Below are 55,877 nucleotides of genomic sequence, written 5' to 3'. Positions count from 1 at the left end.
CCGTCATTTCGGCGACATGCTTCTAGAGCGCCGTCGTCAGATGGGCGCCTCAATCCAGCAGGTCTCCAATATCGTAAAAATTCGTCCGCAGATCATAGAGTACTTCGAAACGGAGAATTTCGCCGCCATGCCCCCGCGCGGGTATGCCCAGGGGATGATCTCGAGCTATGCCCGTTATCTCGGTCTCAACCCGCGTGACGTCATCGAGGCGTATTTCGATGCGCTTCATGAGTATGAGCACGGTGGTGGGAGCGTGGGACGTTTCCAGGATGCCGCCGCAGATGCCAGCCCGCGTAGCTCGAACGCATCGGGCAGGTATATGATGGTCAACTCGACGACGACATCGCGTTTTGCACAGCGACCGCCGCAAGCGGGGTATGTGTCCGAGGCCAATTCATCGCATGAACCCCTGTCCTCTTCACGGTTGCGACCGGCCACCAGCCGCCGTCCCTCACCGGATAGGGGATATGACCCCTCGCTTCGTTCTCGCACGAATGGAAGGGAGGGTGCCTACGGGCCCGGTGGCCGTTCGTCCGACGGGATGGCGCCGTGTGGCGGTCGCCGCCCGCGATATGCCGGCGACCCGCGCGATCCGCGCAGGGCGGCATATGGTCAGCAACGCAATCGTTCCGATTCGTATGGCGATCCCCGTCGAGGGAATGGGGCGCGTGGGGGCGGAAGGCCTCCGCGTTCCGGTGGCGCTCCGCACCGCGCCCCCCAGCCTTCATTCGATCCACGCATCCTCTTGGCTGCTGGTGCCATCCTGCTGGTCTTGATCGTTCTTTGCGTGACTCTTCTCCTACGTGGGTGCACGCCCAAGGAAGATGCGAAGGCGGGTTCGAGTGCGCCGAGCACCTCCCAGGTCGATACGGGTCAAGACGACGGCACTGAGGACACGTCCTCTTCTGATTCCAAGGCGGGCGCCTCTCAGGACTCAGAAGGCGGCGACATGACAGATGGCAAAGATTCCGCGAGTAGCGAGCCCACGGAGACGGTCGTGAAGGTCGCGCTCAAGGAAAAGGGCACGGTTGCCTGGGTCGAAGTCAAGCTCGATGGCAAGATCGTCCTCGGCAAGCAGGTCGTTGGCCCCTTTGAGCAGGAGTTCACCGTATCCAGCCAGATCGACATCACCACGGATTCCCCGAGTGACGTTGCCGTTTACAAGAACGGGGAGAAAGTCCGCTACGATACCAAGGTGTCCGGTGTCGGGAAGGTGTCCATCACCGCTCCCCAAACGGATGAATCCGACGAGAAGGTCATCGACAGCGATGGAGACGGCACGCCAGACATGACCGCAGCGGAGGCTAAAGAGGCGGGCATCACCGTTTCCGATGGCAGTTCTTCCAGCGAGTCGCAGTAACCCCGCCCGAACGGGCGCATGAGATAAGGAGCCGCACCATGGCAAAAGATTCCAGCTTCGACGTCGTTTCCGAAGTCAATATGCAGGAGGTCGACAACGCCTTCCAGCAAACCTCACGCGAACTTGCACAACGCTACGATCTGAAGGATTCGGGTGCCACAATCGAGCTTTCCAAGGCCGACAAGCTCTTTACGCTCAACGCACCCGCGGATTTCGTCGCTCGACAGATCATCGATGTGCTTTCGGGCAAGCTCATTAAGCGCGGCGTCGACGTCAAGGCGGTCAAGTGGGATGATCCCCAGGCGGCTTCCGGTGGCTCCGTCCGTCTCCTCGGCCATATCGTCGAGGGAATCGACCAGACGACTGCCAAGAAGATCAACAAAGACATCAAGGACCAGAAGCTCAAGGTCAAGGTCACCATTGAGGCCGATAAACTTCGCGTCTCGAGCGCCTCGAAGGATGCCCTCCAGCAGGTCATCGGCTTTTTGCGCAATCAGGACTATGGCCAGCCGCTTCAGTTCACCAACTATCGTTAGGACCATGTGATGGCTCACGCCTCTATTCTTTACATCACGCTCGGCTGCGCCAAGAACGAAGTCGACACCGACCGTATGCGCTCGCTTTTAAACGGTGCGGGCTACGAGGAGGTGTTCGAGGCCGCAGACGCCGATGCGGTCATCATCAACACGTGCTCGTTCCTCGCCTCGGCCACGTCTGAGAGCATTGAGACCACGTTGGCGCTCGCCGAGGATGTCGCCGATGGCGTCCGCGACACAAGGATCGTCATGTGCGGCTGCGTTCCCTCTCGATACGGCGACGAGCTTCCCGAAGAGCTGCCGGAGGTTGCCGCGTTCGTCCGCACCGATGAGGAGGACGGAATCGTCGCTGTCATGGACGAAGTCCTTGGCATCGAGCGCGATTCGCTTCCGTTCATTCCTACGGTCAAGCGCACGGTGGAGAGCGCCGTCGCCTACGTCAAGATCTCCGATGGCTGCGATCGCTTCTGCAGCTTCTGCGCGATTCCCTATATCCGCGGTCGGTACAACTCTCGTACGGCTGAGAGCATTCTCGCCGAAGTTCGCGACCTCGTTGCGGGCGGTGTGCGCGAGATCGTACTGATTGGCCAGGATACGGGCATCTGGGGGAGCGATTTTACGGGAGAGGTCGAAGGGCCTGCCAACTTGGCCCAGCTCATGGTCGCCGTCGCAGAGGCTGTTCGTCCCCATCATGTTTGGGTGCGCGTGCTCTATCTGCAGCCCGAGGGGATGACGGATGAGCTCGTTGCTGCCATTCGCGATACGCCCGAGATCTTGCCGTACATCGATATTCCCGTGCAGCACTGCAATGCGCGCATTCTGAAGGCGATGCACCGGAGCGGCTCGACGGAAGAGCTTTCCAAGTTGTTCGCAACGCTGCGCTCCCAGATTCCCGGCATGGTCATCCGCACCACAAGCTTGGTCGGCTTCCCTGGTGAGACCGACGAGGAGGCTGAGGAGATGCTCGCCTTCATGGACCGAGAGGGCTTTGATTACACGAGCGTTTTTCCGTATTCGCCCGAGGAAGGTACGCGCGCTGCGAAGATGGAAGGCCAGGTTCCCGAAGACATTAAGCTCGAGCGCACGCAGGCTGCCATGGACCTTGCCGAGTCTCTCGGCTTTGCCGCGACCGCTGCGCGTGTGGGCGAGGTCGCCGAGGTCATCGTCGATGGTATCGAGGAGACCGATGAAGGCCCCGAGCTCATCGGCCACGCGTGGTTCCAGGCCCCCGACTCCGATGGCGCGGTCCATCTCGAGGTGTCCGAGGCTGCCGTGGGCGATATTCTAAAGGTAAGGTTTACCGACAGTTTCTGCTATGAGCTCGTCGGAGAGGTCGTTGAGGAGTAGCGCATGGCCGTAAACGCCAAGGGCAAGGAGATCACGAGCATCTGGACGCCCGCCAATGTCATCACCTGCGTGCGCATCGTGTTCATACCGCTGTTCATGATCGCGAGCGAGGCTTCGTTCAGCGCCATGCAGGGGTCTAACGGTTCCGCCTCGACCGCTGCTGCCACCTGGGCATTTTTCGCGTTCGCTCTATACTTGATTTTGAGTGCCACCGACAAGGTCGACGGCGATTTGGCTCGCAAGCGCGGCGAGGTTACCGATTTCGGTAAGTTCCTCGATCCCATCGCGGACAAGCTCCTCGTGTTCTCCGCGCTTCTTATCTTGCTGGAGCACGGCTTCGTGAATGTGTGGTTCGTCTTCATCATCTTGCTGCGTGAATTCTTGGTCAGCGCCCTTCGTATGGTGGCGAGCGCCAACGGCGAGGTCATCGCAGCGGATAAGCTCGGTAAATGTAAGACCGCCGTTACCATGGTGTCACTGTGCGCCTTCCTGCTTGCCATCGCTCTGACGTTCTGGACCTCTCCGGCTGGTGTTTCGCAGGTCGCCCTCATAGTCCAGATTGTTGCCAGGGCTACAATGGTAGCTGCCGTGGTACTCACCGTCGTTTCGGGTGCCCAGTACTTCTGGAACGCCCGCCACGTGATTTTCCGCGTGTAGGACTGCTGTCTAAGATTTGATGTGATTCGCCCTGTGCCCTCTTGTGGGCGCGGGGCGAATCACATGAGCGGTCCTTTGTCATCGAAAGGAAGGGTCATGGATAGACTCACGCTGGATCGAGAAATCGTCGACCGTGCTCAAGAATTGGTTGAGAAGGCGACCGCGCGGGGTGTGACGGTCGCGACGGCCGAGTCGTGCACGGCGGGCATGGTCGCCTCGAGCATCGCGGGGATACCCGGTGCCAGCACCGTGCTTCGCGGTGGCGCGGTCACGTATTGCGATGAGGTCAAGCATCGCGTGTTGGGCGTTCCCTGCGAGGTGCTCAAGGAGTTCACGGCCGTGAGCGAACCGTGCGCCCGCGCGATGGCGGAAGGTGCCCGGTCCCTTTTCGATGCGGATATTGCTGTCAGCCTTACGGGGTATGCCGGCCCCGGTGGGGGAACCGAGGACGACCCCGCCGGTACCGTATATATCGGAGTATGCGATCGCGGGGCGACACGCTGTGTGCGCTGTTCGTTCGAGGGCGACCGCAATGAGGTACGCGCACGTGCCGCGCTGTTTGCGCTGGATGAGTTGATCAACTGCTGCTCGTATATGTGAATTACGAGGTCTTTTGACTGCCCATAGCCTCGAGTTGACGTCTGGTCGCGCTGCCCTACCTGCCGTTGTGAGAAGTCACGCCATTTCGTGTCAGGCCGCAGTCGGAACATGCCCTGCGATCTGTCGGATGCACCGCATATGATTTCCTCAGATGGTATTGACCACGAACATCCGTTCGCGTACTATCAAACCATACAACATCAAGGAGGATCAATGGCCAAGAACTCAGGGCCGGCGCGCGTGATCCACGAGCGCACCACGGGCAAAGAGCGTGAGAAGATGATCGAGGTCACCAAGGCTGAGATCGTGAAAAAATTTGGAGATGGCTCCATTATGCGGTATGGGGACGGGGGTCCCGAACTCGAGGTGGAGGCGATCCCGACGGGTGCCCTCGCGCTCGATGCCGCTTTGGGCATCGGAGGCGTTCCGCGCGGACGCATCGTGGAGATATACGGTCCCGAATCTTCCGGTAAGACCACGCTATCCCTTGAGATTCTCGCCGAAGCGCAGGCGATGGGCGGCGTTGCCGCGTTCATCGACGCCGAGCACGCTCTCGATCCCACGTACGCCGCGCGCATCGGCGTCGATATCGACGAGGTTCTGATATCTCAGCCCGATACGGGCGAGCAGGCACTTGAAATCTGCGACATGCTCGTTCGCTCGGGTGCGATCGACGTCGTGGTTATCGACTCCGTCGCCGCGCTCGTGCCGCGTGCCGAGATCGAGGGCGAGATCGGTGAGACCACGGTTGGCTTGCAAGCGCGTCTGATGAGCCAGGCTCTGCGTAAGCTCGCAGGCTCCCTTGCGAAGTCGAACACGACGTGCATCTTCATCAATCAGTTGCGCGAGAAAATCGGCGTCATGTTTGGTAATCCTGAGACGACGACGGGTGGTCGCGCGCTCAAGTTCTTCTCGAGTGTTCGCATCGATATCCGTCGTATCGAGAGTATCAAGGTCAAAGATGAGATCGTGGGCAACCGTGTGCGTGCCAAGGTCGTGAAGAACAAGGTCGCCGCGCCGTTCCGCACCGCCGAGTTCGACATCATGTATGGAACCGGCATCTCCAAAGAGGGCTCCGTTTTGGATATGGCGGTCCAATATGAGATCGTCAGCAAGTCAGGTGCCTGGTATACCTATGATGGCGATCGTCTGGGTCAAGGCCGCGAAGCCGCAAAAGATAAGCTCCGCAAGAACCCTGAGCTCATGAATGAGCTCGATCATAAGGTTCGCGTTATGTGCGGTCTCGAGTTTGAGGATGAGCCCGTGGGTACGATTGTCGAGCAGGACGGGGATGTCCAAGTCGCCCCTGAGACTTTGTAGCGCCCCCATATGTCATTGCTCATGTCCGAAATCGAGGTGCGCCTTCCCGATCGAAAGCGCGCCTCGAGTTCGTTTTCACCAAGAAAGCCCATGGCGGAAGTGCATTGCCATATGGAGAATGGGAGCACGCGTGAGATTGTCGTCCCCGTTCGCGTGGGTCGGATTCTCATGGGTGATCCCATTGCGCTTCCCCTTGAGGAAGACCAAGCCTTCGATGCCATCCACGATCTTGAGCGGCGCGTCTGCTTTACGCTCATGACCGAAATGCTCTCGCGTCGTGATTACGCCTCGGGCGAGCTGCACGACAAGCTGAAACTCTACGGGTATCGGGATGAGGAGATCAACGCATGCATCGAGCGGGCCTCTCGGCTCAGGTTCATCAATGACGCCCGCTTCGCTACTTATTTCATTGAGGAGCGAAAGCGGCGCGGGTGGGGGAGGTCCAAGATAGAACGAGAGCTTTCGCTCCGTGGTGTTTCGCGCGATGATATCCCTGGCTACCCCGACGAGTTCTTTTCCGAAGAGGACGATGTCGAGCGCGCCCTCGGGCTTTTGGAACGCAAAACCATACCCGAAGCGCGTGCCTTCGAAAAGCTCGTTCGGCACCTCATGGGTAAGGGCTTCTCCTACTCCGTCGCCGCCTGCGCCGCTCGTCTGCGAATGGATGCCGAAGACTGAGCACGCTTTTGACAATTCCCCTGCTTCAACGTAGGATAGATACGTCATTTGTTTGCTATGCGCTCATCCTCGGTGATGAGATTGACGATATCTTCTATCGGAACGATTTCATATCCCCTTTGGTGGACCATATCCTGCAAATGTCCCGCGTCGTGCTTTTGCCGGCGTTGGTTTTCGCACTTGAATCACTTTAAGGAGTCGTCATGCCCGTTGAGTCCATACTCGTCGGCGCCGTCTGCCTTATTCTTGGTGTCGTTGTGGCCGTCATGGTCATGCGCAACTCCAAGAACGGCAGCGTTCGCGAGGCAGAGTCAAAGATCCAGAGCGCGCACAGCGAGGCCGAGCAGGTCGTCGCCGATGCCAAGCGCACCGCCGAGACCCTCAAGAAAGAGGCCCTGCTCGAAGCCAAGGAGGAGATCCTCCAGAGCAAGCAGGCCGCCGAGGCAGAGGACGCCCAGCGCAAAAAGGAGATTCGCGTTCTGGAAAACCGCGTAATGCAGCGTGAGGAGTCCCTTGATCGGCGCAACGACGCCCTCGACAAGCGCGAGCATCAGCTTTCCAGCCAGCAGGGCCAAATCGACAAGCGCTCCCGTGAGCTTGAGGAACTCTTCGCTCGCCAGACAAGTGAGCTTGAGCGTATCTCGGAGCTCACGCGCGATGACGCGCATGCCGAGCTGCTCGACAAGGTCCGCGGCGAGGTCACGCATGAGGCCGCTACGATCATTCGCGAGTCCGAGCAGAAGGTCAAGGCCGAGTGCCATAAGACCGCTCAGGAAATCATTTCTCTCGCCATCCAGCGTTGCGCTTCCGACCACACCGCAGAGGTGACGGTCACGTCTGTGCACATTCCCTCTGATGACCTCAAGGGCCGCATCATTGGCCGCGAGGGCCGCAATATCCGTACGTTCGAGCAGGTGTCCGGCGTCAATCTCGTCATTGACGATACGCCTGAAACCGTCGTACTCTCCAGCTTCGATCCCGTTCGTCGTGAGACGGCACGCGTGGCACTGGAGAATCTCATCGCCGATGGCCGCATTCATCCGGCCCGTATCGAGGAGATGTACCAGAAAGCCGCAGACCTCGTTCAGCAGCGTGTGCGCGAGGCAGGCGAGCAGGCTGCCTTCGACATGGGCATTCACGACCTGCATCCCGAGATCGTCAAGACGCTCGGTGCCCTTCGCTACCGCACGTCCTTTGGACAAAACGTGCTGCGCCATTCGCTCGAGGTCGCCGATCTGTGCGCCATCATGGCCGCAGAACTCGGCGTCGATGTCCTGACCGCTAAGCGTGCCGGCCTGTTGCACGACCTGGGCAAAGCCATCGACCACGAGGTTGAGGGCCCGCACGCGGTTATCGGCGCCGAGCTCGCGCGCCGTTACGGCGAGAAGCCCGCGATCGTCCACGCCATCGAGGCACATCATGGCGATACCGATCCCAATACGGTCCTCGACGTCCTCGTTCAGGCAGGTGACGCCATTTCGGCGTCTCGCCCTGGGGCACGCCGTGAATCCGCTGAGAACTACATCAAGCGTCTTGAGAAGCTGGAGGAGATCGCCAACTCTCATGACGGCGTCGAGCGCACTTACGCCATGCAGGCGGGCCGCGAGGTCCACGTCATGGTCCAGCCCGACAAGGTCTCCGACGCCGAATCGACTGTCTTGGCTCACGACATCGCCCAGCAGATCGAAGAGGAGATGGAGTATCCCGGCCAGGTTCGCGTTGTCGTGATCCGCGAGAGCCGCGCCATCGATATCGCCAAGTAGGCTGAACCTTATGGCAGACGGTAACGACCTCATCTCATTTATCGCCTCCATGTCGGGAGAGGGCAATCTTCGTGTTGAGGAGAATCTCGGTGATGGCTTCGTGCGCCTGCGGGTTTCCGAAGCGGAGCGTCGCCAGGCGAAGCACGATATCCAGCATGTTGAGGACATCGTCGTCGAGATGCTTCGCAATGCCCGTGATGCAGGTGCCAAGTCGATTTACGTCGCTACTATGAAGGAGGAGGGTGCTCGCACCCTCCTTTTCCTCGACGATGGTTCCGGTGTCCCCACTGAGATGCGGGAACGAATCTTCGACGCTCGCGTCACGTCAAAGCTCGAGTCCATGAAAATGGACCGATGGGGCGTTCATGGTCGCGGTATGGCCCTCTTCTCCATTCGCCAGAACACCCGGTCTTCCCGCGTGGTTGCTTCCGGAGTGAACCTCGGATCCTCCTTCTGCATTGTCGCCGATACCAACACGCTTCCCGAGCGCGCCGATCAGTCGACATGGCCCCAGACCGCAAAAGACGAGCAAGGTGTCCTTGCATGTGTGCGTGGCCCCCACAACATCGCCCGCGCGGTTTGCGAGTTCGCCTGTGAAGAGTTACACGACTGCGATGTCTATCTTGGCTCTCCGACTGAGATCGCCGCGACGCTGTACGCCCACGCACTTTCGCGCGTGGATACTACGCGACTTCTCTTCATCGATTCCGAGGATCGTCTCCCGGTCGTTGACCGGTTGGCCTGTGCCGCCGACGCGTCAGATTTCATACGTATCGCAGCATCTGTTGGCATCGAGATCTCCGAGCGAACTGCTCATCGCATTCTCGGCGGCTCGATCCCCTCTCTTCGTAGCGTCGCTTCGCGCCTATTACGTGAGAAGACGGACTCCGCTCACACTCCGGCACCGGTCGATCTTGCTCGCGACAGGCGAGGCCTTAAAATCGCCCAGGATGACCTTGCCTCATTCTCGCGCAGCATGGAGAGGGAGTTCTCGGAACTCGCGTCTCGCTATTACCTCACGCTCGTACACGATCCCAAGATCCGGGTTACGCGCGATCGCATTACCGTCACCTTCGATATCGGCAAGGATGAGACCTGACGGTCCACCTGCTTGCCCTTCGTCCTGCCCTGCGGTATCTTTGCAATCAATCTGACTAAATGCACTTTATACGCTGGAGAAACGCACATGGAATTCCTCAAGGTCTCGAGTAAGTCGTCACCCGCCTCGGTTGCGGGTGCCATTGCGGGCATGGTTAAAGATGGCGTTCCCGTCAATATGCAATGCGTCGGAGCGGGCGCCGTCAACCAGGCTATCAAGGCCATGGCAATCGCGCGGGGCTTTTTGATACCTACGGGTTTTGACATCTCCTGTGCCCCCGTTTTCTCCGACATCCTCATCAACGGTGAATCCCGCACGGCCATCAGGCTCTCCGTGTATGTGCATCACATCTCGATCTCCAACGCCGACGCGTTCGATTTCTCCGACGATTGTAAGCAGGTTTGCTCATGACTGACCTCTCCATCCTCTCCGGTAAGACGTATTTCATCCGCACCTTCGGCTGTCAGATGAACCTCCATGACTCCGAGCGCGTGGGCGGGCTGCTCGACTCGCTCGGCTGCCTTCAGGCGAGCGGACCCGAGGATGCCGATATCGTCATTTTCATGACGTGTTGCGTGCGCGAGGCGGCGGATACGCGTCTGTACGGCCAGTGCTCCTCTTGCAAGAGCCTTCCTAAGTCGCCGAGCGGGCATCGTGTGGTCGCGGTGGGCGGCTGCATCGCCCAGCGTGATGGCGAGGGTCTTCTCACCAATCTCGATAACGTCGACGTCATCTTCGGAACCCATTCAATCGCTCATGTGGGCGAACTTCTCGCTGACGCTTTTATTGACGGTTCCCGCCATGTCCGCGTTGAGGAAATCGACACGGGCTCTGCCACCGATATGCCCTGGCATCGCGAGACTGCCTATCATGCGTGGGTTCCCATCATGACAGGCTGTAACAATTTCTGCAGTTATTGCATCGTTCCTTATGTGCGCGGGCGCGAGAAGAGCCGTCCGATGGACGAAGTCGTCGATGAAGTCACCGGTCTGGTGCGTCAAGGGGTGCGTTCGGTGACCCTGCTGGGGCAAAACGTTAACTCCTATGGACGCGACCAAGGTTCCGCGCCGCGCTTTGCCGAACTTCTCCGTCGTGTGGGTGACACGGGCATTGAGCGTATCTATTTCACCTCATCGCATCCCAAGGATTTGCTGCCCGAGACCATCGATGCGATGGCGGAGGTTCCCGCCGTCATGCCGCAGCTGCACCTTGCCGTGCAGTCCGGTTCCTCGCGCATACTCAAGCTCATGAATAGGAAGTACACGCGTGAGCAATATCTCGACCTCGTGCATCGCGTGCGCGATCGTATTCCCCATATCGCGCTTACAACCGATATCATCGTCGGATTCCCCGGTGAGACTGATGAAGATTTCGAGCAAACGGTAACGCTCGTGGATGAGGCCCGGTTTGCGCAAGCCTTCACCTTCATCTACTCCAAACGCGATGGCACGCCCGCCGCCAAGATCGTTGACCCCACGCCGAGGTCCGTTATCCAGAAGCGTTTCGATCGTCTGGTCAAGCATGTCGAGCGTACCGCGTTCGAGTATAACCAGCATGCACTCGACACCACGGTTCCCATGTTGATAGAGGGAACTTCGAAGAAGAACGATCGCGTTTTGCAGGGCAAGAGTCCCTGGAACCAAACGGTTCACTGCCCCGTTCCAGATGGCGTCGATCCGCGTGAACTCGTCGGTAAAGTGCTCGACGTTCACATCGATGTGGCACGCACCTGGTATCTTTCCGGGTTGTCCACGAGCGAGCCACGATGAGCCCCATCATTGCCATCACCGGGCCCACGGCGGTGGGGAAGAGCGCCGTTGCCGACCGCGTTGCTCGTGCCCTGCACACCGAGGTCCTTTCTGCCGATGCCATGCAGGTGTATCGCAACATGGATATCGGTACGGCCAAGACGCCCGTATCGGAGCGATTGGTTCCCCTCCGCCTCATCGACCTCGTTGGCGCGAGTGAATCATATTCCGCTGCGCTGTATCAACGCGACGCTCGCGCAGAGATAGCACGGCTTCAGGAGGACGGACGCACTCCGGTTTTTTGCGGAGGCACCGGGCTGTATTTGAGGGCGGCTCTCGACGTCATGGAGTTTCCCAAAGGAAAGATCGACGATGACCGCCGCGCCTCCTACCTTGCCCTTCATGAGGAGCTGGGAGACGAGGGCCTCCACGCTCTTTTGTTTCGCCGTGACCCAAAGAGCGCCGCGGTGATTCATCCGCACAACGTCAAGCGCGTGATTCGCGCACTTGAAATGGCGGACGAGGGAGTTTCCTATGCTGAGAAGGCATCTGGCTTTTCGCACCCCCGTGAAGCATTTCCCCACGTCACATATGCACTCTCCATGGATCGCGAGCGCTTATACGAACGCATCGATCGCCGCGTCGATCTTATGATGGAACAAGGCCTTCTTGCTGAGGTTGAGCGGCTTTTGGAGGAGGGGGCGCGCGAATCCCTTACGTCGCGTCAAGCGATCGGTTATAAGGAAATCATCGATTACATCGATGGCGCGTGCACTCTGGATGAGGCAATTGATCTTATCAAACGTCGTTCACGCAGGTACGCCAAGCGTCAACTCGCTTGGTGTCGCCGTGATGTGCGCATGCGTTGGATCGACATGGACGAGCGGGGACTTGCGGGTGCCGTTGAATTCATTCTCTCGGAGGCAATGCACGGATGAGCCGTTTTGATCCTGTCTCCACGGCTCCTGTTCCTGAGCGTGCGATCCTCATGGGAGTCGATTGGCGTGATAACGCCTGGCCCATCGATAGGTCGCTCGACGAACTGGAGCGTCTTGCGGATACCGCGGGCGCCACGGTCGTCGCGCGCTTGACCCAAAAGCTCGATCGGCCGATTCCCAAATCGTATATCGGATCTGGGAAAGTGGAGGAGCTTCGCGGATTCGTCAACCGCCTCGATGCCGATGTCGTCATCTTCGACGATGACTTGAGTCCATCTCAGCAATCATATCTGGAACGTGCCCTTGGTGAACCCGTCAAGATCATCGACCGCACGGCCTTGATCCTCGACATCTTCGGCCTCCATGCCAGAACGCGTGAGGGACGCTTGCAAGTGCAACTTGCCCAGCTCCAGTATCTGCTCCCACGTCTTCGCGGCATGTGGAGCCATCTTGCCAAGGAGCAGACCCGTGGCGGCATCGGTAGCCGCTTTGGTCAGGGCGAGACCCAGCTCGAGGTCGATCGTCGCATGATTCGCAATCGCATCTCCGCGCTTCGCCATGAGCTCAAGGAGCTTGAAAAACGCCGAGCGGTTCAATCAAAGTGGCGAGCGAACTCTCCTGCTTTCCGGGTGGCTCTTGCCGGATACACGAATGCCGGAAAGTCGACCGTGCTGAATCGTCTGACGGGCTCTGATGTGCTTGCCCAGGATAAGCTGTTCGCGACGCTCGATCCAACGACGCGTTCATATGAACTTCCCGGTGGGCGCGCCATTACGATCACCGACACCGTGGGATTTATCCAAAAACTCCCACATGGACTCGTTGAGGCTTTCAAATCGACTTTATCGGAGGTTCGCGACTCCGATCTCATCCTTAAAGTCGTTGACATCTCAGATGATGACCGCCACCGGCAAATCGATGCGGTCGAGCATGTTCTTAGAGAGGTTGGAGCGGGAGCATGTTCCGCGGTAACGGTGTTCAACAAGATCGATCTGCTCGATTCCGATCATATCGAAGCGTTGAAGAGGCGTTTCCCCGATGCGGTGTTCTTCTCCGCGCTCACGGGCGAAGGTTTGCAGGACCTGCAAACGAGAATCGCACGTGAGGCCGCTGCATCTGATGCTCTCGTCTCATGTGAGATTCCATATCGCGAGGGCGCCTTAATTGCCGCGATCCGCAAGCAGGGGCAGGTGCTTTCGGAGGCTTTTTTCGATGATCATGTCAGCATGGTCTGCCGTGTTCCCGCACGTATCGCGGCGCGTCTACAGCCATTTCGAACGGAATAGCATCGTGCTATCGTTTGACGGTCGATCTCACTGAAACACAGTCTCCAACACCATCAGCAGCAGCACTTGGTGCGTTGCATAGATGATCAACGAATGCCTTCCCATCCATGCCAATATCGGGATATGTTCACGGTGTATCCAATTTGGGTACGTACGGCCTTTTTGTTGCCAAGACCATGCCAACGTCGCACTCGCCGTGTAGAGCAGGCTAAACGGTATGAGGGGATAAATATGATGACGGCACCGCGAAGCTCGTCGAAGCACGCGTTCACCAACGCTTGCACTACGATTATTCTCATGATGCGACGGCTCGTTCTGCATCATGGCGCATGCGATGTCTAGAATCGACGCATGAGCGCGACGACTTTACCCAAGATGGTGGGGTTGTCGGCGTAGATGGGTTCCATGGAATCGTTTTCCGGCTGTAGACGCACGCGCCCACGTTCCTTGTAGAACGTCTTGACGGTCGCTTCCCCGTCGATCATGGCGACGACTATTTCCCCGTTCATGGCGCTTTTTTGCTCACGCACCACGATGTAGTCCCCGTTGTAGATGCCAACGTTGATCATAGAATCACCGTGGACCTCAAGGATGAAGGAGCACGAATCGGTCGCGATCTCCGTGGGAAGGGTGAAGGTGTCCTCGACGTTTTGCTCGGCCAGAATGGGCAGCCCAGCGGCGACGCGACCCACGAGCGGCAGTGAAACCGTACCGCGCGTGGTGACTTCCTTGACCTCATCGAGCTTGACCGACGACCCGTCCGAGTTGAACACCTCGAGGGCGCGCGGCTTTGTCGCGTCGCGCTTGATGAGCCCGAGATCTTCAAGCGCGCTCAAATGGGCATGAACGGTGGAAGGGGAGGAGAGGCCGACGGCGGCGGCCATCTCTCGAACGCTCGGGGGATAGCCCTTCTCCTTTTGATATGAACGGATGAAGTCGTAGATCTGCTGCTGACGCTTCGTGATCTTGCGGGCCATAACCGCTCCTCTCAATACAAACATCTGTTCGCATTTCTCTTGACAAGAACAACTGTTCGAAGATAATAATACACGAACACTCGTTCTTGTGCCAGAAGTTTTGTCCGCACGGCTCGATATAACCAAAGGCGACAAGATGCAGAGCGGGAGGAGCGAATATGACTTCCACATCGTTTACCTACGGATCCCTGGCCCTCACGTTGGACCGACCCTCCACACCAGCCTTAAGCGTCGTCTCTGGCGGCGTGTCGACTGTTTCACACATCCAGCCCGGTCACTTCCAAGTTGCCGCACCCGATGTCTATGCGCGGGATCGTCCGGCACCTTCATCGCGGTCTCGCTTTATCCTCTTCGGCGTCGCGTCATTGGTCTTGATCGTAGCGTGTGCTTCCATCCTGTCCACAGTTTTCCAGGCTCGGAATGCGAGTCATGCGGCCTTCGTCGACACGCTGACGTCTAAAAATGTAACGGTCTCTGCCGGAGAGTCATTGTGGAGCATCGCGGAGGACAACCCCGTGGATGGGCTCGCAATCGAAGAAGCCGTTGAGGTCATGAGGGACTGGAACGGACTTACCAGCGCTTCGCTTCACCCTGGCATGGAGTTGGTCGTTCCCTCTGCAGGCTAGAACTATTACAACTCACCATATCTTGTGTTTCTAGCATTACTGCCCTCAACGCGTGGTATCCTAGCGAAGTTGTCGGATGTGAGGGGAGACGATGCCATGCGGTGTCCGAAGTGCGGCCATGATGACACGCGTGTGATAGATTCGCGTATGCAGGATTCCTCGAACGCCATCAAACGTCGTCGTGAATGCCGATCGTGCGGATACCGGTTCACCACATTCGAACGATGCGAGGACCCCATCGAGGTGCTGAAGAGCGATGGAACCACGCAGCCTTTCGACCGCAATAAGCTGCTCGTGGGACTTATGCGCGCAACTTCCAAACGCGACATCGATCTCACGCAGCTCAACGCGCTCATTGATGACATCGAACTGGAACTGAGGGGCGGGGCGCGTTCGGCTGTCAGCTCCCATGATATTGGCGATATGGTCCTCAAGCGCCTCGAGAAGATCGATAAGGTCGCCTACATCCGATTCGCGTCCGTGTATCGTGACTTCCAAGACATCGATGAGTTCCTATCCGAACTCGATAAGCTGAGGTGATTACATGTCCATGTTGAACGTGAACGTCAAGCGCCTGGATCCAACCGTCGAGTTACCCGCTTATGCATATGAGGGTGATGCGGGCTTGGACCTGCGTGCCAATGAGAGCGTCGACATCGCGCCCTTCGAGCGCGTCCTCATCCCCACTGGCCTTGCCATCTCAATTCCGGATGGGTACGCCGGGTTTGTTCAGCCCAGGAGCGGTATGGCTCTCAAGCGCGGTCTCACTATCGCCAACACCCCGGGGCTCATTGATGCCCACTATCGCGGTGAACTTAAGGTCATCGCCGTGAACCTTGATTCCCAGCAGACCATTCACATCGAGCGGGGAGAGCGTATCGCCCAGCTCGTCATCCAGCAGGTGCCCGTCGTGCACCTTACAGAGGTCGACGAACTCGACGAGACCGATCGCGGTAGCGGCGGTTTCGGGTCGAGCGGTTCGAAATAGTCGGTCCAGTCGTATAGGGGGAATTATCTATGGACCAGTTTTTCAAGTTGGGGGAGCGCAAGTCCGACGTGGCCACTGAGCTGCGTGCGGGACTGACCACGTTCCTGGCGATGTCTTACATCATCGTCGTGAACCCGCTCATCCTCTCCGCCGGTGGCGTTCCCGTCGCCGCCGCGGTGACCGCCACGTGCATCGGTGCCGCGGTCATGACGATCGCGATGGGCCTCATCGCGAACCGTCCGCTCGCCTGCGCCTCGGGCATGGGCATCAACTCCATCGTCGCGTACACGCTCTGCGGAGCCATGGGACTCGGTTGGCAGACTGCCATGGCTATCATCTTCATCGAGGGTATCGCCATCTTGCTGCTCGTGCTGTGCGGTCTCCGCGAGGCCATCATGGATGCCATTCCCGTGTCCCTGCGTCACGGCATCTCTATCGGCCTCGGCCTCTTCATCGCGATGATCGGCCTTAAGGATGGCGGCATCATCGTCGCCAACGAGGCCACCATGGTCGCCCTCGGCAAGGTGACCGACCCGGTCTTCCTCGTCGGCCTCATCTCCATCGTCGCCACCGTCGTCCTCTCTTCCATGAACGTGAAGGGCGCCTTGCTGTGGGGCATCGTCATCGCTTCCGTCCTCGGCATTCCGCTCGGCGTGACCGCTGCTCCCTCGAGCATCGTCGCTCCGCTCGATTTCTCCACCTTCGGCGCCCCGTTCATGGCGGACGCCGATGGCGTCATGGGCGTCGTCAAGGCCCTCACCACTCCCGCCTTGCTCCTCTTTGCCTTCTCGCTCATGATGAGCGACTTCTTCGACACCATGGGCACCGCCATGGCCGTTGCCAAGCAGGGCGAGTTCCTCACCGAGGATGGCAAGGTTGAGGACATCAAGCCCATCCTCATCGTCGACTCCGTGGCTGCAGCTGCGGGTGGCGTGTTCGGCGCATCTTCCATCACCACGTTCGTTGAGTCTGCCTCCGGCGCTGCCGACGGCGGTCGCTCCGGACTTACTTCCGTGACGGCAGGCGTTCTCTTCCTGCTCGCCGCATTCTTCTCCCCGGTTATCAGCTGCATCAGCTCCGCCGCCACCTGTGGCGCCCTCGTGTACGTCGGCTTTTTGATGATGAGCGAGGTCACCGAGGTCGACTGGTCGGACATCCTCGAGGGCTTCCCGACCTTCATGATCATCGTCGGTATCCCGTTCACCTATTCGATTTCCAACGGCATCGGTCTTGGCTTCATCGCCTACGTGGTCGTTGCTGCCGTGACGGGCAACCTCAAGAAGATTCGTCCGCTCATGTGGGTCGCCGCCGCCGCGTTCCTTGCGTACTTCCTGCTCGTGTAGAAATGCGGTAAGCACGTAGAAGGCTTTATGCGTCAATACAAGATGCCCTCGCGGTCATTTGTCCGCGAGGGCATCTTTCTACCGTATATGCGCGGGTTTTCCACCCCAGTAGAATTCAGCGAAATGTTGCTCGCGATCACACGGCACGCCGACCAGCCGCATCGTGCTGCAAACGATGTCCTGTGCGGCATTGGGACGGCGGAGTGCGCCAGCGTTGACGAGGAGACCGTGGAGCGCCTCTGAATTATCATGGAGATGCCTCAACTGCATGATGAGCTCGCGTGAGGTGGTAGCATGCATGCTCGCGCCGAAAGACGTGAGCATCGTCGTGTTCGCCTTCTCCTGCCCATACGATTTTCCAAGCAAGATCATCGGCAGCTCGGCGCACAGACACTCCGTCACGGTAAGTCCGCCGGACTTGAGAATCGCCAGATCGCAGGTCCGCATGAGGGCCGCCATGTCGTCCACGTAATCGAGTACGGTGACGTTGGGAAGCTTCATGCCCTCGAACACAGAGCGCAGGTGCTTCGCGTATGCAATGTCCTTACCCGGCAGGAACACGAAGTGCATACTCTCGAAGCTGCGCAGGTAGGGAAGCGTCTCCTCCATGGCCGCCCGGAATCGCACATACGGCTGGGGTAGGGCGGCACCTGCCATGACCAGCACCAAGGTCTTGTCGCTTGGCACCCCGAACGTCTCGCAATCGTGCTCACGATCGCGTGGATCGCTGAATCCCGGTCTGATGGGTATACCCGTGACCTCAATGCAGCGCTCGGGCACCTTTCGTGGGCGGAGCGTCTCCGCCATGAACTCGGTCGCGACGCAAAAGAGGTCGGTTTCCTTGTGTGGCCACCAACCCTCTATCTCGTAATCGGTGGGGACGCAGACGACGGGAAACTCCACACCTGTCATCATGCGGGCTCCAACGGCGGTATTTGCGGCGGTGATGTGTGTGCAAATGACGGCAAGGGGTCGCTTCTCAGTCACATAGTCGTTAAATGAGTGGAACATGATTCTGGACCACGCCGATCCACCGCCCCAGAGCAATCTGCCCGTGAGCGTATAGCGCCACGTAACATCGTAGATGGGCCTCGTGGCGCCCGTGAACGCCGCCGCAGTTTTGTTACCGTCGAATTTGATGCGCCCAAAATCGAGTACGTCGAGGACATCAACTTCAACATCATCGGGTACGCCATGTGCACCCCGCATGTTTTCCACCGCCTGTGCGATTGCCATGGCTGCCGCGCGATGTCCGGAACCTACCGAGGCATGCATAATGGTAATAACGGGCCGTGGGGCTTCGCTTGCCGGTGATACCGTCCCCCGGGAATTGAGCGGCACGTTATCGCCAAGATTGTCGAGGCGTTCAGTTGTCATGTGGGCGTCTCCCTGGTTGCTTGCTAACAGCATTGTACGTCCCGCCCTGCAAGAGCTCGGCGCAATCGGGTAAGAGCAAAGAAACGACGTACCGAAAGGATGTACCGGCTATGGATTCCACGAAAGACCTCATCATCGTCGGTGGAGGTCCCGCAGGCTATTCCGCTGCCCTCTACGCCGCACGAGCCAGCCTAGACGTTCTGGTTGTCGAGCATGGGATGGCTGGCGGACAGATTGCCACCTCAGATATCATTGACAACTACCCCGGATTAGGCAGTTGCTCGGGGGCCGAACTTGGCCAGAAGATGCAGGAACACGCCGAGCATGCAGGCGCTCAGTCCACGTACGGATCGGTCTCGTCGATCGACCGCGAAGATGACATGTTCATCGTCAACACCGATATGGAGCAGCTCGAAGCCCCTGCGCTTATCGTGGCGACCGGAGCTACGCCCCGACTTGGAGGCTTCGTAGGTGAGGATGAGTTCCGCGGAAGGGGAGTATCGTATTGCGCCACCTGTGATGGAATGTTCTATCGCGGAAAGCACGTCTTTATCATCGGTGGCGGCAATTCCGCTGTTGAGGAGGCAATGTATCTCTCCAATATCGCCGAGCACGTTGAACTTGTCGTGAGACGCGATGTGTTCCGGGCTCCACGGGGCATGGTAGAGCGACTTCTCACGCGTGACAACATTACCATTAGGTACCAAACTAGTATTATCGAAGTGAGCGGTTCGACGTTTATCAACCGCATCGTATTGAGAGACAATGCCACGGGAGAGACGCACGCCGAGATGTTCGACGAAGGCTCGGTTGGCATATTTGTCGCCGTCGGCCATGATCCGGCTACCCAAATCGTAGCTCCCTATGTTGACCTTGGTTCAGACGGTGGCGTCGTTACCGATGAATCAATGGCAACGAAGACTCCCGGATTATTCTGCGCTGGCGATATGCGTTCCAAGTCCTTGCGACAGGTCATCACCGCGGCGGCTGACGGTGCCATTGCGGCCATGTCCGCCTATGCTTACCTCGAGGAGTCTGGCAGGATCTAATCGGGTTTGGTCGTAATGGTGTGTCTCTCGGTCTGAGTATGTGATACATTATTCAGAATTACGATAATATATATTATGTAAAGTAGATGACGATCTAAATATAGAACCCCCGCGCGTTGCGGGGGTTCTCGCTTTCGTCTGTTGATGATGTCAAAGACGGTGCGCCCATTCGTACCCAATGATTAGGCCGGTCTTTTCGGCGTAGTACGAACATAGGCCGCCACAGGGTAAGACGAACACCTCGGCATGAGGCCACTCGGTAACAATCGCATCCTTGAGTGCCGAGGCACCGTCCTCATTGAAAACATGGTCGATATAGACCATGCCGCCACGATACCCATCAGCACGCATGGTTTCGATGATCTTGCGGTACGTTTTCTTGTCACCACGCGTTGGTGCTACGACCTTGATCGTCCCCTGAGCACTCGCAGTACCGAGCATGCGGATGGAAAGACCGCTGGCGAGGGCTCCGACGACTTTGGGCATGCGTCCATTTTTCGTGAGATTCTCGTAACTGCTCAGCGAAAAGAGCACCTGAGAGCTTGCCTGTAGCTGTTCAGCATACGATACTGCCTGGTCAAATGTAGCATCAGGATTATTCGTTAGGTACCTATCTAGAAGTTGAACGATAAGCTCGAGCTTTCCTCCGGCAGCCTTTGAGTCGAGAACGAAGATGTTCTTCCCAGCGATTTGACCATCATGGTCGCGGGCATATTCATCCATCACGAGATTGCGACCCATTTGAGCGGCCTCGAAACTGCCGGAAAGGTTCGCCGAGATGGTGATGGCAATAACATTGTCCGCCAAGCGGAACAATTCCGCCCACTCCCCTGCACTCGGACATGAACTACCCGATGCGGAGGGCTCGGCGGCCACCCGATGGTTGAGCGTGGCAACATCGAGGAAGGCATCGTCAGCGTATTCCTCGCCTGCAACTACGATTTTGAGCGGAGCCAACGCAAAGGCGCAATCCGCCGTTGCGGGTTGGTATGCGCGTAGATTACAGCTGGAGTCCGCTATGAGAGCCCATGACATGTATGAATCCTTTCGCGTTGTATGACGAATGTCCGGTATAGAGAGACGGCGGAAGGAGCACTCCCCCTCCGCCGTCCACGTGCATTGTTCGAGATGTTAGTAGCGAACGTAGATCATACCAGCCTGGACAGGGCCGACGACGACGCCGACGCCATAGGTGGCCGCGTGGATCATCTGTCCGTTACCGATATAAATGCCGGTGTGACCCCAATTGACGCACACATCTCCCGGCTGGGGATTGCTCACCTGCGGCCAGCCCATGAACGTATTGGTGGTACCAAGACGACGGTATTGACCAGTGAGGCAGTAGCTCACAAAGCCGGAGCAGTCGAACTGGCCGGGAGCGCACCCTCCCCATACATATTCAGCCTTGCCAACCCAACTCCATGCACGATCGACGATGGCGTTACCGGTGCTCGGAACATAGTTGGGCTCGGGATCGGGCTCCGGTGTCGGCGCAGGCGAAGGTGTGGGAGCGGGCGTATTGTTGGAGTTGTTGGTGTTGGTTCCGCCACCCTGGTCCGTATTGTTGTTGGAGGGCGTATCGACGTTCTGGACGTCATCGATCTGGTCGCCCTGGCTCGCGTTAAGCCCCTGTTGGAGGGCAGCGTTTGCGGCCGCCTCGGCGGCAAGCTCTTCCTGGAGTTTTGCGTCGAGCGAGCTCACGACCGACGCGGCCTCAGCGCGCTGCGCGTTGAGCTCATCGACCTTCGCCTGAGTTTCCTTGACGTTCTCCTCTTGCTCGGCTTGCTTGGTATCAAGCTCCTCCTTGAGGGTCTTAACCTCTGCTATGGTCTCGGCCTGCGTGTTCGCCACCTTGTTCATGTACGTCACACTCGAGACGAACTGATCAAAGGACGTCGAGGAAAGCACAATCTCGATCAGTCCGGCAAGACCGCCTTTGTATTCAGAGGAGACGAACGTGGAAAGCAGCTGCTGGCGCTCCGCAATCTCATTGTTCGTCTCATCGATCTGACCGCGAGTCTCCTCAAGGGAGTACGTGAGCTCAGAAAGACGATTGGTGATCTCTTCTGTCTGACGTCCAATCTCCTCGAGCTGTTCGCGGGCCGCTGCAAGATCAGACTCAGTGTCGGCGAAGGCGAACGTGGGAACGCCGGACATAAGAACGATGCCGGAAAGACCGGCGACGATGGCACGACGTGCGGTAAGGCTGCGTTTAGAGTGCGTCATATGAAAACTCCTCGATACGAGCGGCAAGGCGCGCGTTCGTTACGATACCTGAATGAGGCTGTACAGCTCTTGATCTCCCGCAGTCGCAAGCGTCTTGCGAGGATCGAGGAACGATAGCTCCAAGATACAAGCATACCCTATTAGCTCGGCCGCCACATCTTGCACAAGTTTTCCGGCCGCCGCCGCGGTACCGCCGGTCGCAATCAAATCGTCTACGATAAGCACGCGGTCACCGGGCTGAATGGCGTCTTTATGAATCTCAAGGGTATCGGTTCCGTACTCGAGCTCATAGCTCACCGAGTAGGTCTCGCGGGGCAGCTTGCCCGGTTTGCGTGCGGGAATGAACCCGGCTCCAAGCTCGAGAGCAACGGGTACGCCAATCATGAAGCCACGCGCCTCGGGTCCGACCACTTTAGTGACGCCCGCGTCTTTGAAATGATCGGCAATGTCCTCGACGGTATGGCGCATGGCCACAGGGTCGGCAAAGAGCGGCGTGATGTCTTTGAATACGACGCCGGGCTCAGGGTAATCCGGGATATCGGCGATGTAAGCGGCGTAATCGAACGGTTCCATAATCCTGTGCTTTCTACTCGGCTGTAATGGGCGTCACGCGAATGGGCTGGGCGGCAAGTTCGGTTGCATCGAGTGGAGCCACGCCCGTGGTCGACTCGGGGGTGGCATATGGAAGGACGGCGGAGTTGCTTTGGGCTGCCATCTCCGCGCGCGTGATCTCATCGTCGATGGCATCGACATCGGCATCCTCGACCACGGCGTTAAGCGACTCGAAGACGCGGTTACGCAACAGCGCGGTACGAACTCCGTCCGTGAGGTCATGAAGCGTTTTGAACGCGCGATCGAGCTTCGCCTCTCGATTGTCATCAGAATCGTCGGTACCGAGCATACCGATGAGAACCTGTTCGAATAGGGCGGATTCACGGTTGGCTGCATTGACGTACTGCCGCAGATTGCGAGGCTCGATGTGAAAGCGCGACAGCTCTGCACAATGACGGATGATTTCGAAGTCCCGACCGTCGATGAGTTCCCGGTTTTGGGGGCTGCGAACAATCCGGATAAGATCGTTATCGGAAAGCTGCCGCAAGAACGCAATGTCGACGCCGAGGATATCTGGGACGTCCTCGATGGGATGGAGCTTCTGACGAGTCTCCTTTGAGGCAACCTTCATGGGCGCATCCGTAAGCAGGCCGACCTCGAATGCGAGGGTCGAAAGGTCAGATGCACTGTCCAACTTCTGCTTGATGGCGGAAAGTGGCATATACCTGGTTTTCTGCAGATGCAAAATAACCTCGAGACGGTCGACGTCCGCCTTCGAGTACTGACGATAGCCCTTAGGAGTGCGGTGCGGCGTGATGAGCCCCTCGTCTTCCAGGAAGCGAATCTTCGAGTTTGAAAGGTCGGGGTATGTACCGCGGAGCAGGTTCACGACCTGCCCAATGCTGAGGTAGCTGCGCTCAGCCAAGCTACTCACCGGTTTCGATGCGCTCCACGGTGCTCTCGTGGTACATCAGCGTGAAGGTGCCGATCTGCACGGAAGAGCCATCATGCAGAGGGGCGGAATTGACGATCGCGCCATCAACCCAGGTGCCGTTAAGGGAGCCAAGATCCTCAATGAGGACACCCGCCTCGTTGCGCAGGATCTTCGCATGGCTGCGCGACACCGTCATGTCGTTGAGAAAGATTGTGTTCGCGGGATCGCGACCGATGGTGATCTCGGGCGCATCGAGCTCGAAGACGTTGCCGGTCTGGGGCCCCTTGATGATTGAGAGGACCGGAACGACCAGCGAGGCGCTCTTCATGAGGTCGGGCGCCGTGGCATCGCTGCTCGGCATGCGAAAGACGCGCGTGGTCTCGTTCTGCTCGATGTTTGCCATGGGAACCCCCTACTGGAAAATCGGAATACATCCGAAGTATCGTCAACTATCGTTTCATTCTAGCGCAAGCGGCACGCGTTCAGTGGGAATACGCAGACTATTCCTCTGCCGACTCCTCGTCCTCGTCGATCTCGGGGTTGAGGAAATCCTCGTCCTCGTCCTCAGGATGCGCGATGGCCGAGCGAATGGCCGCGATTCCCTTGGTCGTATAGACCACGCCGGTTAGAAGCGAGCAGCATACGCCTGCATATACGAAGTACATGCCAAGGGGCACCGCCTCACCATTGAGGCCGGGCAACCAGGTGATGGAGCTGGAAACGATGCCCATGCCATCGAGGACGGGAAGGCCCAGGAGCATAAGCGTGAAGCCGCTCATGAGCAACGCGGTCGCGAGCTTGCCGATGAAGACGACGTCGATGGGACGACGATGATAGCGCTTGACCACGAAATTGCCGAGGAACAGATAGATGTCGCGCCCAACGATGGCAAGGCAGATCCATAAGGGCAGCTCATGGCGAGCCACGAGGCCAACCACGCCGCAAAACAGCAGGGCACGGTCGACAATGGGATCGAGCATTTTCCCAAGCCAGCTGACCGTCTTGGTCATGCGAGCGATTTGACCGTCGAGCCAGTCGGTCGAGGCGGCGACGGCGTAGATGACGAGTGCGACATAGCGGTTGTAATCGGTAACGAAGAGGAAGAGGAAGACACCGGTGAGGATAAGGCGCGTGAACGTAATGAAGTTGGAGATGGTGAAGATCTTGTTAGAAGGGTAATCGGAGGTGCCGATGAGCTCCTTCTTGATCTTTTTCCGAATCTTGCCAGCAGCCACGCGCGACTCCTTGTAACGATATAGACACTGGGAGGATGATACCCGCTTTACGACCGGATAAGCCTTCCGCAAATGAAAAAGGGCGACCATAAGGCCGCCCTCTCATGCTCCGTGGTCGGGACGACTGGATTTGAACCAGCGACCCCTTGCGCCCCATGCAAGTGCGCTACCAAGCTGCGCTACGTCCCGAAGCAAGGAAGTACTTTACCCAAAGCTCGGCATAGATGCAAGGATAAATTTGCAACTTCCTAAGATTTTAGTGCCTGTGCGCGCTTGAGCAGTTCGAATGCGAGGGCCTGTTTGCCCATGCATGGCAGGGGGTCCGCCATGTCGGGCGTAACCCAGAGCACCTCGTTCGTATCTGAACCGAACGTCGAGTCGGCACGGGAGACGTCGTTGGCGACGATGGCGTCGCAACCTTTGCGAGCGAGCTTGGCGTGCGCACGCTCGGCGAGGTGGTTGGTTTCAGCGGCGAAGCCGACAACGATGCGGTTCCCCTTACGAGCTGACATATCGGCGAGAATGTCCTGGGTCTTGATGAGCTCGATATGCTTGAGCTCGCCATCAGCCTTGCTGAGCTTTTGATCGGCGGGATGCGCCGGGGTGTAATCGGCGACGGCGGCGGCGCAGATGAGCATCGAGCATGCATCAAAGCGCTCGCTCACCGCGGCGTGCATCTGTGCCGCGCTCTCCACATGAACGCCCTCTACGCCGAAGGGAATCGATAGGCCTGCAGCTGCCGTCACCAGGGTCACATGGGCTCCCATTGCATGAGCCGCCCGCGCGAGGGCGTGTCCCATTTTGCCGCTCGAGCGATTCCCGATATATCGCACGGGATCGATGGCCTCGCGGGTCCCTCCGGCGGTGATGAGGACCCGCTCCCCCTCGAGCGCCTCGGATGTTTCAAGGGCGAGCAAGGCTCGAGCGACGATATCCTCGACATCGGCAAGCTTTCCCTCGCCCGAGTCTCCACAGGCGAGGTATCCGGAGATCGGGCGGACGATGTCGTATCCGCGCTCCTCGAGCGCGGCGATATTGCGCTGTGTGACGTCCGCCTGCCACATGCCTACGTTCATGGCAGGCGCCACGACAACCGGCGCGTTGCAGGCCAAGACGGTCGTGGTGAGCAGATCGTCGGCCTCTCCATGCGCGATCTTCGCAATCACGTTCGCCGTGGCCGGAGCGATGAGGACGGCATCGGGCTCTTTGGCGAGCGAGATATGGTGGATGGGGTCGGACGGATTGTCGAACAAATCGACGGCGACCTCTTCATGCGTGAGCGCGCGAAACGTCGTCGGCCCCACAAAAGAGGTCGCATGCTCCGTCATACACACCTTGACGCGAACACCCGCCTTCTGGAGTCCACGCACGATTTCACAGGACTTGTATGCGGCGATGCATCCGGTGACGCAGACCAAGACCGTTTTCGCCATGGGCTACTCCTCGCAATCAAGCACGATGATGCGATGACAGTAGGGGCATTCGGCAATGTCGCGGGCATGGCGCAGGGCATCCATGGACGCGGGCTGAAGCGCGGTGCGGCAGACGGTGGGGACATTGCCCTCGATGCGCTCGACGGCAAGCCCTTTGAACCTGCTGAGCCCGCGCTCGTACAGATCGCGAACGTCCTCGGGCAAGCGACCCAGCAAATGCTCACGCCGGCGTATCAGCTCGTCGATTGAGGATTGCAAATCGGCCGCTTGAGAACGGGCGGCCTTGGTGTCCTCGATGATCGAAGCCTCGAACCGCGCAATGTAATCGGAGAGCTTTTGCTCACGCTCCCGTGCAAGGGCAAGGGCTTGACGTGCAGCAGGTCGATCGAACTCGATCTTATCGAGACGCTTGGCAATAAGCGAGAGCTCCTCCTCAAGATCGAGGAGCGCACGGTGGTCGCTGGCGTCGATGGGACGTGTCCGGGCTGCCTCCACCGCCTCGTGACATGCACGCTCGGCCTCATTAAGATCGTCCAAGGCGATTTGGGCGTCCTTGCGCGCGGCGAGCAGGCGCGTGGCCTCTGCCTTGAGTTTTGCGTGGGCCGAACGCTTCTTCGCGAGCTCCGCGATGAGCGGCAGATTATTGAGCGCGATGCGCTCACGTTCGAGCTCGAGATCGGTCTCCTGAAGTTTGAGAAGGTCGGAACCCATGCTCATGCGCATCCTCCTTGTGTAGGCACCCACCACTGGTGTGGGAGCGGAATGATATCTATACGGTCTTGGGCGACACCTGCGTTCGCGGTCGCATCGGCAAGTATGCGGCAAAACGGTTGCTCGGATCGGTCGTGACCGAGTAGGACAACAGAAAGCCCACGGAGCGCAAGGTCTTGCGCCCGGTGGTAACCGAGTTCACCGGTGACAACGACATCGCAGTTGCACGCGAGTGCCTGCTCACCGAAATCACCAAGCGAACCTCCCATGAAAGCAACGCGACAGACCGAAGAGGCGGCATCGCCCCAAACATGGGCACTCGTATCGAAGACGCTTTGAGCGGTAGACGCGAAATCACCCAAAAAGGTTTGTTCGATTTCGCAAACGGCTCCAAGGCCAGGCACATCGGGTTCGGTGACATGTTCGAGTGAGGAAAAGGCACTCAGGCCCATAAGGGCGGGAAGGGCCTGGCGTGCTTCCTTGGAACGATCGAGATTAGTGTGGAGGGAAATAACGCTCACGCCATGACGCGCCGCCTCGTACACCGCGGCGGACGAGCTTGGGCGCACGGACGAGGCGGGCGCGAAGCAATCGGGAGCGGAAATGTACACAGGGTGATGCGTGAGTAAGACATTAGCTCCCAACTCAGCGGTACGAAAAATCGCGTCGACCGTGGCATCGAGCGCGCAGGCGACCCCCTTGACCTCAGCATCGGGATCTCCGACGGAAAGACCAACGTGATCCCAAGCTTCGGCGTCCTCACGTGGGAACCTATCGAGTAGGTACGAAAGAAGTTCACTGACGAGCATCTATCCCACCACTTCCCACACGGCACGGGCAAAGCGATCGAGATCGCGCTCGTCGACGCGATCGTCAAACGAGATCCTAAGCGAGCCGAGGGCATCTTCGCGGGGAACCCCCATGGCGAGCAGGACGTGACTGGCATCAAGGCTCCCGCTCGAACATGCGCTGCCGGCGGAGACCTCAAAGCCGCGACCATCAAGCTGGAGGATGAGCTCTTCGGAGTCCATGCCCTCAACGTAGATGCTCACGATGCCGGGAAGTCGATCGATGGTGCTCCAATCCCCCATCGTCGCGTGAATACGGGGGTGCTCGCAAAGTGCCGCGTAGAGCTTATTCGCCATCATGCCCACGCGAACGGCATCGGTACGAACATTGGGAAGCAGCGCAGAAGTGGCTGCAGAGAGCGCTATGATGGCGCGCAGATCCTGCGTGCCGGGCCTGAGCCCCACCTCCTGGCCTCCGCCAAAGGAACGGGCCCGAATGGGCGTCCTGGTTTTGAGGTACAACGCACCGATTCCGACGGGTCCGCCGATCTTGTGGCCCGCAAGGGAAAGCGCGTCGACCCCGAGCTCGTTGACATCGAATGGCGTGTGGAGCCAGCCTTGGATTGCGTCGACGTGGATGCGTGCGCCATGTGCGTGTGCAACGCGGGCGAGTTCGCCTATGGGCTGCACGACGCCCGTCTCATTATTGGCCATCATCACTGACACGAGGGCGACATCGTCTCCCATCACCGCCGCAAGTGCATCGGGAAGAATTCGACCGGCTCGATCGGGCTTGACAAGATCGACTTCAAAGCCGGAAGCCCGAAGCGAAGCGATGTTGTCCAGGATGGAATCATGCTCGATTGCCGAGACGATGACACGCGTGCGCGTGCGCCAACGTTGTCGCACGGCATCCGGAATGCCGAGCAGTGCGAGGACGTTTGCCTCCGTTCCTCCCCCGGTGAAGATGATCTCGCTGGATCGCACCCGTGCGCCAAGGCTGTGGGCGATCGTGCGGCGACAGTCCTCGAGCTTAATCGCCGCTTGTCGCCCAAGCGAATGGAGGGAGTTGGGATTGACGCCCGCGAGCGGCGAGGAATCATATGCCTGCTGGGCCTTGATCGCCTCGGGTCGCATGGGAGTCGAGGCGGCGTAATCGAGGTTGACGTACTTCTGAGGCGGCATCTTCTAGGCACCAATCTTCGCGTATCCGAGTTCGCCGGCATGGCGAATGGCCTCGACGGCCGCCGCGGGATCGGAAGCGCCGAATACGGCGGAGCCGGCGACGAGCACGGTTGCGCCTGCGGCGGCGACCTCCTCGGCATTCCCCGACCCGATGCCTCCGTCCACCTCGATGAGGGGATTAACGCCATGCTCGCGGCACATCGCGGACAGGCGGCGGAGCTTGTCGAGCGTGCGGGGGATGAACTTCTGGCCTCCGAACCCGGGGTTCACACTCATGAGGAGCACCATGTCGAGGTCGTCGAGGATGTCTTCAAGAACAGAGACGGGCGTGGCGGGATTGAGCACGACGCCCGCCTTGCAGCCACGATCCTTAATGTGACAGATGGTGCGATGAAGATGGGTTGATGCCTCATAGTGCACGGTGATGAGGTCCGCCCCAGCGTCGATGTACCAGTCGACCGTGTCATCGGGATTCGAGATCATGAGATGGACGTCGAGTGGAATGTCGGTTGTGGACTTGCAGGCCTTGACGATGGCCGTGCCATAGCTGAGGTTGGGGACGAAGTGCCCATCCATAACGTCGACGTGGATATAGTCAGCGCACGAGATGCGGTCCAAGTCGCGCGCGAGGTTGGCCATATCGGCGGAGAGGATTGAGGGCGAGATCTTGATGGCTGACATGGTGATTCCTTTCGAGATCCTGGGGGGGGGTGGTGCAAAAGGGGCCCGTTCCCAACTGCACCACCCAAGAGCCGTCATTTAGTCCTCAAGGCCGTAAAACTCTTCGTTGGGGATGCGACTTACGAGGGCCGCAAGGGCGCTTTCGATCGTTTCTCCCCCATACAGGAGCTTTTCGAGTGCGAAGGTGAGGGGAACATCGACGCCCTTGCTACGGGCGAGCTCGCTGACGCTGCGCGCTGCGGCAGCGCCCTCCACCACCATGCGGCGGCGGTCCTGGTACTCCTTGAGTGTCTCGCCGTGGGCGAACGCTTCACCGAACGTGCGGTTGCGGGAGTGCTGGGACGTGCAGGTCACGATGAGGTCCCCCATACCCGCCAAGCCCATGCAGGTCATCGCCTCACCGCCGCAGGCGTGTACCAAGCGGCTGATCTCGGCCAGCCCGCGCGTCATGATGAGCGCGAGCGCGTTGTCGCCCATGCCGGATCCAGCGGCGATACCGCAGATGATGGCCATGACGTTCTTCATGGCACCGCACAACTCCACGCCCACCATGTCCGAGGAGAGGTACACACGAAAAGACGGGCTTAAAGTGAGTTCCTTGAAGAATTCCCCTATCTCGGTGCTCTCGCAGGCAATCGTCGAGGCGGAAAGGGCACCGCGGCAGATCTCCTCCGCATGGTTAGGGCCGGAAAGGGCCGCGATTCGCTCGGGATGGCCGATCTCACTGGCGATGACGTCGCTCATGAGCAGTCCGCTGCCCAGCTCGATACCCTTAGCGAGACAGAGCACAGGAAGCGCATCGGATATGAAGGGCGCGCAGTCGCGGGCAACGCCGCGCAGGAACGCAGACGGCACGGCGAAGATGGCCGCATCCGCACCTGCAAGTGCCTCATCATGTGAGTTCGTGGCCGTGACCGTCTCGGGCAGCTTGAAGTCCTTGAGGAAGCACTCATTCGTATGGCGCTCGTTGATCTCGGTCACGGGGTCCAGGTCGTAGGACCACATGGTGACGGAGTTGCCATTCGAGGCAACGAGCCCCGCCATGGCAGTGCCCCATGAGCCTGTTCCAATTAGTGCAATGTGCATGTCACTCATCCATCTTGTCGACGCGTTTGCTTAGTGAGAGCTTCGATTCCCTACCACTCATGAGCTTCTTGATATTGCCGCGGTGGGCCCATACGACGAGAAGCCCGAGGAATCCCATAATGAGTTTGAAGGTAAGGGAGGCCTGGGGGAAGAGCATGCACGCCGTGACGCCGACGAGAGCGGCCGTGGCAATCGAGCCGACACTCACGAATTTAGTGATGGCGACGAGGACGATGAAAATGCCTAAGTGAAGCAGCGCCCAAGGCACGTTGATCGCAAACAGCACACCGACCCCCGTGGCGATTGACTTGCCGCCCTTGAAGTGCAAGTAGAAGCTGAACATGTGGCCGATGACGCACGAGAGGGCGAGCACGGCAATAACGTAGTCATGCGAGCCGCCCGGGTAGAACGCCGCGCGCTCGACGCCGAATGGCCCGAGCACTCCCGAAAGCGGGATGAGCGACAGGTTGACACAGATGACGCCCTTCAAGACATCACACAAAAGGGTGAGCACGGCAACCTTGGGACCGCCCGCGCGGAGGGCATTCGTCGTACCGATGTTGCCCGAACCAACCTTCTGCAGGTCAACGTGGGCAAGACTCTTTGCGAAAATCTTACCGAAGGGGATGCCGCAAAGAGCGTAGTTAAGCAGACAGCAGAACCCGAGGAATAGCCACGGGTGAATGGGGACGCCTGCCATCTGCTACTCCTTGTCCTTGTCGCTCTTCTTGGCGCGGAATCGCAGGCGGATCGGCGTGCCCTTGAAATCAAAGGTCGCGCGCATGCGGTTCTCGATGTAGCGCTTGTAGTTGTCGCTCACGAGATCCGTATGGTTGACAAAGAAGGTGAACGCCGGGGGCTTCTCGCCGGTCTGCGTGACGTAATGCATCTTGAGGCGGCGTTTGCCGTCGGAGACGGTGTGGCCAAACTCACGCATATCGGTGAGCAGACGATTGAGTTGCGAGGTGGTGATATGAGAGGCACGGCGCTCGGCGGCGGCGTCGACCATGTCCCAGATCTTGTGGACGGAGCGACCCGTGAGGGCGGAGATGCGCAGGTACTCGGCCCACGGTGCCATGGTGAGACGACGATTGACCGTCTCCATGACGGCCTCGCGCTCATAGTCGTCCTTGAGCAGATCCCACTTGTTCAGAAGCACCACGAGGGCGCACCCGCGTTCGATGGCAAGATTAGCGACCTTCTGGTCCTGCTCGGTGACGCCCGTGGAGGCGTCGACGACGAGCAGCGCGACGTCGGCGCGATCGATGGCACGCAGACCGCGCACCATGGAGTAGTACTCGATGTTCTCGTAAACGGTGCTCTTCTTGCGGATGCCGGCGGTATCGACCATGCGATAGCGCTTGCCATCGCGTTCGACCACCGTGTCGATGGCGTCACGCGTGGTGCCTGCGACGTTGCTCACGATGGAGCGGTCGTTGCCGATCATCTTGTTGAACAGCGAGGACTTGCCGGCGTTCGGGCGGCCTATGATGGCGACGCGCAGGGTGTCGGGCTCCGTGTCCTCATCACCCGTGTCCTCGGGCAGTAGGGCGACGACCTCGTCGAGCAGGTCACCCGTGCCATGGCCATGCAGGGCGGACACGGCGACCGGGTCGCCCACGCCCAAAGAGTAGAACTCCCACAGATTGTCGTTCTCTCGAGCGGGATTGTCGAGTTTGTTTACGAGCAGGAACGTGGGCTTCTTGAGCTTGCGCACCATGCGCGCGACGCTCTCATCCTCTTCAGTGACGCCAATGGAGCCATCAACGACGAACAGGATGACGGCAGCCTCCTCGGCGGCGGCGAGGGCCTGGTCACGGATGGAGGTGGCAAAGACGTCGTCGCTCTTCATGGGCTCAATGCCGCCGGTATCGACGAGCATGAACTCGCGGCCATTCCAATCGGCCACGTGATAGCTGCGGTCGCGCGTCACGCCACGGCTCTGGTGAACAATGGCGTCGGAGGTCTGGGCGATACGGTTGACGAGCGTCGACTTGCCCACGTTCGGGCGGCCGACGATCGCGACGATAGGTCGGGACATACGTACTCCTTGAGTAGTCAGAACTGCAAGAATCTTACCATGCGCTCGGTACGGGCACGCACGCCAGCGGCCTGGACATAATCTCTTCGGGTGTGGCTCCGCTTCGCTCCACAAAACACCCTACGAGAATATGTCCAGGCCTCAGGGCTTTGAGCCCCTACTTTCGCTCGCGTTGAATACAAGTCTTGGTGAACCGTAGACGTATCGAAGCTGACATTCCATCCCACCCCCCGCGCTCGCACCCATATCATCCCGTGCTCAAACAGCGCTTCGCGAACTGCGCGCGGGACGATATGGGTGCTAGCGCGGGCTACGACAAACGATACGCAGTTCCGCACGAGCCGAAGGGTCCTGGGGACCCTTCGTGCGAGCCAGGATTGTCCGAGCACGGGATGATATGCCAGCCGGCAGCGGAACGGTGGGTTAGAGCAGCGTATCGAGCATGAGGTTCGGCGCGGGGGTGGCGTAGCGGACGATGGCTCCGCGGGCGATGAGCTCTTCGGTGACGCTCTCGCGGCTTTGTCCGTCGAGGGTGAGTCCGTCGTAGTTGAACATCACGTTGGGGATGAGGACCTCGATGTTGGAGAGGTCCCTCGGTAGCTGTCCGAGTAGGTCGCACGCACAGATGAGACCCGTCACGTTGACGTTGCCGCCGAAGTATTCGTTCTTGATGGCGTGCGTACTCATCAGGCCGGCGGGAGTAAAGAGTCGGCAGAACTCGTCGAAGGTGCTTTGAGCCGCCTCTCCGCAGGTGATGAGGACGCGTTTGTCCGCTGAAATCAGTCTCTCCCCCGCCCTCGCTATGTCTTCAGGTCGGCTTCTCCTCAGCTCCTCAACCTCATCGAGGAAGCTCCTCAGCATGCCGATGCCATCGTAGAACTGCGGGAACCCGTCGTAGGTCTCTGCGGGCGGCACGGGAAGTTCGGCGTCGATGTAGAACTCATCGGCGAGTTGGAACACCGTGTTGCCGCGCGTAGCGCGGGCGCGCTCCTGAAACGGCTCAAGCATGTGGACCACGGCGCGCGACGCCTCGACGTCATCGGAGTAGGAAGCGGTAAAGCGATGCTGATGTTTGGTAAATCCCAGGGGCACGATTGCCAGACTCGTGATGCCGGGGCGCGCCTCAACATAATCGAGGGTGGCCAAGAGCTCTTCGCCATCGTTGATGCCGGGACACAGGACGATCTGGGCGTGGATCTCTATACCCGCATCGAGAAAACGCTCGAGCACCTCGATGCCGCGCGCGGCGTTGCGACCTATGAGCTTACGGCGGCAATCGGGGTTGATTGCGTGGAGGCTCACGTTCATGGGGGACAGCATCTTGTCGATGGCGTCGTCAACCTCATGGTCGGACATGTTGGTGAGCGTGACGAAGTTGCCTTGTAGAAAACTCAGACGGTAATCGTCGTCGCGTATGGTGAGGGTTGAGCGGCTCTCCTTGGGCAGCATGTTCATAAAACAGAAGATGCATGCGTTCACGCAGGTGCGCATCCCGTCAAAGACCACACCATCGAAATCGGCACCCCACTCCTCTCCGGGGAATCGCTCGATGACGGCAGTGGCCACGGTACCGTCGCGTGGGTCGAAGACCTCGATTTCCGCCTCGACATCTTCGGTCTCCCACAACCAGACAATCATATCGGTCAGTGGCTGGCCATTGACGCTGAGCACGCGCATGCCAGGCTCGAGGCCGATATCGTATGCCGGGGAATCGGAAGCGACGGAAAGCACGAGCGCTCCGTCAGAAGAAGGTTCTCTTGATAGGGCGTACGGAGCGACGGTACCCGCATATGAGGGCACCGTGGGACCCGTGACCATGGGCTTGTCCATTAGGGCTCCAAAAGGCGGTTTATGCAGGCGAGCGCAGCATCGATATGGGCACCGGGAGTCGATGCGCCAGCGGTGATGCCTACAAGCGCGACTCCTTCGAACCATGTGCGCTGAATTTCGGAGGAGTCCTCGATATGGTGCGTGCGAGGGCAGCGATCCATGCAGATCTCGGCGAGCCGGCGCGTGTTCCCCGAGTTCTTCCCGCCGATGATGATCATGACATCGGCGCGGGACGCGAGTTCGGCTGCACTGTCCTGGCGCTCCTGCGTAGCCGAACAGATGGTGTTGACCACGCGCAGGTCCATGGTGCGCAGCGCGAGGGCACTCACGATAGCGGCGAGATTGGCGGGAGTTTGAGTCGTCTGCACGACGACGCCCACCTTGCGCGCCAGGTCGACCCCATCGAGGTCACGGGGCGTCGAGACGACATGTGCGGCATCCCCCGCGTGGCCCAAAATCCCCTCGACCTCGGGATGGCCGCTCTCCCCCACCACGATGAGTTGGTACCCCTCGCGAACGAGTTTCTCGGCAGCCATGTGGACTTTCTTGACATACGGGCAGGTGGCGTCGAGGACCTCGAGCCCTTTGGCTCGAGCTTGGTCGATGACCTGGGGAACCACGCCATGGGCACGGATGATGAGCGTGCCCGACTCCACCTCATCAACCGTCTGAGCGCCTTTCACGCCGGCGGACTCAAGATCGCGCACGACGATGGGATTATGAATGAGGGGGCCGAGCGTCGTGACGGATCCGCGAGCGCTTTCGGCGGCATGTGCGGCAAGCTTGAGGGCCCGCTCGACGCCGTAACAAACGCCGGCGTGGGAAGCGACCTCGATACGAAGATCGGCCATTAGTACCTCCCAGGATGCTCGCGGCGAAGCTCGTCGCGGATGGCGTACATCCTGCGAACAGCTTCGTCCTCGACCCACTGGGTGCGCTCACGGCGCTTAAGACCCTCGGGCGCGTCGGCAAAAGACACCTGGTCGCCTGCACGGAGCCAGCATTTCTTGGGTCGCATGAGTTTCTTGCCCGCAGGGGTGATGTCGCGGAAACCGCAGACGGCCATAGGCGCGACGGGTGCCTTGCCCATCTGGGCGATCAAGGCAAAGCCGCCATGCACCTCGACGGGCTGGTCGTCCGTGCGAATCCTCGTCCCCTCAGGGAAAATCAACACGTCTTCTCCGCGCTGCAAGGCATGTTGCGCGGCGCGAAGGGCACTCATATCGGCTTCCCCGCGGTCGACCGGAATGCCGCCCGCCAGTGCGAACGCCCAGCGGACGATGCCCGCCTTGTTGAATTCCGATTTGAAAATGGGACGGACCCTGCGATGCGCCGCCCATTCATGCGTGATGATGGGCAGCACTTCGGCCATGGAGGTATGGTTGCAAATGATGACGGCGCTCGATCCATCAGATCCGTGGAGCTTCTCGGCATCCTCGACTCGCCAACGCCACATGAGTTTGGAAAAGACCCAGAGGACAGCCATGACGAATGTATAGATCATGCGTTCATGCAGGGGAAACTCAGCCATGGGGGCGTCATAGTGCCAAGCGCCCGAACGCTCTTCCTTCTTAGTCTCGTCTGCCACGCCTATCTCCGTTCCGCAATGAGCTGCTCGATCTTGTCCACGATCTGCTCGATGGTGTAGCTGGTGGAATCGATGCGTACCGCATCGTCGGCGCAGACCAGAGGAGCGGTTTCGCGCTGGGAGTCGAGTGCGTCGCGGCGTTCGATGTCCGCGAGCGTCTGCTCGACTTCCGCCTGGATCTGGGCCTCGTCAACGTGCTCGCCCTCATGACGCTGCAGCACACGGCGACGCGCGCGCTCACGGGGGTCGGCGGTGAGAAACACCTTGAGCTCAGCCGCGGGAAACACGACCGTTCCGATGTCGCGACCTTCCGCCACGACGTCGCGATCGAGGGCGAAGCGGCGCTGGGGATCGAGCATGGCGCTGCGGACGCCGGGGTTCGCAGCGGCAGCGGATACGTTGCGATCGACCTCGGGCGTGCGAATGGCCTCGCTCACGTCCTCGCCATCGACGAAGACCGATACGTTTCCGTGCGACTCGCCACCGAACGTGATGTGTATGTCGCGTGCGAGCTGGGCGACCGCATCGACATCGGCGAGGTCGATGCCGCGACGAAGCGCGGCCAAGGCCACGGAGCGATACATGGCTCCCGTATCGAGCTTGGAGAAGCCGAACCGCGATGCGACCTCTCGGGCAATCGTCGATTTACCAGATCCGGCTGGTCCGTCGATGGCGATGATCATTTGTTCTCCTTCTACTTGAGTCCATTGGTGAGGAGCGAAACTTCGTACTCGGTCAATTCGCGCCAAGACCCCGAGGGCAAATCGCCGAGGTCGAGATCACCAAAACGCGCGCGGTGGAGCCTGAGAACCGGATGTCCGACTTTGGAAAGCATGCGCTTGACTTGGTTCTTACGACCCTCGCGTATGGCGATCTCGACCGCCGAAGTACCGTGCGGTATTCCCCGAGGCGCGACCTCGTGAGCCTCACGCTTGCCTATGAGACGGCAACGGGCGGGTTGACAGGGTCCGTCATCGAGCGTGATGCCGTGCCTCAGCATCTCCAGGTCGCCGTCATCCAGCTCGCCGTCCACCAGGGCCACGTAGGTCTTCCACACGTGATGGGATGGATGCAAAAGCATTTGGCCCAGATCGCCATCAGTGGTGAACAGAAGCAGCCCCGTGGTGTCCATATCGAGTCTCCCAACGGGAAAGAGACCCGGGTATGCGTGGCGCGGAACGAGATTCGCGACGGTGGGGCGACCGTGGGGATCGCTCATGGTGGTCAATACCCCTGCCGGTTTGTTGAGCATGATATATGCCGCGCCGAGACCCAGAACCACGGGGACGTCGTCGACGGTGACGGCGTCACGAGCGGGATCGACTTTGGTGCCGAGCTCGGTCTTGACCTCGCCGTTAACGCGAACACGGCCGGCTGTCATGAGCGCTTCCGATCCTCGCCTACTCGCCACGCCGGCGCGCGCGAGAAAACGCTGCAAGCGCATGGGTACGAGGCGCTCGTCATCGGGGTGGACCTTCGCGGTATTTCGGTTCGGCCCCTGCTCGCTACACATCGAAATCCTCGTCGACGTCCCCATCGATGAGCTCACGCTCCTCCTCGAGGTCCTCATCGACCTCATCGAGCGTCGATTGGATGGAGCGGCCCGAGAGGCGCTCGCGGATAAATTGACGCGCCTGTTCATCGGGGGCGAACTGCTCAAGATCGGGCAGATCGCGCGTGCTGCGCAGGCCGAACTTCTCCAAAAACGCATTGGTCGTTCCATAGATGATGGCCTGGCCCCGCTGGGGGTCGCGTCCCATCTCGCGAATTAGACCCTTGTCGACGAGTGACGAGATGACGCCGTCGGAGTTGACGCCGCGAATGCCCTTGACCATTTCGCGTGTGACGGGTTGGTGGTACGCGATGACCGCGAGCGTTTCCAGCGCGGCCTGAGATAGCTTTTGGGTGTCCCAAGACAACACGAACGCTTCAACCTGCTCATGGAAGGCGGGGTGCGTGAACAAGCGCCATCCGCCGGCGACCTCACGGAGCTGAAAGCCGCGGTTCGCCTCCTCATACTCGACTTTGAGCTCGGCCAGCAGAGAGGCGACCTCGCCGGGCGCAACGTGGAGCACCGCGGAGAGTTGGCTTGCGCTCACCGGGTCGCTCGAGACGAGCAAGAGCGCCTCGAGAGCGCCTTTCAGTGAGTTCTCGGCGAGTGATTCCAAGTTGTCCATTTAGTCCTCCTCGTCAAAGAGGGAGCCGTCATCGGGGTGGTACGCGGGCGCGCCCTCAACACGGTCGATGCGAATGGTGCCGAAGTTCTCATCCTGCTCAAGCAGGAGCGATCCGCGCTTGGCGAGCTCGAGAATGGCGAGAAACGTGGCGACGATCTGCTCGGTGGTGGCATCGCCGTCGAGCAGATCCCTGAACGTCATATGGGGACGCGCCGTGGTAACCCGATCGACCGAGGCGACGGTGAGCTCGATGGGAATGCGGTGCGGAGCGACGTGTTCGGCTTCGAGCAGGAAGGTCTCGCGCTTACCGTCCAAGTCCGCGCAGATGACCGCCAAGCCCCTCAACGTGATGCCGGCGAGGTAGTCGGGCATGAGGTTCAAGAACTCTGGATCGGGACCGGCAACGCGGGGATGCATGCGGTTCTCGGACTCCATACGCGCGCCAAGGGCCGCAGCAGCGCCCTTGAACTGCTTGTAGGCGATGAGACGCTGGATGAGCACTTCGCGTAGCGCGTCGCCGTCGAGCCCCTCGAATTCATCATCGAGATCTGCGTCGTCGCGGGAATTCGGGTGCTCGTCATCGGGAACGAGAGAAGACGCCTTGATATCGAGCAAGGTCGCGGCAACGAGCAGAAAGTCGCTCGCGACATCGAGGTCAAGTGCCTCGATCCGCTCGACCTCGGCCAAGTACTGCTCGGCGACCTCTGCGATGGAAATAGATCCAATATCGACCTTTTGCCTGGTCACCAATTGCAGCAGCAAGTCGAAGGGGCCCGAGTAGCCCTGCGTGGAAACGCGATAGGACACCAAACTCCCCCTTCTCATCGCGCATGCACATACAGAAAATAGTTTAGCGCACTACATCCCGAGCGCGAAGCGGACGAGCAAGAGGTACAGGGGATCGACCGTCAAAGAGAAATACCAATCCAAGATATCGATATGCACAAGGCTGGGAAGGATGTAGAGCACCACGATGAGGATGGGCATCGAGTAGCGCTGGATCTCATAGTACGTCTGCAGCGCGCGTCCTTTGAGAAACGGAACGAGGATCGACGAACCGTCGAGCGGGGGCAGCGGGATGAGGTTGAAAAACGCAAGGGAGAGGTTGACGGAAATGCTCGTAAAGGCAAAGCCAATAACCGCATTGACAACCGCACCGCTGTAGGGATCCATGAGCGTGGCACCGGGGATGCCGCGCAAGATGAGCGCCGCGATTCCGGCAAGCAGGATATTGGACGCTGGGCCAGCAAGCGATATGAGGACCTCATCGCGGCGCGGATGCTTGAGGTTGTTCAGATAGACCGGAACGGGTTTGGCGAACGCGAAGACAGGACCTCCGGCGAGAATCATGATCAATGGAAGTAAGACCGTTCCAAAGGGATCGATATGCTTGAGCGGGTTGAGGGAGAGCCTTCCCTGGGACCGGGCGGTCCTGTCTCCGAGCACATAGGCCGCGAGGGCGTGGGCACTCTCGTGTACGACGATGCCGACGATCAGCGCAAGCGCGCTGGTGAGAAGGCTCAGCAAATACGGGAAATTCATGAGGTCTCCTAGCGCAGCGCCCGAGAGATGCGGACGCAGAGGTAATCGATGACGAAGAACGCGACGGCCATGCAGGCGAAGTCGAAGCGGAACACGCCGCCAAAGGGGGTGGCGATGAGCCCATAGCCCGAAATCATCGCGGGAAGCGCCTGGGTGAGCTCGACCACGAAGGTCACGATGTTGAGTTTTGCGGCAACGCCGTTAAAGCAGAGCGCAACGGTCAGTGCGCACAGGGCGCATGCGATGACGCGACAGGCGAACCCGATGACGGAAAGGGCGATGGCACCAGCCTTACGCGCATCCACGAGCAGTCTCTTCCTCGATGATGGTCGAAAGCTCGAGCCATTCGTCCTCCAAGTCGGGCAATTCCTGCTTGAGGGCGTTGTATTCCCCGAGCGCCGCGCTGAACTTTTCTTGGTCGGCGTACAACTCCTCGCTCGCCATCAGCTCCATGAGCTCATCGTAGCGGGCACGTTTGACCTCGAGCGCAGCCTCGACGTTCTTGAGCTTGTCCTTGGTTCCCTTGAGTCGGCGATTAAGCTCGGCGCGTGCCGCCGCCTCTGCCCGACGCTGTTCCTTGGTCTTTTTGCCCTCGCGTACGGGCTCGGCTGTTGATTCAACATTGGTTAAAGGAGCTTTGCTTGGTAACGGCGTGACGGGCAGGTGACCCTCCGCTGCGCGCTGCGCCAAGTCCTCTCGCTTGTAGAGGTAATACTCGTAATCACCGTCGATGACGGTCATCTTGCCGTTCCTGATATCGACAACACGATTGGCGACCGATCGGACGAGGTGCTCGTCGTGCGAGATGAGCACAATAGTGCCGGGGAAGCTCTTGAGGGCGTTTTCGAGCATGTCGACCGAGTCGATGTCGAGGTGGTTTGTGGGCTCGTCCAGGCACAGGAGTGCCTCGGGAGCGACCAGCATCTTGGCGAGCGCAAGACGCGCGCGCTCGCCGCCGGAGAGGACTCCGACGCGTTTGTCGACATCGTCGCCGGCGAAGAGGAAGGCGCCAAGCAGGCTGCGTTGTTGCGGAACGGTCCAGGTGGGGGCGACCGAGTCGATCTCCTGAAGGACGGTGTTGCCCTCTTTGAGCCCCTCGAGCTGATGCTGGGCGTAATACGCCACGCCCACATGGGTGCCGAGCGTACGCGTGCCAGTGGTTGGGGCCTCCTGCCCTATGAGCATCTTGAGAAGCGTCGACTTGCCCGCTCCGTTTGGGCCCACCAGGGCCACACGGTCACCGCGGTACAGTGTGAGGTTTGCATCCTCATAAAGGACCTTGTCGCCGTAGCGCTTGGAGAAGTCCTCAAGCTTGATAACCATATCGCCGGAGCGAGGAGGATCGGGGAACTTGAAGTTCACGTGCTTGTGGCCCTCGGGAAGGATGACGAGCTCGCTCTTGATCTGCTCGATGCGGCGCATGCGTTCTTGCGCTTGCGCGGCCTTGGTGGGCTTGTAGCGGAACTTATCGACGAACACCTGCATGTGGGCGATCTCGCGCTCCTGCGCGGCGCGCTTGGCGCGCATCTGCTCGAGGTTGTCCTCTCGCTGCTTGAGATAGGAGCTGTAATTGCCGGTGTAGGTGGTGATGCGGCGGTTCTCAAGTGCCGCAACGTGATCCACACAGGCATCCATGAAGGCGCGGTCATGGGAGACGATGAGCACGGCGCCCTCGTAGGCCGATATGAAACCACGCAACCACTGGACGCTTTCGAGGTCCAAGTGGTTGGTGGGCTCGTCGAGCAGCAGGACATCGGGGTGGCGCAAGAACAATTTTGCCAGCGCGATGCGCATCTGCCAGCCGCCGGAGAACTCCGAGCAGGGCTGCTCGAAATCGGTCGGCTTGAAACCCAGTCCAGCGAGAATTTGACGCGCATTGCTCTCGAGCTCGTAGCCACCCAAACGCTCGAAGCGGTCCTGCACATGACCATACTCGTCAAGCATGGCCTGAGGGACCTCGCCAGACTCTCCGGCCTCGGCAATCTTGAGCTGAAGCTCCTCGGCGCGCTCCCCCATCGTCTTGATTTCGATCGCAGCGTCCATAACCTCCCGGATGATGGAGGTGGCACCGGCGAGCTTGGTCTCCTGCTCCAGATAGCCGACATTTGTGTCCTTTGCGAAGGTCACGGATCCGGCATCGGGGTTGTCGAGGCCCATGATGATCTTGAGGAGGGTCGTTTTGCCTGCACCGTTGGGGCCGACCAGCGCGTAGCGCTCACCAGCGTTCACCTGTAGCGTAGCCCCGGTGAAGAGGGTGCGGGAACCGAACGATTTCTCGATCTTGTCGACCAGGAGAATCATGTCAACCTCACTTTGCACATGCGCGTGATAGCAAAAAGGCTCCAGTTCCCTGGAGCCTTAAATGTTTGATGGTGGGCGATACAAGATTCGAACTTGTGACCCCATCCGTGTGAAGGATATGCTCTACCCCTGAGCCAATCGCCCGTGCTTTTCAGCAAGGAGAATACTAGCATGGATGCGAGCCTTAGTGCAAGAGGTAATTTGAAAAGCCCGGAGAGAGTCGCGCTGAAGGCCCCAGCCGTAACCAGACGCCGATCGACACCAGTAGATACGAAGCTGAATTCCACACGTAAACCAAAAAGGCCAGGCACGCGGCCTGACCTTAGGTTTCATGGTGGGCCCTCCGGGATTCGAACCCAGAACCCAGGGATTATGAGTCCCCTGCGCTAACCGTTGCGCCAAGAGCCCGTATGCAGTGCCACGACGGCTTCGATGAGAAAAAGGATCGCTCCCAAATGCCGTGACCCGTCGATAGATACTATCATGCGCCGCCGTCGCATTCAACGCGCGATTATGGCCTCGAGACCCGCACACCCCTCTTCCTGGGGACTATGACGTCAATTGAGTGGCAATGCAGAAGATTGGAAATAGCATGGTTCCGTCAGAACTGGCCCCGTTACCTGGCTTGCTCTTTGCGCTCTTACCCATTGCGATGCTGTTCGCAGTGGGCTATTTCCTCAGTAAGGCCGCAGTAAAGAACGGTATCAAAGAAGCACTTCGCGACATCGGTGGCATCAATAGTCTTACCAATTCCAACTCCAAAGACGCCTAGACCCTGCGACCGCATCCTCAAGCAAAGACAGCGGATCGAAGGTTTACAGCAAATCCCCAAGGGCGTCCGCATCCTTCTGGGGTATCTCGAAATCGAGGGTGAGTTCGAGTGGCTTGCGCAGCTCGTCTGCCGGTGCTCTCACGCCACCTGGTGACGACACCATGCTCGCCACGCAACGGGCACGCCCACCACAACCAGCGCGCAGTACACCAGGGCCGCCGTGCCGATGAGGTCGAGCACGACCGGTCCGAGCGGGTATGAGAACAGCGACGCGAACAGGTCGAACGCGGACTGCAGGCCCATGGGGAACAGCGTGAATACGTGGCGCAGGAGGCCGCTGCCGGCAGAGGGCAGCAGGCCGCTCACGAACAGGACCACCACGTCGGTCACGATGATTGCGAGCGTGGAGGGGGTTAGCGCGGAGAGCGCAAGCGTAAGGGCGAGCATGCCGAGCATGACGAGGTAGAAGACGCCCACATACATCGCCGCCGCCTGCCACATCGTGAGCGCGTACGGCGAGGCGAGGGCGTAATTCTGGATGGGCAGACTCGCGCCCTCGGCACCATAGAACACCAGCGACACGCCGCAGATGATCGCCACGCCCAGCGCGAACAGCACCGTGGCGTACAGGATGGCCGCCAAAAGCTTGGCGCTCACGAGCCTGCCGCGCCCATATCGCGCCGAGAGCAGGACAGCATCGGTTCCGTCGCGGTATTCGGAGGCGAACAGGGGCGTCACCGTCACGCACATCGCGAAGACAATGAACACGAGGAACGCGGCGCAATCGAGGATGTTGTCCCAGCCTCCCGCCCAGCCGTACGTCAGGGGCTCGGGGACGCCGTCTTCCATCTGGGTCCAGTACGCGCGCTCCGCGGGCGAGTACACCCACTCCCCTCCCATGCCCTCGTCGAGCGTGACCTGCAGGCTGTCTGCAAGAGCTCCATAGAAGTCGAGCGCCATCTCGGGCGTCACGCGGGAGGCGTACTGGTACGGCTCCAGCCCTTTGACTGCCCAGGGTTTGAGGATCGTGATGTAATACGGATCGTATAACTCAAGGCGCGTGGCATCGTCGTAGGTCTCGGCCACAACCTCGTATGCCGTGGCGTTGGACATCTCCGCAAGCTCCTCGGGATCGAGTTTCTCATAGGCGATGTCCTGATAATGCGCGATGTCGGCGGCTACGCGTTCAGGCGTAAGCTCGCCTGCGCGCGCCTCGGTGACATCGCGGCGATGCGCGATGGCTGTGGGCCCGGAGAGAATCTCCCCGATGTTGCCCTCGGTCTTGGTCTGGACCACGTTGAGTCCCATGACGACGGTCAGCATGAGCAGCATGCCCACGTTCGCCACAATCGCTACGCGACGGGTGAGCATCTTCTTGAGCTCGAACTTGATAAGGCTACGCATGGCGCCCACCTCCAAAATGAACCCCGCGGCGACGGGAGCAGCGCTGCCCCTCGACCGCTGTCACGGGCACGGCGGCGCCGGTGTGCTCGGCACCGCTCTCGTCGAATACGTGCAGGTACAGGTCCTCGAGCGTCGGCGCGACGGGGACGGCAGAGAGTTCGGCGACGTGTGGTTCTGACGAGAGGAACCGTACCGTTGCCATGCCGTCGCCGTCGTGGTGCACGTTCACCACGGGCACCCGCGAAGCCAACTCATCGGCTTTGCGGACAGGGACACGCGCCTCCCAGACCATGCCCTTCACGCCGCGTACGACCTCCGCAGGGCTCCCCTGCATGATGAACGACCCGGCGCGCATCATGAGGATGCTGTCAGCGATGTATTCCACGTCCGACACGATGTGCGTGGAGAGCAAGACGATCTTATCCGTGGCGAAGCCGGCGATGAGGTTGCGGAAGCGCACGCGCTCCTTGGGGTCAAGCCCGGCCGTGGGCTCGTCGAGGACGAGGACGTCCGGGTCGTTGAGGACCGCCTGCGCGATGCCGAGTCGCTGCTTCATGCCTCCAGAGAACGTGCGGATGCGGCGGTGCTCCTCGCCCGCAAGGCCGACCCGGTCGAGAAGCTCAAGCGACCGGGCGCGAGCGGCGCGGGCGTCGACGCCCTTGAGTGCCGCCATGTACTCCATGAAGTCCAGGGCGGTGAACTCCGGGTAGTAGCCGAAGTCCTGCGGTAGGTACCCCAGCCGCGCGCGGTACTCCCCGCCCAGCTCGGCGATCGAGCGGCCGTCCAGGCTGATCTCACCGGAGGATGGGCGCAAAATCCCGCAGATCATGCGCATGATGGTCGTCTTTCCTGCGCCATTGGCGCCGAGCAGGCCGTAAACCCCGGGGCGCAGGCGCGCGCTCACCCGGTCGACGGCGATCTTGGGACCGTACTGCTTGGTCAGCCGGTCGAGTACGAGCTCCATCGTGGGCTCCTTTCGATTCGTATCGATATACAGCAGGTATTCGTGGGCGGATGCTTGGGCGGCGATTACGCCAGGCGGGCGCCTGTGCAGCGACACCGTAAGGCGAACGGTCGGGCGGCGTTACCGCCAGGCGGGCGTCCGCCGCGTCTCGGGAATGAATCCGGATGCGCCGGCACCGACCCAGGCGCGGACCTCACGGGTGCACCACACGCCCGCGACGGCGCACACAAGGATCCACATCCAGGCGCTCGTCTGAGCATATGCCGAGGGTGCGGCGTAGAAGAGCATCGCGCCGGTCGCCGTGACGGCAGAGGCCCATGCGATGGCCGCGCCGCGCGCATCCGGGCTTGAAACGCGTCGTGCACACATAAGACCGCCCGCGCAGGCGATGAGGTACGGCGCACCCATGAGCAGCAACGCCCGCGCGACACCAACGCCTTCAATCCCCGACGCAACGGCTCCAACCGCGAGGACGAGGGCACTCGCAAGACCCATCAGCAGCAGCCGCGCAACGACCACGGACACCGCGTTGAACGGGCAAGCGGCTTCTAGCTCGCCCATGCCGAAGGGCTTTGAGCGCGTGACGCTCGCAAGGCAGACGAGCGCCGTCAGGCCACCCGCGGCAGAGAGCACCTGGGAGCCCAGCGGCCCCTCCGTCTCGACATGGGGAGCCACGGCCGTCAACAAGGCAACGAACGCAAATGCGGTCCAGACCACGGGGCGCGTGAAGCGCACTTGGGCAAAAAGGAATCCTCCCAACTGCATATGCGGGGACGGCGCGCTCCCCTCTAGTGTCAACTCGCGCTCACAGGCGCTTGCGCACTCCTCGATGAGCTCGGAGCGACCGTTCGACCCCTGTTCACTTAAGAACAGCTCGCGATCCGAGCGATACAGCGCCGAAAGATCCCGCTCGAGCGCATCCTCTCGGTTTCCCTTCATTTCACGTCCTCCTCTCCCGATTTCAACAGTTCTCGCAAGGCAGCGAGCGCGCCCTCGAGTCTGCGCCGAGCAGCGAATCTGCTGATGCCCATCACCCGTCCAATCTCGGCGAAGGTGAGCTCCTGGTCGAACCGCAGCTCGAGGACTTCGCGCTCCTCGGCAGTCAGTAAGGCGATCGCATGGCGCAGGCCATCCATTCCGGCTGGCGAGAAGATCTCGGTGTCCGAGGGCGCCGGATCTGCCAGAACCTCGTCGGTGGGCAGTTCGTCGGTCGCCCGCACACGGGCCCGAGCCGCGTCCACGCAAACGTTTCGGGCAATCGTGAGCAGGTACGCCAGCGGTTTGCCCGCGTCACGATAGCTCTTTGCCGTTCGCACGAACCGTAGGAAGACCTCCTGGGCGGCGTCCTGTGCCTCGTCCGCGCTTTCGGTGTGCCGACGACAGTACGCGAGCACGTCATCGTAGTGGTCCTCTATGAGGGCCCGAACTTCCGCGGCGTTCAATCCGCGCTGCGGATACGCCACGCGCATCACCTCCTCTCACCCTAGATAACGAAGCGGGCGCCCCACATGAGCGCCCGCACACAGGTTCTACATAGAATAGAGCAAGGAAAAGGATCGGATTACACTGGACGGAACGGCTCTTCGAATGCGGGAATCCCACGTGACCGCGCGACCGTTTCAGCCGGTTTGTGCGTCCTACCCGCGGAAGCGCCCGCGAACGAGCGCAATGGCATCGAGACCGTACGTCAGCACAACTAGAACGATCGCACAGAACACGTAGGCGTCGATCGTGTCGTAAAAAGATGATGCCTCGAGGGCGTGCGCGTATGTTTGCAGCCCCACGAGAACCCCAACCAAGGAGAGCGCGGCGCTCAGACCGCTGGCGAACACGAGTGTGGGCATCGCCTTCGTCCGTGCGGCGAGGGCCGCCACCAAGGCAAGGCCAACGGCGATCATACCCGGAACAAGCTGAGTGACGAGGGTGACGATCCCGGACGTCCAATCAATGGCCACCATGGAAACTCCCTTCACAGGCAGTACTGGTAATTCACGTATACCCTTACCCCCCCCTCAATACGCAGCGAGAAGAATGCGCGAGAACCACAGAATCGGCGGCCAATAAGATGGCGTCGTTTGTATACGGGAATAGAGGGCTGCGCAATAGGTATGCGGACTCTTGATGCTTCGCGGCCGCGACCGAGCATGGATGCGGAGCGCACTGCGACGGGAGGCTTAGATTTGATAAGAAGCGGGACCGTTTAGTTTTGGCCCGTTTTCGGTGATTTGGATATCCTAAGTGCAAAGGTTCGCTACGGGCGATAGTTTTGGATGGTTTGGACTCCCCTGCGGCGGCCCCAACATGCGACGGTGAACAAAAACCCAGGAAACGATTGCCAGAGACCCTGGAAAGCGGCTTAATACCTTCAAAACTATCGCCAGAGGCGACCCTTTTGCTTTGAAACGCATTATCAACCCTAGCTATGAAAAAGACCGGAGATGAAAACCCCGGCCTTAAATCTCATGGGTGGAGACGAGGGGGATCGAACCCCTGACCTCTTGACTGCCAGTCAAGCGCTCTCCCAGCTGAGCTACGCCCCCATGAACAGAGAAGAAAGATGCAAGTGGTGGAGACGAGGGGGATCGAACCCCTGACCTCTTGACTGCCAGTCAAGCGCTCTCCCAGCTGAGCTACGCCCCCTTGCAACGAAGAAGTACTATACGGGAACCATCGAGGATGTGCAAGCACAAATCAGAACTTTTTTCTGAGCCTCATATACAGTAGAGGGAACGGCATGCCCTGCTCGTCTACATCCGAGCGGTCGTAGACCTCAAAGCCCATATGTTCGTAGAATCCACGAGCAAGCGGGTTTTGCTCATTGACCGTCAGCTTGCGCACACCCAACCTTTCGATTCCATATTCAAGAAGACGCTTGCCGACTCCCACTCCCCTGGAGGAATCTGAAACGAACAGCATCTCGAGCGTGCAGTCGTTCACCCCCATGAACCCGATCGGCTCACCCAGCGAACCACGGGCGACGACGAGGTCGGGAACACCTTTGAGCGCAGTCGGAACATACCGCTCAATCTGCAATATGTCCTCGCCCGTTAGAAAGTCATGTGTTGCGCGCACGGAGCTGTTCCACACGACGCATAAATCCGAAATCAGCGTTAAGTCGCGACTCTCTACAACCTCGATTTGCACGGCCTCCCCTTACAAGAAAATGGGGCGCGAGGAACTCAGCCTCACACCCCACGCGTGTTTGATACGATCTCGAAGCAGTACTAGCGGCGCTGAGAGATCACGAGTTCAGAAACTTTGCCGGCGACCTCGTCGATGGCGACGTCCTCACGCTCGCCGGTGGCGCGGTCCTTGAGCTCGACCGTCCCGTTCTTGAGGCCGCGCTTGCCCAGGACGATCTGGTACGGGAAGCCCATGAGGTCGTTGTCGGCGAACTTGACGCCCGGACGAATGTCGCGGTCGTCCACAATGACCTCGATGCCAGCAGCACAGAGCTCCGTGGTCAAGCGATCGCAGACCTCGGCGCACTCCGGAATCGTGGGGTCGAGCGGCATGATGGAAACCTCGTACGGGGCAATAGGGACGGGCCAGATGATACCGTGCTCGTCGTGGTGCTGCTCGACGGAGGCGGCAAGGGTGCGGGACACGCCCACGCCGTAGCAACCCATCAGGAATGGCTTCTCAACGCCATCCTCGTCGGCGAACGTCGCTCCCATGGCCTCGGAATACTTGGTGCCGAGCTGGAAGACCTGAGACACCTCGATGCCGCGCGCGCCGGAGAGGGGCGCGCCGCAGTGAGGGCAGGGGTCGCCGGCGACGACCGTGATGAGGTCCTCCCATGCGTCCGCCTCGAAATCGCGACCCGGGCAGGCACCGGTGAAGTGGTAATCGACCTCGTTGGCACCGCAGGCCCACTGCTTGGAATCACGCAGGGTGACATCGCACACGAGGCGGATGCCCTCGGGCAGATTCACCGGCCCGATGAAGCCCTTGTGCAGGCCATAGCCCTCAAGCTCCTCGTCGGTCATCATGCGGTAACCCTCGCCAAAGACATGTTCGGCCTTGCAGTCGTTGAGCTCGTGGTCGCCAGGGACGATGGCCACAACCGGGTGCCCGTCCGCATCGATAAGGGCGAGTGCCTTACGCGTGCCGTTCTCGGGGAAGCCGAAGAACTCGGCCACCGCGGCAATCGTGCCCATGCCGGGCGTGTGGACCTTCTGCAGCGTGCCGTCGCCGGGGCCCTCAGTCACCGCAACCGTGGTGGAAGCGGCCTCATCGTCGGCGGCATAGCCGCAATCATCGCAGTACACGAGCGCAGCCTCGCCCGCGTCGGCGAGTGCCATGAACTCGACGGAGGTATCGCCACCGATCTGACCGGAATCGGCCACCACGGGCAGGGCCTTGAGGCCACAGCGCTCGCAGATGTTCGCGTACGCCTGCTTCATGGCATCGTAGGTCTCCTGCAGGGACTCCTGCGTAGCGTTGAAGGAGTAGCCGTCCTTCATGATGAACTCGCGGCCGCGCATGAGGCCAAAGCGCGGGCGCATCTCGTCGCGGAACTTGTCCTGGATCTGGTACAGGTTCACCGGCAACTGCTTATAGCTCTTGAGCTCGTTCTTGATGAGGTCGGTGACGGTCTCCTCATGCGTGGGACCGAGCACGAACTCGCGGTCATGACGGTCGGAGATGCGCATGAGCTCGGGGCCGTACGCGTTGTAGCGGCCGGACTCGTGCCACACCTGGGCATCGACCATGATGGGCATGAGCAGTTCCTGGGCACCCGCGGCGTCCATCTCGTCGCGGACAATATCCTCGATCTTGCGCAGCGAGCGCCACGCGAGCGGCAGATAGCTGTAGAGGCCCGCGGCCTGCTTGCGGATCATGCCGGCACGCAGCATCAGGCGATGACTGGCGAGTTCAGCCTCTGCCGGGTCCTCCTTGAGCGTGGGGGCATACAGATGAGACATCTTCATGGCGCGAGTCTTAGACACGACGACCTCCTTGAGTAAACAAATGCAACTTGAACATGATAGCAGGTAACGAATCTACACGCCCCTCCGGCGCGGGCCCATCACATCCGGCGCTCGAACAGTCCTGCTCGCACGGAGGGCCCAGTGGGCCCTCCGGCTCGTGCGGAACTCGCGGCGGACGTGAGGGGCCCGCGCCGGAGGGGCGAACGTAAAGATCACGCAATCAACAATACGGTCTGACTCACGGAGCCAAATCTACTACATTGACAAGCTCCGCCCCTTGCGTATATCGTCCCGCGCGCAGTTCGCGCAGCGCTGTTTGAGCACGGGATGATATACGCAAGGGGCGGAGCGGTAGGATACGTTAGAGTTTCTCGATCTCCTCCATGAGGGCGTCGACGATTTGGGCCTCGGGCACCTTGCGGATGATCTCACCGCGGCGGAACACCATGCCCACACCGCGTCCGCAGGCAACACCCACATCGGCATCGCTCGCCTCGCCCGGGCCGTTCACCACACACCCCATGACGGCGACGGAAATGGGCTTCGTGCAGGACTTGAGCCGCTCCCCCACTTCCTCGGCAAGACCGATCAGGTCGACCTGCGTGCGTCCGCACGTCGGGCAGCTCACGAGCTCGGGGCCACGCCGCCGCAGACCGAGGGCCGAAAGGATACCCCAGCATACCGGCGGCTCTTCGACGGGATCGGCGGTCAAAGACACGCGCATGGTGTCGCCAATGCCTTCGGCCAGCAACACGCCGAGGCCGACCGCGCTCTTGATGGTGCCCTGCTGCACCGTGCCCGCCTCCGTGACACCAAGATGCAGCGGCACCTGGGGCAGTTCGCGCGAGAGGGCACGGTACGTCTCAATCGTGGTGGGCACGCTGTGGGCCTTGGCAGATAGGACGATGTTCTCGAACCCACGCTTCTCGAAGTGCTCGACGAACTCAAGCGAAGACGCAACGAGCTTTTCGGGCTGCGTGAGGTCCTCGCGCTCGGCAATGCGACGATCAAGCGATCCGGCGTTGACACCGATGCGGATCGCGGCTCCCGCCTCACCCGCGGCATCGATTACGGCGTCCACGCGGTCCCAATCACCGATGTTTCCGGGGTTGATGCGCAGTTTGGCAGCGCCGGAGCGGACAGCCCCGATAGCGAGTCGATAGTCAAAGTGAATGTCGGCGACGATCGGCACGGGAGACTCGGCGCAGATCCGCCCGAAGGACTCGAGCGCATCGGCAGAAGGGACCGTGACGCGCACAAGGTCGCACCCGGCGTCCACGAGCGCGCGCACCTGAGCCAGGGTCGCATCGGCATCGATGGTGGGCGTGCACGTCATGGACTGCACGACAACGGGGGCGCCACCGCCAATAGGCACGGAACCCACCATCACCTGGCGTGTGCGCTCTCGAGCAAGCCCCTGCATGGCACTCCCCTTTCGTGATGTTCGCTAGAAGAAGCGAACGATGTCGGAACCCAGCATATAGATGAATAACAGCCCGAACAGGCCGATGCCAACCATGGAGATGGCGGTCTGAACCTTGATTGGCACTTTGCGGCGTGTAACTGCTTGGATAGCCTCGATCACGAGCTTGCCGCCGTCGAGCGGCGGGATGGGCAGTAGATTCATGAAGCCTAGCGAGAACGAGATAAGCGCCGCGAGGTTGAGGAACGTTGCGGGGCCCTCAGCAGCCGCCTGAGCCGACATCACGGAAATTCCCACGACGGAGGTTGAGTTGTCGAGCACCTCCATGGTGTGGCGGGGGTTAAGCAGGCTGCCAACGGATTGGGCGGTCGCGACGATGTTATCGATGGCGATCTGGCAGGACTGCAGCGGGTTGAGGCGGACAACCTGGGTGGGGGCGCTGATTCCGAGCAAACCGTCATCGTCGAAGGACACGCCTACCGTGAGGAAGGTCCCGTTCTCGTGTGCCCATGACCCGGAATCGAAGGAGTCGTCGATGGGCAAGTGGTCGAACGCCATGTCAACGTTATTGGGGCGCCACAGATCGAGCTCGACCTCGCCCTCATGGTCAGCCGCGTCAAAGGCATCGAGCAGTTCAAGCCAGGAATCGACGCGCTCACCGTTCACGGCGATGACGCAATCGCCCTGCTTGAGGCCGGCAGCCTCGACAGGCGAATCGGCGACGATCTCGCCAAGTACATTGGCATCGATGGGCATCGAAACCCCCAGCACCGAGTACACGGCGATCACGAGCAGGAAACCCGTGAGGATATTCACTGCAATGCCCGCGACGAGCATGAACGCGCGCTTCCAAAAGCCCTTCCCCACATACGTGTGAGAACGCTCGAGCTCAAAGAAGGCGCGGTCGTCCATAGGGGGATCCCAAGGTTCGCCCACCTTGGTTGCGGAGCTGCGGTCAAACGAACGACCGTCGTAGATCGTATTGCCCTGCGCATCGCGAGCCGCAGCGGCAAAGGCGAGGGGAAAATCGCGAGAGGAGACCTCGTCGTCGGCATCATGATCGGACGCCTCGTCAGACGGGACGATGGAACCCCATCCGTAGAGCAAAGAACACGCCTCTTCGACGTCGCTCACCTTAAGATCGAGCTCTTGAGCGAGCAAGTCAACGCGCACCGTTCCATGGCGGTGAATAGCGGCGAGCACCTGGGGCGCGCAGTCGACCTCGGTGGGATCCATGCCGCAGATCTCGGCATATCCTCCAAGGAGGAGAGGCGTGACGCCGAACTTGGTGCCGATTCGCTTGGAGACATGATGGACATTGAAGCGGCAAGGCATGCCCAAGAAGAACTCAAGGACGCGGACCCCGCAGGCGCGCGCCGCGAGAAAATGACCGCCTTCGTGGACGAACACGAGCGCGGATAAGAGAAGAAGGCCCCAAAAGATGGGGCCGATAATACCAAACAACGTATCCATGGAATCCAAATCTACGTTATGCCATTAAGCAAATCGCACGCTCCGCGCGTTTCCGCGCCCATGCATCGACATCGCGAAGCTGTTCAAGCGAAACCACATCGCAACGATCGTGAGCGTCCATGCACGTTTGGACAACGGCGGCAATGCCGTTGAAACCGAGACGGTCATGGAGGAAGGCGTCGACGGCGACCTCATTGGCGGCGTTCAAGACACAAGGCATCGTACCCCGCAACTCACCGGCGATTTCGGCAAGCTTGAGGCAGCGGAATGCCTCCATATCGGGCGCATCGAACGATAGTTTTCCAAGCTCACGGAAATCAATGCGCGGAGCGGGTGTATCCCAACGCTCGGGATAGGTGAATGCATACTGAATGGGAATACGCATATCGGAGGCGCCCAGGTGAGCGATCACCGAACCATCAACGAACTCCACCATGGAGTGAATCTTTGATTCGCGTTGGATAAGCACGTTGATCCGGTCGAGTCCCATACCAAATAGATGCATGGCCTCGATACGCTCGAGCCCTTTGTTCATAAGCGTTGCGGAATCGATGGTGATCTTGGCACCCATATTCCACGTGGGGTGGGCCAGGGCGTCGTGGCATGTGACGCATTCGAGCTCCTTCGCGGTACGACCAAAGAACGGACCGCCCGAGCACGTAAGCCAGATGCAATGCGCCTCACGAGGGTCCTCCCCCGTCAGACATTGGAAGATCGCGCCGTGCTCGGAATCAACCGGAAGGAGCTGCCCAGGCGCGGCAAGCGGCATGAGCAGGTCTCCACCAACAACCAGGGATTCCTTGTTGGCGAGAGCCAACCGTCTATCGCCCGAAAGGACGGCATGACTCGCCTCGAGACCGGCGGCCCCGACAATCGCGACGAGGACGACATCGCAGGCATCCATACGCGCAAGCTCAACAGCCGCGTGCGGACCGCTCAGCAGCCTGCAACCCTGGGGAAGCTCCTGAAGCACTGGGTCATCGGTATGGGACTCGTCGGTCACGCCGACGTAGGAGACTTTGAACTCACGCGCATACCGAACGAGGTCTGACGTACGGCTATGCGCGGAAAGAGCGACAACCTGGAGCTTGTCGGCGTGCTGACGGCACACATCAAGCGCCTGGGTTCCAATCGACCCAGTGCAACCGAGGATCGCAACACGGGTGCGACGGCCCTCCCCCTGAATTGACGTCATTACAGGACACCTCCCAAATGAAGCATCAGATAGGCGGTAATGACGCCGATGATAAGCGAATCAGAGCGATCGAGCATACCACCATGGCCGGGAATGAGATTGCCGGAATCCTTGACTCCCGCGCCGCGCTTAATGCGGCTTTCGATGAGGTCGCCGAAAACGCCCATGATCGAAACGACGATTCCGCACATGATGGCAAACCAGATATCCAGATCGTACAGATCGGTGGACCACAGGATGAGCCACACGACGATTGAGCCCGCAAGACCGCCGAAAAAGCCTTCCCAACTCTTCTTGGGTGAGATCTTTGGGGCCATCTTATGCTTGCCAAAGCGGCTGCCGACCATATAGGCAAACGAATCGGAGAGCCAGAGCGATGCGCAGACGCCGACCGAGAGCAGCGCGCCCTCCCAGCCGGGAACCGCTTCGCGCAGCAACACGATGGCGGAAAGCATGTATCCGGTATAGATAGGGCCAAAGACCGTAACGGCAACGTCCGCGATGCGGGTGCGCGGGTTCTGGACATACCACAGACCGAGCGAGAGCACGAGTAGGAAGTTGATGACCGTCAGCCAAACAGGGTCGACGAGGGCGGACAAGGGAAACAGAACGGCCGCCGACAGCCCAATGAACTCATTAGGAACCTTACCGTCGATGCGAGCCATGCGATAGAACTCGTAGCAGCAAAGCCATGACATGACCGACGTGAAAACCGCCGTGGGAAGGACGCCCAAGATGAGCGAGCCAATGAAGACGACGGCGTACACGATTCCTGCACCGGCGCGTACGATAAACGAATGCAAACGACCGTCCTTCGATGCGCTCGGCTCTGATGCGGCGCTGTTGGTATTGGAAGCCAATGTAAAAACTCCTTCACGGGACGAGGCGCTAGGCACTCGTCAGACCCCCAAAGCGGCGATCGCGACCTTGGAAGGATGCGATCGCGCGCACGAGCCCCCAACGATCGAAATCGGGCCAATAGGTGTCCGTGATATAGAACTCTGAATATGCGATCTGCCAAAGCAGATAATTGGAGACACGCATCTCGCCGGACGTACGAATGACCAACTCGGGGTCGGGCATGTCGGCCGTGTACAGACGGGAAGCGACGGTCTCCTCGGTGATGTCCGAGGGATCGAGCACGCCGGCGCGGACATCCTCGGCAATGAGGCGCGTGGCACGGGCAAGCTCCGCACGGGCACCGTAGTTGACGGCCAGTGCGAGGGTCATCCCCGTGTGGTTACGAGTCTCCGCAAGCCCATACTCAAAGACATCGCGCGTCTTCTTGGGAAGCGCGGAAATGTCCCCGAGAAACTCAACACGGACGTTTTCGCGCTTGAGGAGCGGAAGCTCATCAACGAAGGTCTTTGCGAACAGGTGCATGAGAAGATTGACCTCGGCCTGAGGGCGATTCCAATTCTCAGTGGAGAACGCATACGCCGAAAGTACGTCGACGCCCATGCGCACACATGCGGTGATAACCTCCTGCAACGCGACGATTCCGGCCTTATGGCCCTCTCCGCGCCCGAGACCTCGACTCGTCGCCCATCTACCGTTGCCATCCATGATGCAAGAGACATGGCGCGGGATGCGCGCCATGTCGATGTCATCAATGGAAATGTCGTCGGGATGGTTCGCGAAGTACTCGTTGAACTTATCGACGTCGTAATGCATCAGCTAGATCTCCATGACCTCTGCTTCTTTGGCCTT

Annotated in this window: 59 protein-coding genes and 5 tRNA genes (2 of these 64 cut by a window edge); 19 read left to right on the top strand and 45 right to left on the bottom strand. The window is 59.9% G+C overall.

The window, feature by feature from the left end; all coding sequences use genetic code 11:
• The 13 genes from Q5Q88_RS03400 to hflX all read left to right on the top strand — a co-directional run.
• On the top strand, nt 1–1,360 hold the 3' portion of the coding sequence (locus tag Q5Q88_RS03400) for a RodZ family helix-turn-helix domain-containing protein (RefSeq protein WP_302741775.1). Its footprint begins 5 nt before the window's first position; 1,360 of the gene's 1,365 nt are visible here — the last part of the coding sequence; its start codon lies beyond the left edge, outside the window; the stop codon is at nt 1,358–1,360.
• Between the two features lie 38 nt (nt 1,361–1,398).
• On the top strand, nt 1,399–1,896 hold the full coding sequence (locus Q5Q88_RS03395; RefSeq protein ID WP_294158604.1) for a YajQ family cyclic di-GMP-binding protein: 498 nt from the start codon (nt 1,399–1,401) through the stop codon (nt 1,894–1,896).
• Nucleotides 1,897–1,905: 9 nt separating this feature from the next.
• Nucleotides 1,906–3,243 carry a 30S ribosomal protein S12 methylthiotransferase RimO gene (gene rimO / locus Q5Q88_RS03390; RefSeq protein ID WP_302741772.1) on the top strand — a complete coding sequence of 446 codons (1,338 nt, stop codon included), beginning with the start codon at nt 1,906–1,908 and terminating at the stop codon, nt 3,241–3,243.
• A gap of 3 nt (nt 3,244–3,246) precedes the next feature.
• Nucleotides 3,247–3,900 carry a CDP-diacylglycerol--glycerol-3-phosphate 3-phosphatidyltransferase gene (gene pgsA / locus Q5Q88_RS03385; RefSeq protein WP_294122108.1) on the top strand — a complete coding sequence of 218 codons (654 nt, stop codon included), beginning with the start codon at nt 3,247–3,249 and terminating at the stop codon, nt 3,898–3,900.
• 96 nt (nt 3,901–3,996) lie between these two features.
• Nucleotides 3,997–4,500 carry a CinA family protein gene (locus Q5Q88_RS03380; protein WP_294122110.1) on the top strand — a complete coding sequence of 168 codons (504 nt, stop codon included), beginning with the start codon at nt 3,997–3,999 and terminating at the stop codon, nt 4,498–4,500.
• Between the two features lie 213 nt (nt 4,501–4,713).
• A complete protein-coding gene (gene recA / locus Q5Q88_RS03375; protein ID WP_302741770.1) occupies nt 4,714–5,820 on the top strand; it encodes a recombinase RecA in 1,107 nt (368 codons plus the stop codon).
• Nucleotides 5,821–5,910: 90 nt separating this feature from the next.
• A complete protein-coding gene (locus tag Q5Q88_RS03370) occupies nt 5,911–6,498 on the top strand; it encodes a regulatory protein RecX (RefSeq protein WP_302741768.1) in 588 nt (195 codons plus the stop codon).
• A 203-nt stretch (nt 6,499–6,701) separates the two neighbouring features.
• A complete protein-coding gene (gene rny / locus Q5Q88_RS03365; protein WP_294122116.1) occupies nt 6,702–8,261 on the top strand; it encodes a ribonuclease Y in 1,560 nt (519 codons plus the stop codon).
• Between the two features lie 10 nt (nt 8,262–8,271).
• Nucleotides 8,272–9,360: an ATP-binding protein gene (locus Q5Q88_RS03360; protein WP_118653879.1), complete on the top strand. Its 1,089-nt coding sequence runs from the start codon at nt 8,272–8,274 to the stop codon at nt 9,358–9,360.
• Nucleotides 9,361–9,447: 87 nt separating this feature from the next.
• Complete coding sequence (locus Q5Q88_RS03355; RefSeq protein ID WP_118653878.1) at nt 9,448–9,771, top strand: stage V sporulation protein S; 324 nt, start codon at nt 9,448–9,450, stop codon at nt 9,769–9,771.
• The gene (gene miaB, locus Q5Q88_RS03350) at nt 9,768–11,129 is read left to right on the top strand and encodes a tRNA (N6-isopentenyl adenosine(37)-C2)-methylthiotransferase MiaB (protein WP_118653877.1); all 1,362 of its coding nucleotides are present in this window, start codon (nt 9,768–9,770) and stop codon (nt 11,127–11,129) included. The genes Q5Q88_RS03355 and miaB overlap by 4 nt, the downstream gene beginning before the upstream one ends.
• Nucleotides 11,126–12,046, top strand: coding sequence for a tRNA (adenosine(37)-N6)-dimethylallyltransferase MiaA (miaA, locus tag Q5Q88_RS03345; RefSeq protein WP_118653876.1), 921 nt, complete (start codon nt 11,126–11,128; stop codon nt 12,044–12,046). The genes miaB and miaA overlap by 4 nt, the downstream gene beginning before the upstream one ends.
• Complete coding sequence (gene hflX / locus Q5Q88_RS03340; RefSeq protein ID WP_118653875.1) at nt 12,043–13,332, top strand: GTPase HflX; 1,290 nt, start codon at nt 12,043–12,045, stop codon at nt 13,330–13,332. Before miaA ends, hflX begins: the two co-directional genes overlap by 4 nt.
• Before the next feature lie 27 nt (nt 13,333–13,359).
• Here the strand turns inward: hflX and Q5Q88_RS09255 are convergent, their stop codons facing one another.
• Both Q5Q88_RS09255 and lexA read right to left on the bottom strand, forming a co-directional pair.
• A complete protein-coding gene (locus tag Q5Q88_RS09255) occupies nt 13,360–13,653 on the bottom strand; it encodes a heparan-alpha-glucosaminide N-acetyltransferase domain-containing protein (protein WP_366465287.1) in 294 nt (97 codons plus the stop codon).
• Between the two features lie 17 nt (nt 13,654–13,670).
• A complete protein-coding gene (gene lexA / locus Q5Q88_RS03335; RefSeq protein WP_118653873.1) occupies nt 13,671–14,309 on the bottom strand; it encodes a transcriptional repressor LexA in 639 nt (212 codons plus the stop codon).
• A 158-nt stretch (nt 14,310–14,467) separates the two neighbouring features.
• Here lexA and Q5Q88_RS03330 point away from each other — a divergent pair, with 158 nt between their 5' ends.
• From Q5Q88_RS03330 to Q5Q88_RS03315, 4 genes are all read left to right on the top strand, one after another.
• Entirely contained in the window at nt 14,468–14,935 is a 468-nt protein-coding gene (locus tag Q5Q88_RS03330) for a LysM peptidoglycan-binding domain-containing protein (RefSeq protein WP_118653872.1), read from the top strand.
• Nucleotides 14,936–15,031: 96 nt separating this feature from the next.
• Complete coding sequence (gene nrdR, locus Q5Q88_RS03325; protein ID WP_118653871.1) at nt 15,032–15,475, top strand: transcriptional regulator NrdR; 444 nt, start codon at nt 15,032–15,034, stop codon at nt 15,473–15,475.
• A gap of 4 nt (nt 15,476–15,479) precedes the next feature.
• Nucleotides 15,480–15,923 (top strand): dUTP diphosphatase, encoded by a 444-nt coding sequence (dut, locus tag Q5Q88_RS03320; protein WP_118653870.1) that lies wholly within the window; start codon nt 15,480–15,482, stop codon nt 15,921–15,923.
• A gap of 29 nt (nt 15,924–15,952) precedes the next feature.
• Nucleotides 15,953–17,266: an NCS2 family permease gene (locus Q5Q88_RS03315; protein ID WP_294122127.1), complete on the top strand. Its 1,314-nt coding sequence runs from the start codon at nt 15,953–15,955 to the stop codon at nt 17,264–17,266.
• A 78-nt stretch (nt 17,267–17,344) separates the two neighbouring features.
• Here Q5Q88_RS03315 and Q5Q88_RS03310 read toward each other — a convergent pair whose 3' ends face one another.
• Entirely contained in the window at nt 17,345–18,643 is a 1,299-nt protein-coding gene (locus Q5Q88_RS03310; protein ID WP_302741759.1) for a glycosyltransferase, read from the bottom strand.
• A gap of 110 nt (nt 18,644–18,753) precedes the next feature.
• On the opposite strand from Q5Q88_RS03310, the gene Q5Q88_RS03305 reads away from it, so the two are divergent.
• A complete protein-coding gene (locus Q5Q88_RS03305; protein WP_302741757.1) occupies nt 18,754–19,692 on the top strand; it encodes an NAD(P)/FAD-dependent oxidoreductase in 939 nt (312 codons plus the stop codon).
• A 150-nt stretch (nt 19,693–19,842) separates the two neighbouring features.
• Here the strand turns inward: Q5Q88_RS03305 and Q5Q88_RS03300 are convergent, their stop codons facing one another.
• The 27 genes from Q5Q88_RS03300 to Q5Q88_RS03170 form a co-directional block, all read right to left on the bottom strand.
• On the bottom strand, nt 19,843–20,727 hold the full coding sequence (locus Q5Q88_RS03300; protein ID WP_118653866.1) for a DegV family protein: 885 nt from the start codon (nt 20,725–20,727) through the stop codon (nt 19,843–19,845).
• Nucleotides 20,728–20,823: 96 nt separating this feature from the next.
• Complete coding sequence (locus Q5Q88_RS03295; RefSeq protein ID WP_118653865.1) at nt 20,824–21,918, bottom strand: NlpC/P60 family protein; 1,095 nt, start codon at nt 21,916–21,918, stop codon at nt 20,824–20,826.
• A 39-nt stretch (nt 21,919–21,957) separates the two neighbouring features.
• Nucleotides 21,958–22,491: an adenine phosphoribosyltransferase gene (locus Q5Q88_RS03290; RefSeq protein WP_294122139.1), complete on the bottom strand. Its 534-nt coding sequence runs from the start codon at nt 22,489–22,491 to the stop codon at nt 21,958–21,960.
• Nucleotides 22,492–22,504: 13 nt separating this feature from the next.
• Nucleotides 22,505–23,404 carry a MerR family transcriptional regulator gene (locus tag Q5Q88_RS03285; RefSeq protein WP_302741753.1) on the bottom strand — a complete coding sequence of 300 codons (900 nt, stop codon included), beginning with the start codon at nt 23,402–23,404 and terminating at the stop codon, nt 22,505–22,507.
• A complete protein-coding gene (locus tag Q5Q88_RS03280) occupies nt 23,397–23,807 on the bottom strand; it encodes an FHA domain-containing protein (protein WP_118653862.1) in 411 nt (136 codons plus the stop codon). The genes Q5Q88_RS03285 and Q5Q88_RS03280 overlap by 8 nt, the downstream gene beginning before the upstream one ends.
• 97 nt (nt 23,808–23,904) lie before the next feature.
• The gene (locus tag Q5Q88_RS03275) at nt 23,905–24,639 is read right to left on the bottom strand and encodes a CDP-alcohol phosphatidyltransferase family protein (protein ID WP_118653861.1); all 735 of its coding nucleotides are present in this window, start codon (nt 24,637–24,639) and stop codon (nt 23,905–23,907) included.
• A 112-nt stretch (nt 24,640–24,751) separates the two neighbouring features.
• A tRNA-Pro gene (locus tag Q5Q88_RS03270) sits at nt 24,752–24,828 on the bottom strand.
• Between the two features lie 59 nt (nt 24,829–24,887).
• The gene (gene coaBC / locus Q5Q88_RS03265; protein WP_294158591.1) at nt 24,888–26,072 is read right to left on the bottom strand and encodes a bifunctional phosphopantothenoylcysteine decarboxylase/phosphopantothenate--cysteine ligase CoaBC; all 1,185 of its coding nucleotides are present in this window, start codon (nt 26,070–26,072) and stop codon (nt 24,888–24,890) included.
• Between the two features lie 3 nt (nt 26,073–26,075).
• Nucleotides 26,076–26,789, bottom strand: coding sequence for a zinc ribbon domain-containing protein (locus tag Q5Q88_RS03260; RefSeq protein ID WP_294158587.1), 714 nt, complete (start codon nt 26,787–26,789; stop codon nt 26,076–26,078).
• Nucleotides 26,786–27,592 carry a Nif3-like dinuclear metal center hexameric protein gene (locus tag Q5Q88_RS03255; RefSeq protein ID WP_118653858.1) on the bottom strand — a complete coding sequence of 269 codons (807 nt, stop codon included), beginning with the start codon at nt 27,590–27,592 and terminating at the stop codon, nt 26,786–26,788. The genes Q5Q88_RS03260 and Q5Q88_RS03255 overlap by 4 nt, the downstream gene beginning before the upstream one ends.
• Nucleotides 27,593–28,756, bottom strand: a complete 1,164-nt coding sequence (locus tag Q5Q88_RS03250) for a cysteine desulfurase family protein (protein WP_118653857.1) — start codon at nt 28,754–28,756, stop codon at nt 27,593–27,595.
• A 3-nt stretch (nt 28,757–28,759) separates the two neighbouring features.
• Nucleotides 28,760–29,437, bottom strand: a complete 678-nt coding sequence (rpe, locus tag Q5Q88_RS03245) for a ribulose-phosphate 3-epimerase (protein WP_118653856.1) — start codon at nt 29,435–29,437, stop codon at nt 28,760–28,762.
• Between the two features lie 78 nt (nt 29,438–29,515).
• Nucleotides 29,516–30,532, bottom strand: coding sequence for an NAD(P)H-dependent glycerol-3-phosphate dehydrogenase (locus tag Q5Q88_RS03240; RefSeq protein WP_199588906.1), 1,017 nt, complete (start codon nt 30,530–30,532; stop codon nt 29,516–29,518).
• Nucleotides 30,525–31,223: a glycerol-3-phosphate 1-O-acyltransferase PlsY gene (gene plsY, locus Q5Q88_RS03235; protein WP_118653854.1), complete on the bottom strand. Its 699-nt coding sequence runs from the start codon at nt 31,221–31,223 to the stop codon at nt 30,525–30,527. The genes Q5Q88_RS03240 and plsY overlap by 8 nt, the downstream gene beginning before the upstream one ends.
• Before the next feature lie 3 nt (nt 31,224–31,226).
• Nucleotides 31,227–32,564 (bottom strand): ribosome biogenesis GTPase Der, encoded by a 1,338-nt coding sequence (gene der / locus Q5Q88_RS03230; protein WP_294158579.1) that lies wholly within the window; start codon nt 32,562–32,564, stop codon nt 31,227–31,229.
• Between the two features lie 423 nt (nt 32,565–32,987).
• Nucleotides 32,988–34,394 (bottom strand): DUF512 domain-containing protein, encoded by a 1,407-nt coding sequence (locus Q5Q88_RS03225; protein ID WP_302741746.1) that lies wholly within the window; start codon nt 34,392–34,394, stop codon nt 32,988–32,990.
• On the bottom strand, nt 34,394–35,245 hold the full coding sequence (locus tag Q5Q88_RS03220; protein WP_294158576.1) for a 4-hydroxy-3-methylbut-2-enyl diphosphate reductase: 852 nt from the start codon (nt 35,243–35,245) through the stop codon (nt 34,394–34,396). The genes Q5Q88_RS03225 and Q5Q88_RS03220 overlap by 1 nt, the downstream gene beginning before the upstream one ends.
• Nucleotides 35,245–35,982, bottom strand: a complete 738-nt coding sequence (locus Q5Q88_RS03215) for a lysophospholipid acyltransferase family protein (protein ID WP_368076128.1) — start codon at nt 35,980–35,982, stop codon at nt 35,245–35,247. The genes Q5Q88_RS03220 and Q5Q88_RS03215 overlap by 1 nt, the downstream gene beginning before the upstream one ends.
• A gap of 2 nt (nt 35,983–35,984) precedes the next feature.
• Nucleotides 35,985–36,665 (bottom strand): (d)CMP kinase, encoded by a 681-nt coding sequence (gene cmk, locus Q5Q88_RS03210; RefSeq protein WP_118653851.1) that lies wholly within the window; start codon nt 36,663–36,665, stop codon nt 35,985–35,987.
• 11 nt (nt 36,666–36,676) lie between these two features.
• Nucleotides 36,677–37,426 carry a pseudouridine synthase gene (locus tag Q5Q88_RS03205; RefSeq protein ID WP_294158728.1) on the bottom strand — a complete coding sequence of 250 codons (750 nt, stop codon included), beginning with the start codon at nt 37,424–37,426 and terminating at the stop codon, nt 36,677–36,679.
• 61 nt (nt 37,427–37,487) lie between these two features.
• Nucleotides 37,488–38,159, bottom strand: coding sequence for an SMC-Scp complex subunit ScpB (gene scpB / locus Q5Q88_RS03200; RefSeq protein WP_294158574.1), 672 nt, complete (start codon nt 38,157–38,159; stop codon nt 37,488–37,490).
• Nucleotides 38,160–38,966, bottom strand: a complete 807-nt coding sequence (locus tag Q5Q88_RS03195; RefSeq protein WP_294122156.1) for a ScpA family protein — start codon at nt 38,964–38,966, stop codon at nt 38,160–38,162. It lies immediately after the preceding gene.
• Between the two features lie 51 nt (nt 38,967–39,017).
• On the bottom strand, nt 39,018–39,701 hold the full coding sequence (locus Q5Q88_RS03190; RefSeq protein WP_294122158.1) for a site-2 protease family protein: 684 nt from the start codon (nt 39,699–39,701) through the stop codon (nt 39,018–39,020).
• An 8-nt stretch (nt 39,702–39,709) separates the two neighbouring features.
• Nucleotides 39,710–40,006: a hypothetical protein gene (locus Q5Q88_RS03185; protein WP_118653847.1), complete on the bottom strand. Its 297-nt coding sequence runs from the start codon at nt 40,004–40,006 to the stop codon at nt 39,710–39,712.
• A complete protein-coding gene (gene abc-f / locus Q5Q88_RS03180) occupies nt 39,993–42,002 on the bottom strand; it encodes a ribosomal protection-like ABC-F family protein (protein WP_294122163.1) in 2,010 nt (669 codons plus the stop codon). Before abc-f ends, Q5Q88_RS03185 begins: the two co-directional genes overlap by 14 nt.
• Nucleotides 42,003–42,071: 69 nt before the next feature.
• Nucleotides 42,072–42,146 (bottom strand) — tRNA-Val (locus tag Q5Q88_RS03175).
• Between the two features lie 188 nt (nt 42,147–42,334).
• Nucleotides 42,335–42,410, bottom strand: a tRNA-Ile gene (locus Q5Q88_RS03170).
• Between the two features lie 163 nt (nt 42,411–42,573).
• Here Q5Q88_RS03170 and Q5Q88_RS03165 point away from each other — a divergent pair.
• A complete protein-coding gene (locus tag Q5Q88_RS03165; RefSeq protein WP_147352846.1) occupies nt 42,574–42,774 on the top strand; it encodes a DUF6019 family protein in 201 nt (66 codons plus the stop codon).
• Nucleotides 42,775–42,912: 138 nt separating this feature from the next.
• On the opposite strand, the gene Q5Q88_RS03160 is transcribed toward Q5Q88_RS03165, so the two are convergent.
• The 15 genes from Q5Q88_RS03160 to frr form a co-directional block, all read right to left on the bottom strand.
• Complete coding sequence (locus Q5Q88_RS03160) at nt 42,913–44,178, bottom strand: ABC transporter permease (RefSeq protein WP_118653935.1); 1,266 nt, start codon at nt 44,176–44,178, stop codon at nt 42,913–42,915.
• Nucleotides 44,171–45,142 carry an ABC transporter ATP-binding protein gene (locus tag Q5Q88_RS03155; protein WP_118653844.1) on the bottom strand — a complete coding sequence of 324 codons (972 nt, stop codon included), beginning with the start codon at nt 45,140–45,142 and terminating at the stop codon, nt 44,171–44,173. The genes Q5Q88_RS03160 and Q5Q88_RS03155 overlap by 8 nt, the downstream gene beginning before the upstream one ends.
• Nucleotides 45,143–45,262: 120 nt before the next feature.
• Nucleotides 45,263–46,081: a hypothetical protein gene (locus tag Q5Q88_RS03150; protein ID WP_302741745.1), complete on the bottom strand. Its 819-nt coding sequence runs from the start codon at nt 46,079–46,081 to the stop codon at nt 45,263–45,265.
• Entirely contained in the window at nt 46,078–46,611 is a 534-nt protein-coding gene (locus Q5Q88_RS03145; RefSeq protein WP_302741830.1) for an RNA polymerase sigma factor, read from the bottom strand. Before Q5Q88_RS03145 ends, Q5Q88_RS03150 begins: the two co-directional genes overlap by 4 nt.
• Before the next feature lie 168 nt (nt 46,612–46,779).
• A complete protein-coding gene (locus Q5Q88_RS03140; RefSeq protein WP_118653841.1) occupies nt 46,780–47,100 on the bottom strand; it encodes a hypothetical protein in 321 nt (106 codons plus the stop codon).
• Nucleotides 47,101–47,609: 509 nt separating this feature from the next.
• A tRNA-Ala gene (locus Q5Q88_RS03135) sits at nt 47,610–47,682 on the bottom strand.
• A 24-nt stretch (nt 47,683–47,706) separates the two neighbouring features.
• Nucleotides 47,707–47,782 (bottom strand) — tRNA-Ala (locus tag Q5Q88_RS03130).
• A gap of 51 nt (nt 47,783–47,833) precedes the next feature.
• On the bottom strand, nt 47,834–48,286 hold the full coding sequence (locus Q5Q88_RS03125) for a GNAT family N-acetyltransferase (RefSeq protein ID WP_118653830.1): 453 nt from the start codon (nt 48,284–48,286) through the stop codon (nt 47,834–47,836).
• Nucleotides 48,287–48,366: 80 nt separating this feature from the next.
• Nucleotides 48,367–50,076 carry a proline--tRNA ligase gene (locus Q5Q88_RS03120; protein ID WP_118653829.1) on the bottom strand — a complete coding sequence of 570 codons (1,710 nt, stop codon included), beginning with the start codon at nt 50,074–50,076 and terminating at the stop codon, nt 48,367–48,369.
• Nucleotides 50,077–50,437: 361 nt separating this feature from the next.
• On the bottom strand, nt 50,438–51,499 hold the full coding sequence (gene ispG, locus Q5Q88_RS03115; RefSeq protein ID WP_118653828.1) for a flavodoxin-dependent (E)-4-hydroxy-3-methylbut-2-enyl-diphosphate synthase: 1,062 nt from the start codon (nt 51,497–51,499) through the stop codon (nt 50,438–50,440).
• A 24-nt stretch (nt 51,500–51,523) separates the two neighbouring features.
• Entirely contained in the window at nt 51,524–52,972 is a 1,449-nt protein-coding gene (locus tag Q5Q88_RS03110; RefSeq protein ID WP_302741744.1) for an RIP metalloprotease, read from the bottom strand.
• Between the two features lie 16 nt (nt 52,973–52,988).
• Nucleotides 52,989–54,167 carry a 1-deoxy-D-xylulose-5-phosphate reductoisomerase gene (gene dxr / locus Q5Q88_RS03105; protein ID WP_302741743.1) on the bottom strand — a complete coding sequence of 393 codons (1,179 nt, stop codon included), beginning with the start codon at nt 54,165–54,167 and terminating at the stop codon, nt 52,989–52,991.
• A complete protein-coding gene (locus Q5Q88_RS03100) occupies nt 54,167–55,027 on the bottom strand; it encodes a phosphatidate cytidylyltransferase (protein WP_317440031.1) in 861 nt (286 codons plus the stop codon). The genes dxr and Q5Q88_RS03100 overlap by 1 nt, the downstream gene beginning before the upstream one ends.
• A gap of 28 nt (nt 55,028–55,055) precedes the next feature.
• Entirely contained in the window at nt 55,056–55,841 is a 786-nt protein-coding gene (locus Q5Q88_RS03095; protein ID WP_118653825.1) for an isoprenyl transferase, read from the bottom strand.
• Nucleotides 55,842–55,844: 3 nt separating this feature from the next.
• Nucleotides 55,845–55,877, bottom strand: the final stretch of a protein-coding gene (gene frr, locus Q5Q88_RS03090; RefSeq protein WP_118653824.1) for a ribosome recycling factor. Its footprint extends 501 nt past the window's final position; 33 of the gene's 534 nt are visible here — the last part of the coding sequence; its start codon lies off the right edge, out of view — the gene reads right to left on this strand; its stop codon occupies nt 55,845–55,847.

Source organism: uncultured Collinsella sp., assembly GCF_959026545.1.
In the GTDB taxonomy this organism is placed as follows: domain Bacteria; phylum Actinomycetota; class Coriobacteriia; order Coriobacteriales; family Coriobacteriaceae; genus Collinsella.
Note: the sequence above shows the minus strand (reverse complement) of the source record. Positions and strands in the feature narration are given on the sequence as shown.

What these genes read in the sequence shown, in the direction of transcription:
- Q5Q88_RS03310 (WP_302741759.1), bottom strand. Translation starts at nt 18,643, where the DNA reads ATGACAACTGAACGCCTCGACAATCTTGGCGATAACGTGCCGCTCAAT.
- coaBC (WP_294158591.1), bottom strand. Translation starts at nt 26,072, where the DNA reads ATGGCGAAAACGGTCTTGGTCTGCGTCACCGGATGCATCGCCGCATAC.
- rimO (WP_302741772.1), top strand. Translation starts at nt 1,906, where the DNA reads ATGGCTCACGCCTCTATTCTTTACATCACGCTCGGCTGCGCCAAGAAC.
- Q5Q88_RS03240 (WP_199588906.1), bottom strand. Translation starts at nt 30,532, where the DNA reads ATGAGTGACATGCACATTGCACTAATTGGAACAGGCTCATGGGGCACT.
- lexA (WP_118653873.1), bottom strand. Translation starts at nt 14,309, where the DNA reads ATGGCCCGCAAGATCACGAAGCGTCAGCAGCAGATCTACGACTTCATC.
- Q5Q88_RS03370 (WP_302741768.1), top strand. Translation starts at nt 5,911, where the DNA reads ATGGCGGAAGTGCATTGCCATATGGAGAATGGGAGCACGCGTGAGATT.
- Q5Q88_RS03120 (WP_118653829.1), bottom strand. Translation starts at nt 50,076, where the DNA reads ATGAAGATGTCTCATCTGTATGCCCCCACGCTCAAGGAGGACCCGGCA.
- Q5Q88_RS03280 (WP_118653862.1), bottom strand. Translation starts at nt 23,807, where the DNA reads ATGGCAAACATCGAGCAGAACGAGACCACGCGCGTCTTTCGCATGCCG.
- Q5Q88_RS03220 (WP_294158576.1), bottom strand. Translation starts at nt 35,245, where the DNA reads ATGGCCGATCTTCGTATCGAGGTCGCTTCCCACGCCGGCGTTTGTTAC.
- dxr (WP_302741743.1), bottom strand. Translation starts at nt 54,167, where the DNA reads ATGACGTCAATTCAGGGGGAGGGCCGTCGCACCCGTGTTGCGATCCTC.
- miaA (WP_118653876.1), top strand. Translation starts at nt 11,126, where the DNA reads ATGAGCCCCATCATTGCCATCACCGGGCCCACGGCGGTGGGGAAGAGC.
- Q5Q88_RS03360 (WP_118653879.1), top strand. Translation starts at nt 8,272, where the DNA reads ATGGCAGACGGTAACGACCTCATCTCATTTATCGCCTCCATGTCGGGA.
- Q5Q88_RS03315 (WP_294122127.1), top strand. Translation starts at nt 15,953, where the DNA reads ATGGACCAGTTTTTCAAGTTGGGGGAGCGCAAGTCCGACGTGGCCACT.
- der (WP_294158579.1), bottom strand. Translation starts at nt 32,564, where the DNA reads ATGTCCCGACCTATCGTCGCGATCGTCGGCCGCCCGAACGTGGGCAAG.
- Q5Q88_RS03300 (WP_118653866.1), bottom strand. Translation starts at nt 20,727, where the DNA reads ATGTCATGGGCTCTCATAGCGGACTCCAGCTGTAATCTACGCGCATAC.
- recA (WP_302741770.1), top strand. Translation starts at nt 4,714, where the DNA reads ATGGCCAAGAACTCAGGGCCGGCGCGCGTGATCCACGAGCGCACCACG.
- Q5Q88_RS03355 (WP_118653878.1), top strand. Translation starts at nt 9,448, where the DNA reads ATGGAATTCCTCAAGGTCTCGAGTAAGTCGTCACCCGCCTCGGTTGCG.
- Q5Q88_RS03380 (WP_294122110.1), top strand. Translation starts at nt 3,997, where the DNA reads ATGGATAGACTCACGCTGGATCGAGAAATCGTCGACCGTGCTCAAGAA.
- Q5Q88_RS03140 (WP_118653841.1), bottom strand. Translation starts at nt 47,100, where the DNA reads ATGGTGGCCATTGATTGGACGTCCGGGATCGTCACCCTCGTCACTCAG.
- Q5Q88_RS03155 (WP_118653844.1), bottom strand. Translation starts at nt 45,142, where the DNA reads ATGGAGCTCGTACTCGACCGGCTGACCAAGCAGTACGGTCCCAAGATC.
- Q5Q88_RS03295 (WP_118653865.1), bottom strand. Translation starts at nt 21,918, where the DNA reads ATGACGCACTCTAAACGCAGCCTTACCGCACGTCGTGCCATCGTCGCC.
- plsY (WP_118653854.1), bottom strand. Translation starts at nt 31,223, where the DNA reads ATGGCAGGCGTCCCCATTCACCCGTGGCTATTCCTCGGGTTCTGCTGT.
- Q5Q88_RS03150 (WP_302741745.1), bottom strand. Translation starts at nt 46,081, where the DNA reads ATGAAGGGAAACCGAGAGGATGCGCTCGAGCGGGATCTTTCGGCGCTG.
- Q5Q88_RS09255 (WP_366465287.1), bottom strand. Translation starts at nt 13,653, where the DNA reads ATGCAGAACGAGCCGTCGCATCATGAGAATAATCGTAGTGCAAGCGTT.
- Q5Q88_RS03205 (WP_294158728.1), bottom strand. Translation starts at nt 37,426, where the DNA reads ATGCGCTTGCAGCGTTTTCTCGCGCGCGCCGGCGTGGCGAGTAGGCGA.
- Q5Q88_RS03305 (WP_302741757.1), top strand. Translation starts at nt 18,754, where the DNA reads ATGGATTCCACGAAAGACCTCATCATCGTCGGTGGAGGTCCCGCAGGC.
- Q5Q88_RS03160 (WP_118653935.1), bottom strand. Translation starts at nt 44,178, where the DNA reads ATGCGTAGCCTTATCAAGTTCGAGCTCAAGAAGATGCTCACCCGTCGC.
- Q5Q88_RS03110 (WP_302741744.1), bottom strand. Translation starts at nt 52,972, where the DNA reads ATGGATACGTTGTTTGGTATTATCGGCCCCATCTTTTGGGGCCTTCTT.
- scpB (WP_294158574.1), bottom strand. Translation starts at nt 38,159, where the DNA reads ATGGACAACTTGGAATCACTCGCCGAGAACTCACTGAAAGGCGCTCTC.
- ispG (WP_118653828.1), bottom strand. Translation starts at nt 51,499, where the DNA reads ATGCAGGGGCTTGCTCGAGAGCGCACACGCCAGGTGATGGTGGGTTCC.
- Q5Q88_RS03260 (WP_294158587.1), bottom strand. Translation starts at nt 26,789, where the DNA reads ATGAGCATGGGTTCCGACCTTCTCAAACTTCAGGAGACCGATCTCGAG.
- Q5Q88_RS03190 (WP_294122158.1), bottom strand. Translation starts at nt 39,701, where the DNA reads ATGAATTTCCCGTATTTGCTGAGCCTTCTCACCAGCGCGCTTGCGCTG.
- Q5Q88_RS03145 (WP_302741830.1), bottom strand. Translation starts at nt 46,611, where the DNA reads ATGCGCGTGGCGTATCCGCAGCGCGGATTGAACGCCGCGGAAGTTCGG.
- nrdR (WP_118653871.1), top strand. Translation starts at nt 15,032, where the DNA reads ATGCGGTGTCCGAAGTGCGGCCATGATGACACGCGTGTGATAGATTCG.
- rny (WP_294122116.1), top strand. Translation starts at nt 6,702, where the DNA reads ATGCCCGTTGAGTCCATACTCGTCGGCGCCGTCTGCCTTATTCTTGGT.
- Q5Q88_RS03290 (WP_294122139.1), bottom strand. Translation starts at nt 22,491, where the DNA reads ATGGAACCGTTCGATTACGCCGCTTACATCGCCGATATCCCGGATTAC.
- pgsA (WP_294122108.1), top strand. Translation starts at nt 3,247, where the DNA reads ATGGCCGTAAACGCCAAGGGCAAGGAGATCACGAGCATCTGGACGCCC.
- abc-f (WP_294122163.1), bottom strand. Translation starts at nt 42,002, where the DNA reads ATGATTCTCCTGGTCGACAAGATCGAGAAATCGTTCGGTTCCCGCACC.
- Q5Q88_RS03395 (WP_294158604.1), top strand. Translation starts at nt 1,399, where the DNA reads ATGGCAAAAGATTCCAGCTTCGACGTCGTTTCCGAAGTCAATATGCAG.
- Q5Q88_RS03225 (WP_302741746.1), bottom strand. Translation starts at nt 34,394, where the DNA reads ATGGACAAGCCCATGGTCACGGGTCCCACGGTGCCCTCATATGCGGGT.
- Q5Q88_RS03255 (WP_118653858.1), bottom strand. Translation starts at nt 27,592, where the DNA reads ATGCTCGTCAGTGAACTTCTTTCGTACCTACTCGATAGGTTCCCACGT.
- cmk (WP_118653851.1), bottom strand. Translation starts at nt 36,665, where the DNA reads ATGATCATCGCCATCGACGGACCAGCCGGATCTGGTAAATCGACGATT.
- dut (WP_118653870.1), top strand. Translation starts at nt 15,480, where the DNA reads ATGTCCATGTTGAACGTGAACGTCAAGCGCCTGGATCCAACCGTCGAG.
- hflX (WP_118653875.1), top strand. Translation starts at nt 12,043, where the DNA reads ATGAGCCGTTTTGATCCTGTCTCCACGGCTCCTGTTCCTGAGCGTGCG.
- Q5Q88_RS03165 (WP_147352846.1), top strand. Translation starts at nt 42,574, where the DNA reads ATGCAGAAGATTGGAAATAGCATGGTTCCGTCAGAACTGGCCCCGTTA.
- Q5Q88_RS03095 (WP_118653825.1), bottom strand. Translation starts at nt 55,841, where the DNA reads ATGCATTACGACGTCGATAAGTTCAACGAGTACTTCGCGAACCATCCC.
- Q5Q88_RS03330 (WP_118653872.1), top strand. Translation starts at nt 14,468, where the DNA reads ATGACTTCCACATCGTTTACCTACGGATCCCTGGCCCTCACGTTGGAC.
- rpe (WP_118653856.1), bottom strand. Translation starts at nt 29,437, where the DNA reads ATGTCAGCCATCAAGATCTCGCCCTCAATCCTCTCCGCCGATATGGCC.
- Q5Q88_RS03250 (WP_118653857.1), bottom strand. Translation starts at nt 28,756, where the DNA reads ATGCCGCCTCAGAAGTACGTCAACCTCGATTACGCCGCCTCGACTCCC.
- miaB (WP_118653877.1), top strand. Translation starts at nt 9,768, where the DNA reads ATGACTGACCTCTCCATCCTCTCCGGTAAGACGTATTTCATCCGCACC.